General features: G+C 30.3%; 50 protein-coding genes and 1 tRNA gene (2 of these 51 running past the window's edge). 29 read left to right on the forward strand and 22 right to left on the reverse strand.

All coding sequences use genetic code 11. From position 1 onward, the window contains the following. The 5 genes in view from ACEQT4_RS06010 to ACEQT4_RS06030 are tightly spaced (at most 3 nt apart) and all read right to left on the reverse strand, a layout consistent with a single transcriptional unit that may run on beyond the window. Positions 1–637: the 5' portion of a purine-nucleoside phosphorylase gene (locus tag ACEQT4_RS06010; RefSeq protein ID WP_370226537.1), read on the reverse strand. It extends 176 nt beyond the left edge of the window; only the first 637 of its 813 coding nucleotides appear in the window; it begins with the start codon at positions 635–637; its stop codon lies off the left edge, out of view. Further along, on the reverse strand, positions 634–1,242 hold the full coding sequence (locus ACEQT4_RS06015) for a TIGR04282 family arsenosugar biosynthesis glycosyltransferase (protein WP_370226538.1): 609 nt from the start codon (positions 1,240–1,242) through the stop codon (positions 634–636). Before ACEQT4_RS06015 ends, ACEQT4_RS06010 begins: the two co-directional genes overlap by 4 nt. Beyond that, positions 1,243–1,734 carry a rhodanese-like domain-containing protein gene (locus ACEQT4_RS06020; protein WP_370226539.1) on the reverse strand — a complete coding sequence of 164 codons (492 nt, stop codon included), beginning with the start codon at positions 1,732–1,734 and terminating at the stop codon, positions 1,243–1,245. A 1-nt stretch (position 1,735) separates the two neighbouring features. Beyond that, positions 1,736–2,800: an arsenosugar biosynthesis radical SAM (seleno)protein ArsS gene (arsS, locus tag ACEQT4_RS06025; protein WP_370226541.1), complete on the reverse strand. Its 1,065-nt coding sequence runs from the start codon at positions 2,798–2,800 to the stop codon at positions 1,736–1,738. Positions 2,801–2,803: 3 nt separating this feature from the next. Further along, positions 2,804–3,139: an arsenosugar biosynthesis-associated peroxidase-like protein gene (locus ACEQT4_RS06030; protein WP_106679939.1), complete on the reverse strand. Its 336-nt coding sequence runs from the start codon at positions 3,137–3,139 to the stop codon at positions 2,804–2,806. 320 nt (positions 3,140–3,459) lie between these two features. Between ACEQT4_RS06030 and ACEQT4_RS06035 the strand changes: the two genes are divergently transcribed. The 6 genes from ACEQT4_RS06035 (at position 3,460) to ACEQT4_RS06060 (ending at position 7,785) form a co-directional block, all read left to right on the forward strand. Continuing rightward, positions 3,460–4,752, forward strand: a complete 1,293-nt coding sequence (locus ACEQT4_RS06035; protein WP_370226542.1) for a phage integrase SAM-like domain-containing protein — start codon at positions 3,460–3,462, stop codon at positions 4,750–4,752. Between the two features lie 4 nt (positions 4,753–4,756). Next, positions 4,757–5,524, forward strand: a complete 768-nt coding sequence (locus tag ACEQT4_RS06040) for a hypothetical protein (RefSeq protein WP_370226543.1) — start codon at positions 4,757–4,759, stop codon at positions 5,522–5,524. Positions 5,525–5,620: 96 nt separating this feature from the next. Continuing rightward, complete coding sequence (locus tag ACEQT4_RS06045) at positions 5,621–5,905, forward strand: helix-turn-helix domain-containing protein (RefSeq protein ID WP_370226544.1); 285 nt, start codon at positions 5,621–5,623, stop codon at positions 5,903–5,905. Position 5,906: 1 nt separating this feature from the next. After that, positions 5,907–6,569 carry a hypothetical protein gene (locus tag ACEQT4_RS06050; protein WP_370226546.1) on the forward strand — a complete coding sequence of 221 codons (663 nt, stop codon included), beginning with the start codon at positions 5,907–5,909 and terminating at the stop codon, positions 6,567–6,569. 1 nt (position 6,570) lies between these two features. Further along, entirely contained in the window at positions 6,571–7,299 is a 729-nt protein-coding gene (locus tag ACEQT4_RS06055) for a hypothetical protein (RefSeq protein WP_370226547.1), read from the forward strand. A 57-nt stretch (positions 7,300–7,356) separates the two neighbouring features. Further along, the gene (locus ACEQT4_RS06060; protein ID WP_370226548.1) at positions 7,357–7,785 is read left to right on the forward strand and encodes a hypothetical protein; all 429 of its coding nucleotides are present in this window, start codon (positions 7,357–7,359) and stop codon (positions 7,783–7,785) included. 1 nt (position 7,786) lies between these two features. On the opposite strand, the gene ACEQT4_RS06065 is transcribed toward ACEQT4_RS06060, so the two are convergent. The 7 genes from ACEQT4_RS06065 to ACEQT4_RS06095 form a co-directional block, all read right to left on the reverse strand. After that, complete coding sequence (locus ACEQT4_RS06065) at positions 7,787–8,611, reverse strand: hypothetical protein (protein ID WP_370226549.1); 825 nt, start codon at positions 8,609–8,611, stop codon at positions 7,787–7,789. Position 8,612: 1 nt separating this feature from the next. Continuing rightward, the gene (locus ACEQT4_RS06070; protein WP_372521211.1) at positions 8,613–9,269 is read right to left on the reverse strand and encodes a retron system putative HNH endonuclease; all 657 of its coding nucleotides are present in this window, start codon (positions 9,267–9,269) and stop codon (positions 8,613–8,615) included. After that, the gene (locus tag ACEQT4_RS06075) at positions 9,262–10,752 is read right to left on the reverse strand and encodes an ATP-dependent endonuclease (protein ID WP_370226551.1); all 1,491 of its coding nucleotides are present in this window, start codon (positions 10,750–10,752) and stop codon (positions 9,262–9,264) included. The genes ACEQT4_RS06070 and ACEQT4_RS06075 overlap by 8 nt, the downstream gene beginning before the upstream one ends. Beyond that, positions 10,752–12,110, reverse strand: a complete 1,359-nt coding sequence (locus ACEQT4_RS06080) for a restriction endonuclease subunit S (protein WP_370226552.1) — start codon at positions 12,108–12,110, stop codon at positions 10,752–10,754. The genes ACEQT4_RS06075 and ACEQT4_RS06080 overlap by 1 nt, the downstream gene beginning before the upstream one ends. 3 nt (positions 12,111–12,113) lie before the next feature. After that, on the reverse strand, positions 12,114–14,393 hold the full coding sequence (locus ACEQT4_RS06085) for an N-6 DNA methylase (protein ID WP_370226553.1): 2,280 nt from the start codon (positions 14,391–14,393) through the stop codon (positions 12,114–12,116). A 6-nt stretch (positions 14,394–14,399) separates the two neighbouring features. After that, positions 14,400–14,696 carry a helix-turn-helix domain-containing protein gene (locus ACEQT4_RS06090; protein WP_370226555.1) on the reverse strand — a complete coding sequence of 99 codons (297 nt, stop codon included), beginning with the start codon at positions 14,694–14,696 and terminating at the stop codon, positions 14,400–14,402. Positions 14,697–15,166: 470 nt separating this feature from the next. After that, a tRNA-Phe gene (locus tag ACEQT4_RS06095) sits at positions 15,167–15,242 on the reverse strand. A 185-nt stretch (positions 15,243–15,427) separates the two neighbouring features. Between ACEQT4_RS06095 and ACEQT4_RS06100 the strand changes: the two genes are divergently transcribed. The 7 genes from ACEQT4_RS06100 to ACEQT4_RS06130 all read left to right on the forward strand — a co-directional run bounded on the left by ACEQT4_RS06100 (position 15,428) and on the right by ACEQT4_RS06130 (position 23,169). Continuing rightward, on the forward strand, positions 15,428–16,159 hold the full coding sequence (locus ACEQT4_RS06100) for a type III pantothenate kinase (protein ID WP_370226556.1): 732 nt from the start codon (positions 15,428–15,430) through the stop codon (positions 16,157–16,159). After that, the gene (locus ACEQT4_RS06105; RefSeq protein WP_370226558.1) at positions 16,156–17,472 is read left to right on the forward strand and encodes a hypothetical protein; all 1,317 of its coding nucleotides are present in this window, start codon (positions 16,156–16,158) and stop codon (positions 17,470–17,472) included. Before ACEQT4_RS06100 ends, ACEQT4_RS06105 begins: the two co-directional genes overlap by 4 nt. 22 nt (positions 17,473–17,494) lie before the next feature. After that, positions 17,495–18,826 (forward strand): hypothetical protein, encoded by a 1,332-nt coding sequence (locus tag ACEQT4_RS06110; RefSeq protein ID WP_027880981.1) that lies wholly within the window; start codon positions 17,495–17,497, stop codon positions 18,824–18,826. Then, positions 18,826–19,380, forward strand: a complete 555-nt coding sequence (gene lptC / locus ACEQT4_RS06115; protein WP_370226559.1) for an LPS export ABC transporter periplasmic protein LptC — start codon at positions 18,826–18,828, stop codon at positions 19,378–19,380. Before ACEQT4_RS06110 ends, lptC begins: the two co-directional genes overlap by 1 nt. A 55-nt stretch (positions 19,381–19,435) precedes the next feature. Further along, complete coding sequence (locus tag ACEQT4_RS06120; protein WP_027880983.1) at positions 19,436–19,621, forward strand: hypothetical protein; 186 nt, start codon at positions 19,436–19,438, stop codon at positions 19,619–19,621. Further along, positions 19,621–20,910, forward strand: a complete 1,290-nt coding sequence (locus tag ACEQT4_RS06125; protein ID WP_370226560.1) for a hemolysin family protein — start codon at positions 19,621–19,623, stop codon at positions 20,908–20,910. The genes ACEQT4_RS06120 and ACEQT4_RS06125 overlap by 1 nt, the downstream gene beginning before the upstream one ends. Before the next feature lie 132 nt (positions 20,911–21,042). Next, positions 21,043–23,169 (forward strand): peptidylprolyl isomerase, encoded by a 2,127-nt coding sequence (locus ACEQT4_RS06130; protein ID WP_027880985.1) that lies wholly within the window; start codon positions 21,043–21,045, stop codon positions 23,167–23,169. Between the two features lie 83 nt (positions 23,170–23,252). On the opposite strand, the gene ACEQT4_RS06135 is transcribed toward ACEQT4_RS06130, so the two are convergent. Beyond that, the gene (locus tag ACEQT4_RS06135) at positions 23,253–24,161 is read right to left on the reverse strand and encodes a GYDIA family GHMP kinase (protein WP_370226561.1); all 909 of its coding nucleotides are present in this window, start codon (positions 24,159–24,161) and stop codon (positions 23,253–23,255) included. Then, complete coding sequence (locus ACEQT4_RS06140) at positions 24,162–25,460, reverse strand: hydroxymethylglutaryl-CoA reductase, degradative (RefSeq protein WP_370226562.1); 1,299 nt, start codon at positions 25,458–25,460, stop codon at positions 24,162–24,164. A gap of 179 nt (positions 25,461–25,639) precedes the next feature. Between ACEQT4_RS06140 and ACEQT4_RS06145 the strand changes: the two genes are divergently transcribed. From ACEQT4_RS06145 to ACEQT4_RS06155, 3 genes are all read left to right on the forward strand, one after another. Next, positions 25,640–27,826 (forward strand): S9 family peptidase, encoded by a 2,187-nt coding sequence (locus ACEQT4_RS06145; RefSeq protein WP_370226563.1) that lies wholly within the window; start codon positions 25,640–25,642, stop codon positions 27,824–27,826. Positions 27,827–27,851: 25 nt separating this feature from the next. Then, positions 27,852–29,447 (forward strand): peptide MFS transporter, encoded by a 1,596-nt coding sequence (locus tag ACEQT4_RS06150; protein ID WP_336129526.1) that lies wholly within the window; start codon positions 27,852–27,854, stop codon positions 29,445–29,447. 98 nt (positions 29,448–29,545) lie between these two features. After that, positions 29,546–30,088 carry a thioredoxin fold domain-containing protein gene (locus tag ACEQT4_RS06155; protein ID WP_304145185.1) on the forward strand — a complete coding sequence of 181 codons (543 nt, stop codon included), beginning with the start codon at positions 29,546–29,548 and terminating at the stop codon, positions 30,086–30,088. Positions 30,089–30,094: 6 nt separating this feature from the next. Here the strand turns inward: ACEQT4_RS06155 and ACEQT4_RS06160 are convergent, their stop codons facing one another. The 4 genes from ACEQT4_RS06160 to surE form a co-directional block, all read right to left on the reverse strand. Then, the gene (locus tag ACEQT4_RS06160) at positions 30,095–32,122 is read right to left on the reverse strand and encodes a ComEC/Rec2 family competence protein (protein ID WP_370226564.1); all 2,028 of its coding nucleotides are present in this window, start codon (positions 32,120–32,122) and stop codon (positions 30,095–30,097) included. Between the two features lie 69 nt (positions 32,123–32,191). After that, a complete protein-coding gene (locus ACEQT4_RS06165; protein WP_370226565.1) occupies positions 32,192–32,770 on the reverse strand; it encodes a C40 family peptidase in 579 nt (192 codons plus the stop codon). A gap of 7 nt (positions 32,771–32,777) precedes the next feature. After that, a complete protein-coding gene (gene lpxB / locus ACEQT4_RS06170) occupies positions 32,778–33,893 on the reverse strand; it encodes a lipid-A-disaccharide synthase (protein ID WP_370226567.1) in 1,116 nt (371 codons plus the stop codon). Positions 33,894–33,912: 19 nt separating this feature from the next. Continuing rightward, positions 33,913–34,689 carry a 5'/3'-nucleotidase SurE gene (gene surE / locus ACEQT4_RS06175; RefSeq protein WP_370226568.1) on the reverse strand — a complete coding sequence of 259 codons (777 nt, stop codon included), beginning with the start codon at positions 34,687–34,689 and terminating at the stop codon, positions 33,913–33,915. Between the two features lie 151 nt (positions 34,690–34,840). On the opposite strand from surE, the gene ACEQT4_RS06180 reads away from it, so the two are divergent. From ACEQT4_RS06180 to ACEQT4_RS06190, 3 genes are all read left to right on the forward strand, one after another. After that, positions 34,841–36,976 carry a carboxy terminal-processing peptidase gene (locus tag ACEQT4_RS06180; protein WP_370226569.1) on the forward strand — a complete coding sequence of 712 codons (2,136 nt, stop codon included), beginning with the start codon at positions 34,841–34,843 and terminating at the stop codon, positions 36,974–36,976. 6 nt (positions 36,977–36,982) lie between these two features. Continuing rightward, the gene (locus tag ACEQT4_RS06185; RefSeq protein ID WP_370226571.1) at positions 36,983–38,077 is read left to right on the forward strand and encodes an ABC transporter permease; all 1,095 of its coding nucleotides are present in this window, start codon (positions 36,983–36,985) and stop codon (positions 38,075–38,077) included. Between the two features lie 319 nt (positions 38,078–38,396). Continuing rightward, positions 38,397–40,775, forward strand: coding sequence for a GAF domain-containing protein (locus ACEQT4_RS06190; RefSeq protein WP_370226572.1), 2,379 nt, complete (start codon positions 38,397–38,399; stop codon positions 40,773–40,775). Here ACEQT4_RS06190 and ACEQT4_RS06195 read toward each other — a convergent pair. Next, the gene (locus ACEQT4_RS06195; protein ID WP_370226574.1) at positions 40,759–42,024 is read right to left on the reverse strand and encodes a Pycsar system effector family protein; all 1,266 of its coding nucleotides are present in this window, start codon (positions 42,022–42,024) and stop codon (positions 40,759–40,761) included. The genes ACEQT4_RS06190 and ACEQT4_RS06195 overlap by 17 nt on opposite strands. Before the next feature lie 56 nt (positions 42,025–42,080). Between ACEQT4_RS06195 and ACEQT4_RS06200 the strand changes: the two genes are divergently transcribed. Then, a complete protein-coding gene (locus ACEQT4_RS06200) occupies positions 42,081–45,791 on the forward strand; it encodes a metallophosphoesterase (protein WP_370226575.1) in 3,711 nt (1,236 codons plus the stop codon). Between the two features lie 9 nt (positions 45,792–45,800). Beyond that, positions 45,801–47,075 (forward strand): DUF2254 domain-containing protein, encoded by a 1,275-nt coding sequence (locus ACEQT4_RS06205; protein WP_370226576.1) that lies wholly within the window; start codon positions 45,801–45,803, stop codon positions 47,073–47,075. Here the strand turns inward: ACEQT4_RS06205 and ACEQT4_RS06210 are convergent. After that, positions 47,064–47,870, reverse strand: a complete 807-nt coding sequence (locus ACEQT4_RS06210; protein ID WP_370226577.1) for a hypothetical protein — start codon at positions 47,868–47,870, stop codon at positions 47,064–47,066. The genes ACEQT4_RS06205 and ACEQT4_RS06210 overlap by 12 nt on opposite strands. A gap of 86 nt (positions 47,871–47,956) precedes the next feature. Here ACEQT4_RS06210 and ACEQT4_RS06215 point away from each other — a divergent pair, with 86 nt between their 5' ends. The 3 genes from ACEQT4_RS06215 to ACEQT4_RS06225 are packed head-to-tail and all read left to right on the forward strand — an operon-like array spanning position 47,957 to position 50,384. Continuing rightward, positions 47,957–48,643 carry a glycerophosphodiester phosphodiesterase gene (locus tag ACEQT4_RS06215; RefSeq protein ID WP_370226579.1) on the forward strand — a complete coding sequence of 229 codons (687 nt, stop codon included), beginning with the start codon at positions 47,957–47,959 and terminating at the stop codon, positions 48,641–48,643. Then, positions 48,640–49,845, forward strand: a complete 1,206-nt coding sequence (locus ACEQT4_RS06220) for an NAD(P)/FAD-dependent oxidoreductase (protein ID WP_370226580.1) — start codon at positions 48,640–48,642, stop codon at positions 49,843–49,845. Before ACEQT4_RS06215 ends, ACEQT4_RS06220 begins: the two co-directional genes overlap by 4 nt. A gap of 2 nt (positions 49,846–49,847) precedes the next feature. Then, the gene (locus ACEQT4_RS06225) at positions 49,848–50,384 is read left to right on the forward strand and encodes a DUF1697 domain-containing protein (RefSeq protein WP_370226581.1); all 537 of its coding nucleotides are present in this window, start codon (positions 49,848–49,850) and stop codon (positions 50,382–50,384) included. Here the strand turns inward: ACEQT4_RS06225 and ACEQT4_RS06230 are convergent. Beyond that, on the reverse strand, positions 50,381–50,941 hold the full coding sequence (locus ACEQT4_RS06230) for a TetR/AcrR family transcriptional regulator (protein ID WP_223077475.1): 561 nt from the start codon (positions 50,939–50,941) through the stop codon (positions 50,381–50,383). The two genes, ACEQT4_RS06225 and ACEQT4_RS06230, sit on opposite strands and share 4 nt — an antisense overlap. 201 nt (positions 50,942–51,142) lie before the next feature. Between ACEQT4_RS06230 and mvaD the strand changes: the two genes are divergently transcribed. From mvaD to ACEQT4_RS06250, 4 genes are all read left to right on the forward strand, one after another. After that, a complete protein-coding gene (gene mvaD / locus ACEQT4_RS06235; RefSeq protein ID WP_370226583.1) occupies positions 51,143–52,222 on the forward strand; it encodes a diphosphomevalonate decarboxylase in 1,080 nt (359 codons plus the stop codon). A 28-nt stretch (positions 52,223–52,250) separates the two neighbouring features. Beyond that, positions 52,251–53,180 carry a mevalonate kinase gene (locus ACEQT4_RS06240; RefSeq protein WP_370226584.1) on the forward strand — a complete coding sequence of 310 codons (930 nt, stop codon included), beginning with the start codon at positions 52,251–52,253 and terminating at the stop codon, positions 53,178–53,180. A 175-nt stretch (positions 53,181–53,355) separates the two neighbouring features. After that, positions 53,356–54,261: a geranylgeranylglycerol-phosphate geranylgeranyltransferase gene (locus ACEQT4_RS06245; RefSeq protein WP_370226586.1), complete on the forward strand. Its 906-nt coding sequence runs from the start codon at positions 53,356–53,358 to the stop codon at positions 54,259–54,261. 33 nt (positions 54,262–54,294) lie between these two features. After that, complete coding sequence (locus ACEQT4_RS06250) at positions 54,295–55,137, forward strand: pseudouridine synthase (protein WP_027881008.1); 843 nt, start codon at positions 54,295–54,297, stop codon at positions 55,135–55,137. Between the two features lie 31 nt (positions 55,138–55,168). Here the strand turns inward: ACEQT4_RS06250 and ACEQT4_RS06255 are convergent, their stop codons facing one another. Then, positions 55,169–56,041, reverse strand: coding sequence for a sterol desaturase family protein (locus tag ACEQT4_RS06255; protein ID WP_370226587.1), 873 nt, complete (start codon positions 56,039–56,041; stop codon positions 55,169–55,171). Positions 56,042–56,437: 396 nt separating this feature from the next. Between ACEQT4_RS06255 and ACEQT4_RS06260 the strand changes: the two genes are divergently transcribed. Then, positions 56,438–57,671 carry the 5' portion of an arginine decarboxylase gene (locus ACEQT4_RS06260; protein ID WP_027881010.1) on the forward strand. 164 nt of this gene lie beyond the right edge of the window, so 1,234 of the gene's 1,398 nt are visible here — the first part of the coding sequence; the start codon lies at positions 56,438–56,440; the stop codon falls past the right edge of the window.

Below are 57,671 nucleotides of genomic sequence, written 5' to 3' on the forward strand. Positions count from 1 at the left end.
GTACGGTGCTCATTCCTACAGCATCTGCGCCAATAGTTTTTAGCATTCTGTATTCTGCTCTAGTTTCTAATTGTGGACCAACAACACTTGCATACACACCTTCATGTAAAGAAATATTATGTTTTTTCGCTATAGTTTTTATTGCGCTGTTAATGTCTAAATTGTAAGGAGCACTCATGTCTACAAAGCGTTCTCCTAAAGCTTCTACACCTTGAAAAGCTAATGGCGAACTACCTTGTAAGTTAATATGATCATCAATTAACATAAGTTCGCCTTTTTTGAAGTCTAAATTTATAGCTCCAGCAGCGTTAGAAACTAACAAAGTGTTTATGCCTAATTTTTCCATAACCCTAACAGGGTAAGTTACATCTTGTAAGGTGTATCCTTCATAAATATGAAAACGACCTTGCATGACAATTACTTTTTTGCCTGCTAGTTTGCCAAAAATTAATTTGCCTTTATGAAACTCGACTGTAGCAGTAGGGAAGTGCGGAATATGATTATAACTAACTTCTGCAATGGTTTCTAGATGACTTGGTAATTGTCCTAAACCAGTGCCTAAAATAATCCCTATTTCTGGTTGTTCAAATCCTTTATCTTTTAAATAATCTACAGTTTTATTAATGTATTTTATCATGGTTTAATTAATGCTTTTAAATCGTTATATTTTTCTATGTCGCTATAAACGTCAATATCGTTTAAGGTCTCTAACAAAAATACATTTTCTTGCTCTAAATTGTCTAAAGTTTCTTTTAAAACGCTACTTGTTCCCCAATTTTTATTTTGAAATAATTTAGCGTGTAATTCCTTCATTCCTAATAAATAATAACCGCCATCTTCGGCAGGTCCAAGCACGACATCATTGTCTTCTAAAGCTTCAAACGCTTGGTTAATGTGTTCTATTTTTAAGTCGTAAAGGTCACTGCCAACTATAACTATTTTTTCATAATCATTTTCAAAACCGTGTTTAAAAGCATTTGCCATTCTTTGACCTAAATCATTACCGTGTTGTTGATGTTTTTGATAAATAGAGTTGTCCCAAACGTCGTTTTCTCTAATTTTTACAGAATAATAGACAGCTTTATCGCAGTTTAATGGCCTCAACACACTTTCGGTATGCTCTAATAATTTTTTATATATCGCTAAAGCGGAAGGATTGCCAATAGTTTTAGCTAACCTTGTTTTTACTTTTCCTAATTCTGGATTACGTGTGAATGTTATGATGAGATTTTTCTGATTCATTTAAAAAACTTTTTCACCTTTAGTTAACCATTTAGACCAATTTTTGTCGTAAACATGTACTTTTTCAGTTGCTTTTTCATTTAAATCAAAAACTGAAAAATTGTTATTTTTCCATTCAAAAATACCACCATACAAATTGAAAACATTGGTGTAGCCTTCATCTTTTAATTGCTGAGCAATTTTTGCGGATCGTACACCAATAGAGCAATACACGACAATTATTTCGTTTTTATCAGAAATAAGTTGAGCTGTTTTTTCTATGTCGAAATTTTCAAAATCTACAAATACAGCATCTTTTAGATGACTTACTTTATATTCTTCAAAACTTCTAGCGTCCAAAATTTTAGCTTTGGTTTTTGGCATAGCTAACTCTTGTACACTAATGTAAGGTATATCAGAATGATTGTGTTTTTTCAATACATCATTTAAAGTTTTTTGCCCAAAACTTTGAACTCCTAGTAATGTAAATATGTATAAAAAAACGACTTTCATTTTAAGCTACAGTACCTTGACAACTACTTCCTGCGCCAGCAGTACAACCATAACAATGTTGAGAAATTATGATATCTCTGTTTTGTAAAACTTCTTCATTATAGTTGCTAATATGTTTAGTTTTACTAGCGACTTTTAAATCTAGCATTTGATTAAAATCGCAGTCGTATAAATAACCATCCCAACTTACAGATAGTGTATTCGTGCACATTACATTTGCTACTGCCGAAGGATTAAATGCATCTACTAAAGCGTACATGTAATCTTCATAATTTTCACTAGCAATTAGGAAATCTAAAAAGCGGCTAATAGGTAAATTAGTGATTGCAAATAAATTATGAAATTGAATACCAAAATCTTCAAGCAAAGCCTTTTTAAAATCTTTTTCCATTGCAGCTTGATTAGCCGGTAAGAAAGCGCCAGATGGATTATAAACTAAATCTAATTTTAGATTGCTGTCTGGCATACCATATCCAACAGCATTTAAATCTTTTAGAGCTTGTATGGATTGGTCAAAAACACCTTCGCCACGTTGTTTATCTGTTTTTCCTCTTGTCCAGTGTGGCATTGACGATACTACATGTACGTTATGTTTTTTAAAGAAGTCTGGTAAGTCATGATATTTTTTGTTAGCACGAATAATAGTAAGGTTAGAGCGAACAATAAAATCTTTAATTCCTACTTTAGCTGCCTCTTCTACAAACCATCTAAAATTAGGATTCATTTCTGGTGCGCCACCAGTAAGGTCTAAAGTATGTGCGCCTGTAGATTTTATAACATCTAAGCATTGTTGCATAGTTTCTTTCGTCATAATCTCTTTACGGTCTGGTCCAGCATCTACATGACAATGCTCGCAAACTTGATTGCACATATATCCTACATTAATTTGTAAGATTTCTAAAGGTTTTGGTTTAAGGGGAAATTGATTGCTTTCTGCAATTTTATCTTTAAAAGTGGGTAATTCGCCATTAGCAAAAATGCCATTTGACAAAATCTCTAGCTGTTTATTGGTTTTTGCTAATTCACTATCGCGTTTATGTAAAGATTGAGTTTTTAATTTAGACATAAATTAACCTTCTAATTTATTCACTTTATTCATCATTTGCACTCCATGTACTAAAGAGGCGCCGCCACGTATTGCACCAGCAACATGTAAGGCTTCCATCATTTCTTCTTTAGTGATTCCGCGTTGTAAACCGTCTCCAGTGTATGCATCAATACAATATGGACATTGAATTGTGTGAGCAACAGCTAAAGCGATTAAAGATTTTTCTCTTTCAGATAATGCGCCTTCTTGAAAAACGGTATTGTAATAATCGAAAAATTTTGAACCAAGCTCTTCGTTCCAGTCAGAGATTTTTCCAAATTTTCTTAAATCGGCAGGATCATAGTAAGTTTTTGACATAATTGGTGTTTGTATTTAGTTACGTAAAAAGTGAAATTACAGTTTTATGTCGAAAAAAATATTGGCTTATTACATTTTTTTTAAAAGAAGATTGTAAAAACCAAAAAACCCGAACAATTTGTTCGGGTTTTTAGTGGTGGTGCCTCCAGTACTACTTTGTAGTTTTATGTATGTTATCTTATTTTAATCAATAGTATTTGTATCTTCTGTTATTATTGATTTTAATGTGTTTGTAGAATAAAATATCTATATTTGAAATAACAATAGTTCAACTTTATGTTGTCCCTTTTGTTGTCCCTTTTTGATTTAAAAATAGTAATATGACTAAAACAATAAATCCAACTTCTGGAACTGTAAAATATAGGTTAAAAGCGCCTAGCGTAAACAAGGAAACCTCGATAATATTAGATTATAGTTTTGGAAGGGGGAATCGGATTAAATTCTCAACAGGTTATAAGGTTAATCCAAAATATTGGGATGAAAATAATCAAAGAATAAGAGCGGTATCAACAATAAAAAACAGAGAAAATGTTAATCGTGATTTGCAGCTTTTTGCATCTGAGTTTATTAAGTTAATTTCTGAATTAAATGAAGATCAGAAAAGTGACAAGTTAATACTAAAGTCATTGCTCAGAAAAATAGTTAGAGGAGAAGAGAGTAATGATGTTGAAATTACAAGTTTTTTTCAATTTGCTGATGATTTTATTTTTAGAAAAGAAAATCAATCAAAAAATATTAGTAGTGTAAAGTTGAGTCCAATCACTGTTAGATCCTATAAACAAACATTAAATCGAATAAAAGACTTTAATTCTGTGACTAATTATGGTGTTGACTTTAATACAATTGATCTTAAGTTTTACTATCTATTTATTCAGTATTTAGAGGAAAATAATTATTCAACTAATACTATAGGCAAGCATATTAAAAATTTAAAAACAATTTTAAATGCCGCAACTGAAGATGGTTATAATACAAGTTTGAAATATAAGCATCGTGATTTTAAGGCTGTTTCAAAAGAATCGGTTTCAATATATTTGACTGAAGCTGAAATAGAAGCTATGTTTAATCTAGATTTATCCAATTTAAAGGATTGGCAATTGGCAAGAGACATTTTTTTAGTGGGTTATTATACGGGGCAGCGTGTTTCAGATTATAATCCTATAGTACCTAGTCAGGTTAAACAATTTCAAGGGAAAGATGTAATTGAATTTAAACAAAGAAAAACAGGAAAGAAATTATTTGTACCAATACATCATAAGTTGAAGAAGATTTTTAAGGATAGATACAATGGTTATCCGCCTCCAGAATTAAATGCTCCAGACATTAATGAGTTTATAAAAGAGGTTGGAAGGAAGGCAAAAATCGATACAGAAATCTCCTTAGAAAAGGAGGTAAATGGTAAAATTGAAATACTTACAGTGCCAAAATACAGTCTCATTCAATCACATACAGCAAGACGGTCCTTTTGTACAAACGCTTATTTGTCAAAAATGCCTGTAATTGATATTATGGCAATTAGTGGTCATTCAACCGAACGAGAGTTTTATAAGTATATAAAAGTAACACCGCAAGAAAGAGCAATTAAAATTGCTGATAGTAATTTTTTTAAATAGAAATATGGATTTTAAAGATGTTTTTGCATTCAAAAGTGAAAAAGATCAAAGCGAGTTTTCGCTTAATGATTACAGTTTTTTAGTTGATAAATACAATGATCATAAGCTTAGGCTTGATGAAAATTTTAATCTTAAATATTTCCTTTCAAAATCAATAGTCGAAATTGATGTTCTTGACATTAATGATTTTTTAACTCATCACTATGACTATTGCGAAAACCCAGAAAAGTATTATAATGTTTTAGAATTAAAAGTTATACCTACTTTTGAAAGTGTAATTGAAAATTGTAAACCATATCAGATCGGTTTTGGCTTTTATGGAGAAAAACCTCTTGAATACGGTTTTGTTAGTACAGAAGGTGTTATAAAAAAACATGCGTTTGAGAACAGTTATTTTGAAAATTATATCGCTACCACAAATAAAAAACACGAGTTACAAAAAAAATTAGAAAAAATAAGGAGTTTTGTTAAAGACTATATAAACTATAAAGACTCTCCAAGAACTTCTTCATTAAAATGGTTGGCGGGTCCTTCTGAATTAGGTGTTTTAGTAGAAGAGTTGATTACGAAGGGTTACTTGGATGGGCCAAAGAATAGAGGTGAAATAAATAGTAGGCAATTAGCAAAAGAATTAATAGAAGTTTTTAATTGTGATGAAAATGTAGCTTTAACTTCTTTGCAAGCTTATGTTAATCCTGATAACAAAAAAAATAAACAGGCAAAGGAAAACTTTGAATTTACACTTTTCCAATATAAGAATAAGACGGAGTAAGTTAGGTGAGTATATAGACTCGTGTATACTCTAAAATCAGATATTTTTTTTGGAGATGCTTTAGATTTGTGACGTTCATTAATCAAATAGAGCATCATGAATTCAAAAGAAATAAGGATATATAATTTATCACCAGATGAATTTAAGGAGAGCATTAGATCTATTGTAAAAGAGTTAGTGCCTAAACAGAAAAATAAATTAGAAAAACTTCCATCTACAGAAGAGCTTCTGACAGTTGATGAAACCCTGAAACTATTAAAGTGTTCTAAGCAAGCTCTCTGGAATTGGCGTAAAAATGGCATTCTGCCTTCTTATCGCCTAGGTAATCGTGTTTACTACAAGAAAAGCGACATTTTTAATAAACTGGTAAAGCAAGTATAAGATGATTGGACATGTTATTCTACACCGTGATGTTATGGAATGGGAATGGTATCAAAATTCAAATGTTTTTAGGCTTTATTTTCACCTGATCTTAAAAGCTAATTTTAAAGATAAAAAGTGGCAAGGACAATTAATAAAGCGAGGACAGTTAATTACTTCAATAAGTCATTTAGCATCTGAATTAATGATTTCGGTTCAATCTATAAGAACTGCACTTTCAAAACTTGATGATAGTAATAATATAGTTTTGAAGTCAACAAACAGATTTACATTAATAACTATTGTAAACTATAATAAATACCAAACGGCAAAATCATACATTAACAAGCAACACAACAATCAAGTAACAAACAATCAACACTCTAATAACAAACAATCAACAACAACTAAAGAAAGAAATAATAATAATAAAGTTAATAAAGAAAAAATAGAGGCGAGGCTTGTAAAATTCAAAAAACAAGTTTTTGAATACTCTAAATATGATTTGAAAATTTTAAAAAGTTTTTATGATTACTGGAGCGAGTTAAATGTTAATAAAACAAAAATGCGGTTTGAAAAAGATGAATTTTTTGAAATTGAAAAAAGGCTTGAAAAATGGGTGGCAAACGAAAAGTTAAACTTTAAACAAGCTAATAACAAAGCAAAACTATTAACTAATAGATAAAATGAGAACAAACAAAACAAATACAGCTAGTGATCTATTGAGTCAGTTTCAAGTAGTGCATTACAATAAAAAAAGCGATAATAAAATGAAGAACGAAAAAAAATACGATAAAGATAGTTTATGGAGGACTTTTTTGAGCAAGTTTAATGAAATTCACGGAAAAAAATTAATGCTAAGTGAAGAATCAATAACAAACCTCAGTGTAATATTTTATTACTTTTTAAAGGAAAAAAAATTTTTTGAATCTGTAAACTTAAGAAAAGATATTTCTAAGCCATCATTTGATAAAGGACTATTAATAATTGGTGGTTATGGATTAGGAAAAACAGACTTTTTTAAGGTTTTTGAAGCAGTATTTAATGTTTATCCTGATCTAAGGTTTAAATTTTTTACAGCTAAAGGTCTTGTAAGAGATTTTGAAAAATGTCAAACGCCTTTTGATAAAGAGCATTTCTTTAAAAAAACAGAACGAAAACAATTATTTATTGACGATATAAACTCTGAACAGGAAGCAAGCAATTACGGAAAAAAAGATGTTATTGAGGAAATTTTATATAATCGATATGACTATAGATTAAGAACATTTGTAACCTGCAATTATACAAATTCGGATAATTGTGCAATTCGTACATTGGAAGATTTGGGTAAACGTTACGGTGGTCGAATTTATGACCGTTTGTTTGAAATGTTCAATATTATTGAGTTTAAAGGGAGAAGTATACGAAACTAAAAAAAGCGTTAAATAAAATGTTATTTAACGGAATTAAAGTTTGAAAATTAGAAAATTATGGAAAAAACAGCATTTTGTAAGCATTGTCAACAACAATTTGTTCCGCGTAGAAGTAATCACTTTTATTGTAGTGCTAGTTGTAGAACAAAAGCTAGTTACTTAAGAAATGACTACAAATATATTTCTGGGCACTATGAAAGAAGTGTGCCATCAAAAATAGAAAAGCAACCTTTATTTAAAAATAGTGGTGACTTGATATTAGCTGTTCAATCTTTAGAAAAGCGTATTGAGGAACTAAATAATCAAAAGCGTATTGAAATAAATTCAGTTAAGGATGTAGCTTTGGGTACGGTAGCAGCAGATGCAGGTGTCTATGCTGCAAAAAGATTGTTTGCTCCAAAATCTTTACCAGCTACTAAAGGTGATATTGAGCAATTAAAGCTGCAATTGATAACGCTAAATAACTTATTAAAGGGAATAGGGTAACTTAGTTTACAATTTCGTTTACCAAATCGATACGTTCTATAAGTTTATTAACTAATTCTTCTTTAGAGACAAAGTATTTTTTGTATTTACCTGTGGTTTTACCACTAGCCATTGAAATAGTAATTCTATAATCTCCATTTGATAAACTACTTGCTAATTTAGTTACGTCTTTTGAGGGTAAAAAGAGGATTTCCTCATCCATTTCCATTTTTGTTGGATTGAATGATAGTCCCACTATGTAATAAGAATGATGTTCTTTAAAAGTATTACCGTTAATATTTAATATCATACGATTGCGCTTGTGAACATTAAACCTTGTTTTTACTTGTATATAAATTGGGTTGTAGATTTTTTCTTTAAGCACAATTAAGTCGATACCACGCTCATCAATTACAGGTTTAAATACATTTAATAAGCCTTGACTGTAGAGTAAAATGATTTCCTTAACACGGTCTTCGCCTATATTGCCTTTGGATTGTGCTGATAAACCTGATGTATCTATAAAATCTTCTTGGTTGTTTTCTTCTGAATCCTCTATTACCTCAACTTCTTTGGTGCTAATGGTTATTAATTGCTGTGTGACTTCAACGGTTAAAATATCTCTTTCTTTTACACCTAATTCATTATAAAATGCGGTCATACCAAAAATACGGTTGTGGTCTGCATTGTATTTTTTAATTTGTGGATTGGTACTGTTTTTTAATAGAACCATTACCTCACCATTTTGTGAAGGTAATAACCCTCTTGCCTTTGCAGGCACATACAAGAACCCTAAACGGGTTTCTACCTCTATGAGTTTGCGTTGGTATGTTATTGTATTACTCATATTAATTAAACTTCTCTATTTTCTTTTCTAAATATTGTACTGCTACAGGATAAAAGGGTCTGTGCTTATTATTATTTCTGTCTTGCCAATATTGTAACTCTCTTTCTAATACATTCTTTGTTAATCTTCCTTTGCTTTGTAAAATTCTTATACTTTCAGAGACACCTTTCAATATACTTGCTCTTGTTTTTTTGATATTTTGGTCATTATTAAGTTGAAGAATTTCATTTATTTCTTTTTCAATATTATCCTGTTCTGAAAATACCGTTCCATCTTTAGCGTAATGTATATTTCCATTTAAAGAATTATCTATCAATGAAAATGAAATAATATCCTTATTTGCTTTAGCTGTATCACAGGTTTGTAGTTTTTCAGACTGTCCCTCGTTACCCTTACAAGCCAAATGTAAATTTGTATACTCTAAATCTAATACAGCATAATTTTCCTGACATTTGAAATGCTCAATTTTTGTATGATGCAAATCTGCTTTGTTTTCAGGAATACGCTTTAAGCAATAACAACAAACATAGCCCTGTTCATTAATTAAACTTTCTCTCAACTCATTTTTCGTAGCTGTTGGCATATTCCCGTAGTTACCTCCAGATTTTTTATGAGCAATCATTGAATTTGGCTGATTACCTTTCACTATTTTAATCATCTGCTCCACTTAAAAAATCTAATTCAACTTTTGCTTGTATTAAATCCTCATCATCACGCCCTAACAACTTTACTAATTCAGCATATATTTCTTTGGCTTCTTCAAAGTTTTCTAGTTCTATTTTTTTGTATAATTCTTCAATTTGCTTCTTAACCACTTCGGGTCTTTCTTTTACACCCATTAAGTTATAATTTACTGATGCAATAGACCTACCGTAAAAATTCAATGTATCCTTAACTATTTTTCCGTTATCGATACCGATTACATTAACATACTCACTATTCGCATTATTCAATAAATTAGGTGAATGTGTTGCTAACACAACTTGATTATAAGAGTTATTACCTAATAAATCGTGTAAATAAGGTATTAACTCTCTTTGTCTTTGAGGGTGTAAAAAGGCATCTGGTTCATCAAGTACTAATAAAGCATTGCCTTTAAGTAAATATTCTTTAATTGCACTAACCGTAATAATTTGTTGTTCTCCTTCACTTAATTGTTTTACATCAAAACTAACATCATCATCATTTAACCTGATATAAACATTTAATGATTCTAAAATACCAACCTCAAATAACAGATTGAAAATATGATACAATAAATACCCATCATTATTAAAATGGTAATCATCTGGCCATACTCCTATATTGTGAATTGCATCTAATAATGTGTTGTGAAATTCAATTGGAATAAATGGTTTTTTTGTTTTTATATCTACTTCGACTGTACCTGAATATGATAATCTTAAAATTTCATTGAGATAGGTTCTTAAAAAACCTGTGAGGTTATATAGATTTTCGTAATTATCACTTCTAAATGTTTGAGGTCTTTTTAGGGTTAGTGATAAATTTGTGACTGTGAAATCATCTTCTGAAAGTGGTAATTTTGATTTATTACCTTTTAAATAATTTAATAAAAATAATATAGGATAATGTTGCTCCTTAATATAAATGATTTGCTTTTTTAAAAGACCTTGTAATTTAACTACATTATCATCTTTAATGCCATATAACTCGTTAGCTTGCTTATCTTCAATATTTGCAACAATGTTCTTTAAACCATCTGAATAGCCAGCATAATAGAATACTACATTGTCAGGTAAATGATACAACATTGTTTCTTTATTTTTTACTATTTCACCATCTACAGACATACTGTATTGCAAACCAGACTCAAATGTAGAAGCTAATTCTATTAACTTAATTGAAGTATTAGAACCTTGTGTGGTCGAAGTTTCAGAAACCACATTATTGTCAATAAAACTATAAGTTATTTTAAAATGAAAATCGTCTCTTTCTATAAACTTTTTATTGCCTTCGCAATACAATTTAACTCTTGAAAAAATGAGAGCAATAGCTTCAAAAATACTGGATTTACCAGAACCATTAATACCAATTAACACATTGATTTCTTTCTCGAAATCAAGTGTTATGCTGGGTTGAAACTTTTTATAGTTTTCTATATATAAACTTTTTAGTTTCATTAGCTGTTAAATATTTCTTGTTCAAAATTAATTAGAGCCTCTTCTCTGTTTTGGTGTGCTATGGTTCTTAGGGAATTTATTTGACTATTTAAATCTTTTATATGGCTAGCAATGTTATTTTGTATCTCTATTGGCGGAACTGGAAATAAAATTCTTTTTAAATTAGTAACGCCTAATTCTGTTTGTTTTGTGGATTGAGCAGATTTAATATTTTCCACTTGTAGTTGTCCATATTTACTATTGAAAACATATGTAAAATAAAGTGGATTTACTTTACTTTTATTCAGCCTTAACAGTAATAAATGACTATCATAAATCAAATTTTCAAACTCCTTAATAATATATGTGGCTCTACCAATTGTACCATCTCCAGTTGAATTAATTAATACATCCCCGTGTTTTGTAAAAAATCTTTCATTAATTGAAGTAAACCATTTCTCGTCAACTGTTTTAGTAAATTCTAATTCGATATAGTTCCACCTATTACATTTTTGATTTAGAATAAATTTATTGGACTCTTTATCATACTTTGGACTCTTACCTCTAAAGGCTTCCTCAAATAGACTTGGGGAATTTTCTAATGCCAAAGTATTATAAAGATTTGATTGAAATTTGGTTGTGTCAATATTAAAGCCCCAATCAATTATATCTTTATAGTTTATTAATTTTAGTCCAACTTTTGATATTTTCTTATCAATATTCGTTAAGCCCAATTTTTGCATTAAGTACTCCTCTATATCTTGTTCAAGATTATTAGCTTCTTGTTCTTGTTGCTGTGCGAGTTGTATTTTTTGGTTGTATTGTGAAACAATACGATTTTGTTCCTGTAATGGTGGTAATGGGATTTTAATTTCTTCTAAAAGTTGATTAGGTTTAATATATCTCCTATTTGTAGTGCCTGTTACGTACCCATCCATATATTGGTTAACCTTTGGGCTAGTAAATAAAAGTTGTACATACTCTGTGCTTGCTTTTGATTTATCTATTTCTGCAAAGGTCATATTAGACGAAGCAACACCATTTGCAAGATTGTCATCTATTATACCGAAAGCACCATTTTTCGTGTCTACTTTACACCAAAATAAGTGGTCTTTAGGCGCAACTTGGTAAGTTCGCATTTTTAAGGTATCACCCTTTACAGTTCTGTTAATAAATGCTCCTTTACCGTAAGAACGAACACCTAAAATGCGGTACTCTTTATCATCATCTATTTTAGTTTTCTTTATAATAGGCTTGTTGAGAAATTCACCAAACAGTACTAATGGATAAGACTCATTAAAAGTATCTTGTTGTCTAAAATAATTTTTGACATCCCAAATAGATAAATCAGAAAATGTAATTTTTGTTAACTCTGCCATATCTTAACTATAAAATATTTCAGGTTCTTGAGCTTTATTATCTCCAGATAAAGGAATTCGATACATTGTGCTATCGTCTACAATCTGGTACTCTACTTTATTAATGATGTTTTCCCAAAGTTCGTTGCTTAATCTATACTCTGTAAACTCTTTGGCTAATGGCTCTAACTCATTATCTATTTTTGCACCTGTTGTGCTAATCCCTGCTTTTTCTACCTCGGCAATTGGTATTTCGTAATTAAATTGCTCTTTAATTTGTGCTTTAATTTCGGTTTCAACTGTTTGTTGTAATACTTTTAATTCTGCTCTTAATTCTTTTTTCTCATCAGCAGGTAATGCCTCTTTACCACGTAATGCCAATTTTGATTTGATAGGTGCTATTTGTGGTTGATACTTTGCTTCAATATCTTTTTTAGCTTGTAAGGCTAATTTTTTATAGGTTTTAGCTTCTTCCTCGGTAAATTTTTTAAAAAATAATAAACTTGGTTTTACGGTTGCACCAGATGCAATAAATACATCTTGTGGAATAGAGGTTATTAGTACAATTTTTGCTTTGCTTTCTACAAAATCTCTTATTTTTTGAAGGTTGGAATTGTTTAATACGCCTTCTGGCAATACAATACCAATTCTACCGCCTGGCTTTAAAAGGTTTAGACAACGTTCTATAAATAACACTTCGGTAAGTGTACTCATACTTCCTGTTTCGTATAAACTTAAAAGCGGTTTACCTATATTGTCATTTATTTGTTTTAATGCATTAGAATAAGCAGGATTACCTTTTACATCATATCTTTCTTTATATTTCTTAATACGGTCTGCATCCTTGTATTTATCGGCTTCTGTAATCTTTAAGCTCTTTTCAACTCTTGCTCCAAATGGTGGATTGGTTAATATGACATCAAAACGATTATCGAATATGCCGTTTACGTTTAATAAACCATCGTTATGATGTACACCACCGTGACCATCACCGTGCATAATCATATTCATTTTGGCAGTACGACTCATACGAGGATTTGCATCTGTACCGAAAATACATTCGTAACTCAATACCCTTAATCTACTTTTAGGGTTGTTTATGTCTAGTTCTTGATTGAGTTTAGCGAATAAATCGTTAACAACCTTATCTACTTCTTCTTTCTTTTTCTCTGATAGCTTTTCATATTCAGCCGTATAGTATTTTTCTTTGATTTTCTCTTTTTCCTGATGAATATCCTCTTCAATTTTGGCTCTTACATATTCAAACGCTTTAATAAGGAATCCACCTGAACCACAGCAAGGGTCACAAACGATTTCTCCTTCTTGTGGGTCTAATACATCTACCATAAAATCTACAATAGTACGAGGTGTAAAAAACTGACCTAATTCACCTCTAAAGGTTCTTCCTAAAAATTGCTCGAATGCAATACCTTTAACGTCATCTGATGTTGTAGAAAGGTTGTATGTTTCCAATTCTTTTACAATTGCTTCAAAACTATTTTCTCGTATTCTAATGGATTCGTTGGGATCGAATAAATCATCGTCTTTAAATTCTTCTTTGGTGTTTTCAAATAGTTGCTGATAAAATGGTCTGCTAGTAGAAGAGGAATAACGATTATAGGCTTCTTTATCTTTTATAAATTGTTCTTTAGAAAATACTTGTGCATTGGAATTTTCACGTTCATACCTGATCTTGATAAATAATATTTTACTTATTTCATCAAACGCAGCTTCTGGTGACAATTTATCATTGTTTCTAATAATGTTATGGCATTTAAACAATAGTTTAGAAAACTCATCACGCGTGAACGCTTTTGTTTGCTTTAATAAGGCATCTACCTTTTTAGCATTATTTATTATACTTGCTTTAGGAATATCAACAACTTCATCGAGTCGTTTTGGAATTTTACCTTTTATAACCCTAAAGATTCTTGTTTCCTTTAGATTGGTAGTTACAAAAAAGTCTGCACCTGCCCAAGAGGCATAATTATATCCTTGAAAATAATCTTCTTCACGAATGGTTAAATGTTCTGCTTTACATTCTACTACAATAGCAGCGTGATTACCTTCATTTTTATCTTCTTTAGATTTCCATATTACAATATCTGCCATTGCTCTACCTTGACCACGTTGTGAATTACTCACTTTAACTTCTTGTGCCATTTGGTCTGGTGAAAAGCCATAATTTTCAATTAAACGCTGAATGTATTGTTGTCTTACCTTTTCTTCTGGTTTAAGTACTAACCATTTATTTAGTAATGGGGCGAAAATTTTATTATCTTTTATTTGAAGTGTATTTTCCATTTTCTTCTAACTGTCTTTTTTCATTTGATTGATTTTTTTTTCAGCAGCATCCAATATTGCTTGTGGGTTATCTTCATCATCTAATAACTCAATAATCTGGTCTGCTATATAAAGTGTTTGTAACTCTGAAACTGAAGCTTTTAATAATTTAGCTAATTGCGGAATATGTTCTCTTTTCGCTTTACGTTCGCTTCGTTCTATCTTACTCATCATAGCTGTATCAATATCTAGCTCGCTTGCTAAATGCCTTAATAGTAGATTATTTTGCTCTCTTAATTGCCGAATGTGTTCGCCGAATCTCATAGTTCTTGAATTGACTTGTCAATAATTGTCTAATGTAAGAAAAAGAAACCAAAAGAAAAGATAAGACGTTAACATTTTTTAATAGTTGACTTTTAATAACATTTAATGTGATTAAGTTTGTAAAATGAGAATTAGAAAATTAACCTTTTAAAGGTTTTTTATCCTAGTTGTTGTTTTTTTAGTTTTTATAAATGTAATACTCTTTAACTGATTATCTATTATGTTAAAATAAATAAACTTTCTATGTTTATTAGCTACATTTTTTTTCTAATTAAGCTTAAATATATTACCCTTAAAAGTTATAAAAAAAGGAGTTTTACTGAAGTGGAATACTGGAAAGTGCGTATAAATATTAGAAAACTTAAAAGCTTTAATTTTAGGAAAAAGTTATAGAGCAAGCAATGTGTTGTCCCTAATGTTGTCTCTGTTAAATTTAAAAACCCTGTAAATTAAGTATTTACAGGGTTTAGTGGTGGTGCCTCCAGGAATCGAACCAGGGACACAAGGATTTTCAGTCCTTTGCTCTACCAACTGAGCTAAGGCACCAGTTGCATTATTGCGGATGCAAATATATATTCATTTTTAAAACTGACAAAACAAAAAATGGAAAAAATAAAATTTGTTTTAAAACTTTCATTGTTTGAATGTGTATTTATCTCTAATTCAATATTATAAATAAATTAAGAAAATTTATGATTCGGTTTTGTAAATTTGGCACTTTTGGTAATTGTATGAACTTAATTATTGACGTAGGAAATACTAGTATAAAGCTTGCTGTTTTTGAAGAAAAAAAACTTTTGATTAAAAAGGTTGTTTTAGAAGAAGGTTTGATTGAAGCAGTAAATAATCTAAATAAAGATTATAAAGATATTAAACATGTAATAGTATCTTCTGTAGGAAATTTGGGAGAAGACATAAAAGCGTATTTAACTAAAAATCATCAGGTTTTATATCTTTCACATCAAACCAAAATTCCTTTTAAAAATTTATATGCAACACCAAATACATTAGGTATTGATAGAATAGCTTTAATAGCAGGTGCTGTAAATCAATTTCCTAATAAAAACGTATTAGTTATAGATGCTGGTACATGTATAACGTACGATTTTATTAATTCTAAAAATGAATATTTAGGTGGTGCAATTTCACCAGGATTAAGAATGCGTTACAAGGCTTTACATAATCAAACAGCTAAATTACCGTTATTAGAAACTGAGGAGATTGAAAGTATTATAGGTAATACAACCAAAACATCAATTAATAGCGGTGTTGTTAATGGATTAACTGTAGAAATTGATGGAATAATAGCCCAATACAAAGAAAAATTTAGTGATTTAACAATAATTTTAACAGGCGGAGATGCTAATTTTTTGTCTAAACAATTAAAAAGTAGCATATTTGCCAACTCAAATTTCTTGCTGGAAGGCTTGAATTTTATTTTACTCAACAACATAAACGAATGATAAAAAAACTTTTAATAGTTTTTATTGCATTAATAGCAATTCAAAGTAAAGCACAACAAGGAGGCGGATCTCCTTATTCTTTTTATGGAATAGGAAGTTTGAAGTTTAAAGGATCTGTAGAGAATAGAAGTATGGGAGGAATGGCTGTTTATAAAGACAGTATACATATTAACTTTACAAATCCAGCAACTTTTGGAGATAATAACATTGCTAGTTTTAAAAATGAAAGTAGACCTGTAAAGTATACAGTTGGAGGAAGTCACTCTGCATCAACATTAAAATCAAATTCTAGTAGTGATAAATCTAATACAACTTCTTTTGATTATTTAGCACTTTCTGTACCTATAAATAAGTTTGGTTTTGGGTTTGGACTTTTACCTTACAGTTCTGTAGGTTATAAATTAAACAACTTTTTAGATAATGGTAATCCAGAAGCTAGATATGAAGGAAGCGGAGGAGTTAACAAAGTGTTTTTATCTACAGGATATCAATTAACAAAATCCTTAAGTATTGGTGCAAATGCAGATTATAACTTTGGTAATATAGAAAACTCAACGCTTGTTTACGGATATAACACAGAAGGAGATTTATTATCATATCACTCTAAAGAAACAAACTCTTCTAGCTTAAGCGGTTTAAGTTTTAATTTTGGATTGCATTTTAGAGAGATGATTTCAGATAAACTAGAAATACAATCTTCTTTTACTTATGCGCCAGAGTCTAATTTAACATCAAAAAACGAAAGACTATTTTCTACAGTAACAATAAATTTTGATGATGGTACCGAAACTTTTATAAATCAATTTGATGCAGACTTAGAAGCAAATAATTTAGATGAAACAACCTTAATATTACCATCTAAGTATAGTATTGGCGTTGGTTTAGGACAACCACGTAAATGGTTTGCAGGTATAGAATATACAGCACAACAAACTAGTAAGTTTAATAATCCACTTTACGCAAATACAGGTACAACTTTTGAAGACGCATCAAAACTATCTATTGGAGGATTTTATATACCAGAGTATAACGCGTTTTCAAGTTACTGGAAGAAAACAGTTTACAGAGCAGGATTGCGATTTGAAAATACTGGTTTAAATATCAATAATCAAACTATAAATGAGTTTGGCATGTCTTTTGGAGTAGGATTACCAGTTGGAACACCAAGAACACCATTTTCTAACGCAAATGTAGGATTAGAGTTTGGAAAACGAGGGACAACAGATGCTAACTTAATAAAAGAAAACTTTGTTAATATCAATATAAGCTTATCGTTAAACGATTGGTGGTTCCAAAAAAGAAAATACAACTAAAACAAGATAAAAATTAATAATTATGAAAACTAAGATTACATTACTAATCGCGCTATTTTTTAGTTTAAGCTTTGGTTTTTCTCAAAACGAACAAGAGTGTGGTACAAAATTATCTTTAATGGCAGAAGCTGCTAAAGCTAAAAACTATGAAGCTGCATATGCGCCATTTAAATGGTTAAGAGAAAACTGCCCAAAGTATAATCTTGCTATTTATCAATACGGAGAGAAAATTTTAGAAAACTTTGTTGAAACTAAAGAAGATAAAAAAACTTACATCTTAGAATTAACAGAGATGTGGAATGATAGAGTTCAATACTTCCCAAGTAAAACTGAAGCGGGTAAAGTAATGGTAGACGCATGTCTTCTTAAGTACGACAATAAAGAAGCTTTAGGTTTATCTACTCAGCAATTATATGATTGTTTTGATAACGCTTACAAAACAGATAAAGAAAACTTTACTAGTACAAAAGGTCTTTATTTATACTTTAAGTTAGCTGTAGATTTATATGATGCAGGAAGTATGACCGCACAACAGTTATTTGATAAGTATGATGATGTTGCAGAAAAAATTGAATACGAAGTAGAAGATAACACTAACAAGTTAAACAAGTTATTAGCTAAAAAAGATGCTGGTACTGCTTTATCTAAGAGAGAAGTTAAGTATGAAAAATATCATGGTCAAATGATTGATGCTTTTGGTAAAGTAGCAGATGGTATAGATTCTCAATTAGGTAAAAGAGCAAACTGTGATAACTTAATACCGCTTTATACTAAAAACTTTGATGCTAATAAAGATAATGCAGAATGGTTACAAAGAGCATTAAATAAAATGTATCAAAAAGAGTGTACAGATGACCCATTATTCATTAAAATAGTAAATAGAAAATATGAGTTATCTCCAGATGCAGATACAGCATACTACTTATACTTAAAAACAGGAGAAGAAAGATATTTAACAGAGTCTTTAAACTTACAGACAGATCCGTTTAAAAAGTCTAAGTTAGTTAAGAAGATTGCATTAGGTCTTAAGAAAAGAGGTAGCTTTGGTAAAGCAAGACAATACTTCCAAGAAGCATTAAGTCTAAATCCATCAGATAAAACACCTCATATCTATATAGCTTCTATGTATGCTAGTAGTGCAAATAGCTGTGGTGATACAACTTTTAATAAGCAAGCTGTATTCTGGTTAGCTGCTCAAGAGGCTTCAAAAGCAGGTAGTGCTGGGGCTAAATATGCAGAGAGTTATAATGCAAAAGCACCTTCTAAATCTCAGATTTTTAACGAAGGTAACCAAGGTCAGACTATAAAAATTGGATGTTGGATTGGTAGAAGTGTAACAGTACCAAGCTTATAATGCAAAATCAGAATTTACATATCATAAAAAACTCAGTCATAGCATTTGCTATGACTTTGTTTTTTGCATGTAAAGGCAATTTAAAGGACATTAAAAAAATGGATATGTCTGCTAACGAGCCTGTAGGTGTTTCAGATAGTATTAATGTAAAATATACAGATTCTGGTCGTTTAGCAGCTAATTTAATAAGTCCAAAAATGTACGATTATAGTAATCGTGACTTTTCCTATAGCGAATTTCCTGATGGAATTTTACTTTACTTATACGATAAGCAAAATCAAAGAACTACAATTATTTCAGATTATGCTATTGTTTATAACGAAACAGATTTAATAGATTTAAGAGGTAATGTTGTTGCTGCAACTCCAGAAAAAGATACACTTTATGCAGAGCAATTATATTACGACCAAACCAAACAATGGTTATTTACAAACTTACCTGTTACCTTTAAATCTAAAGATTACGTAACTAATGGCGAAGGTTTTGACTCTGATAGAGATTTTAATAAAGCCGAAGTTTTAGGAGTTACCGGTCAATTTGCAGTTACAGAATAATTGTAGCACCTTTTACTTTTTTAGTATCTTTACAGCCTAAATTATAATTCATTACATGAAATTATTTAAATTATTTCAATACGCATATATCGTATTTGCAGTATTGTTTGTTTATGATGCATTTGCAGAATACAATAGTACAGGACAAGTAAAATACCTTTCATTATTCTTAGCGGCTTTAGCTGTATTTATGTTCTTTTTTAGAAAGAAATTCAACAATAAATTTGATAACAATAAATAATGGCAACTTCAATAATAATTATTGTTTGTTCATTATTGCTATCGGCTTTTTTTTCGGGTATGGAGATTGCTTATGTGTCTTCAAACAAAATTCACATAGAAATTGAAAAAAAGCAAGAAGGGTTTTTAGCGCAAATACTAACAAAAATTACTGCTAAACCTTCCAAATTTATTGCAACTATGCTTATTGGTAATAATATAGCATTAGTTATTTATGGGTTGTTTATGGGCGATTTGTTGGTGCAATGGTTTCAAAGCTTTTTACCTTCAGAAAGCGGATTTGTAACCTATTTGTTAACCGATTTAAACTTGTTGACCCAAACCATAATTTCAACATTAATTATATTATTTACTGCAGAGTTTCTTCCAAAGGTATTCTTTCAGATTTATGCCAATTCACTATTAAAAATACTAGCATTTCCAGCGTATTTGTTCTATGTGCTTTTTACTTTTATTTCAGATTTTGTGATTTGGATTAGTGATGTGGTACTTAAAAAATTCTTCAAAACAGAAGGCGATCAAGTTCAACTAGCTTTTACAAAAGTAGAATTAGGTAACTATATTAGTGAGCAAATGGAAAGCGTAGAAGAACATGAAGAAATTGATACCGAAATTCAAATTTTTCAAAATGCGTTAGAGTTTTCCGAAGTAAAAGCACGCGAAGTTATGGTACCTCGTACCGAAATTACAGCGCTAGAACTTCATGATTCTGTAGACGATTTAAACAAATTATTTACAGAAACAGGCTATTCTAAAATTTTAATTTATAAAGAAACTATAGACGAAATTTTAGGTTACGTACATTCTTTCGATTTATTTAAAAAGCCAAAAAATATAGGCTCTATGATTATGCCTATAGAGCTGGTTCCAGAAACCATGCTTATAAAAGATATCTTAAACGTACTTATCAAAAAAAGAAAAAGTATAGCAGTTGTGGTGGATGAGTACGGTGGTACATCTGGTATTATGACTGTAGAAGATATTGTAGAAGAATTATTTGGAGAGATAGAAGACGAGCATGATAGCGTAGATTTAATTGAAGAACAAAAAGATGAAGATAATTTTGTGTTTTCTGCAAGATTAGAAGTAGACTACATTAACGAAACCTATAAAATAGACTTGCCAGAAGGTGAAAATTATGAAACTTTAGGCGGTTTAATTGTAGACTTTACAGAAGAAATTCCGCAACAAGACGAAATCGTAACTATTGACAATTTCGAATTCAAAATATTAGAAGTATCCAATACAAAAATAGATTTAGTAGCCTTAAAAATTAAAGAAGAAGATTAGCTTCAACTACATGAAAATCTTTATAATAGCTGCTTAATTTATTATTTGATTATTTATTATAAAAAGTACTTTTATTATTGAATAGAAAATGGTATTTTCGCCCACTATATTTCATAAAATTTATCATAGAAAATGGCAATTTTAAATAAAATAAGACAGAAAACAGTTGTATTAATTTTGGTTATCGCGTTAGCCTTATTCGCATTTATTTTATCAAGTTTATTTGATAACAAAGATGCATTATTTGGTAAATCTCAAGACGTAGTTGCAACCATTAACGGTAAAGACATAAGCAGAGTAGAGTTTATGAGTCTTGTAGAACAGCAACAACAACAAATGGGTGCAAACGCAACTTCAACTCAGGTAATGAACCGTGTATTTGATGCTAAAGTTAGAGAAGCTGTTATGGAAGGTCAGTTTGAAAAGTTAGGACTATCTATCGAAACTGATCAAATGAGAGATATTTTAAAAAATGCACTATCTACAAGCCCAGAATTTTTAAATGAAGCAGGTATATTTGATGAGTCTAAATTAAAAGTTTACATAGATAACTTAAAATCTACATCAGCTCAAGCATACCAAAACTGGGTAAATTATGAGCAGCAATTAGCAGTAGGAGCATTACAAACAGATTACTTTAACATGGTTAAAGCTGGTGCAACTGCAACTTTAGCAGAAGGAGAGTTAGATCATAAATTAGCTAATGATAAAGTAGATATTAAATATGTACAAGTACCTTACAGTTCTATAGCAGATAGTACTGTTAAAGTATCAAAATCTGAAATTAAAGATTACATTTCTAAGCATAAAAAATCTTACGAGACAGAAGCTAGTAGAAGTTTTCAATATGTATTCTTTAAAGAAGAAGCATCTGCTGAAGACGAAAAGAATATCCAAAATAGTTTAAAAGAATTATTAAACGATAGAGAAGTTTACGATGAAAATGCAGAAGACAAAAAACGTACAGAAATAGGTTTTATAAATACAAAAGATGTAGAAGATTTTGTTAATGCAAATTCTGACGATATAAAATATAACGACAGATTTTTAAAGAAGTCTGCTTTACCAGAAACTATTGCAGATACAATTTTTAATCAAGAGATTGGCTTTATCTATGGACCATACAAAGAAGGTAACTACTATAAATTATCAAAACTAGTAGATAGAACTACTTTACCAGACTCAGCAAAAACAAGACACATTTTAATACCATTTATAGGAGCTTCAAGAGCACCAGCAGATGCTAAACCAAAAGCAGAAGCAGAAGCTTTAGCAGATAGTTTATTAACAGTTTTAAAATCAGATAAATCTAAATTCTCTGAGTTTGTTACAGAATATTCTACAGACCAAGGAAGTGTAAACAACGAAGGTCGTTACGATTGGTTTGCTTACGACAGAATGGTGCCAGAATTTAGAGACTTTGCTTTTGAAGGTAAAACAGGAGATTTAGGTGTAGTAGAAACTGCATTTGGATTACATATCATTGAAGTTGAAGGTCAAAAAGGATCTTCAGATATGGTGAAAGTAGCAACTATAGCTAGAAAAATTGAACCATCAGAAGATACTAACGACAAAATATTTAGAGATGCATCTACTTTTGAAGTAAACTTAGAAAATGCAGAATTTGCAACATTAGCTAAAGAGTCTAGTTATGATGTAAGACCAATGACAGCTAAAGAATTAGACGAAAGTATACCTGGTATAGGTAACCAAAGACAAATTGTACGTTGGGCTTTTGAAGAAGGTACAGATGTAGGAGACTACAAACGTTTTACAGTTTCTGGAGGTATAGTTATTGCGCAATTAACTTCAAAATCTGAAGCAGGGTTAATGAGCGTAGAAGATGCGTCTGTAACAGCTTTACCAGAGATTAGAAAAGAAAAGAAAGCTAAGTTAATCATGGATAGAGTAAGCGCAACTACTTTAGAAGAGTTTGCAAAAGCAGAAAATCAAAATGTAAGAAGCTCTGTAGCTATCAACATGAAAAACCCAACAATTTCTGGTGCCGGAAACGAGCCAATGGTTGTTGGTACAGCATTTGGATTAAATGAAGGAGAAACTTCTGGTTTAGTAAAAGGAAATACAGGTGTATTTATGGTACAAACAACTAAAAAGACACCAGCAACAGAGTTAGAAAACTATCAGCCTTTTGCAAATCAAGTAAGTACACAAAAATTAAATTCTGTACAAAACAGATTGTACAATGCTTTAAAAGAAGCTGCTGAAATTGAAGATAACCGTGCTAATACAGTACAGTAATTTTTAAATAAAATACTATAAAAAAGCCTCTTGATTTTCAAGAGGCTTTTTTTATTGTGTTTGTTTTCAGCTTTAAATGAAAACTATAAAACCATATCAGTATAACTTAAAATGGTATCAAACCCTTTGCTTTTAAAATACTCAGTTGGATTACTTTTTGAAGCCACTAAAACAAAATCTCCGCCCCAAGCACCAAGACTTTTTATGCTTCCTTCAAAATTTTCATAAAGTAATTGCTTTATTGGTGTTTGATTGGTTACAGAAGCAATAATCTGTTCATGTTGGTCTATTAAAGATTGAAACTTCTCTAAAGTCTCACAAATCATAATTTGTTCTGTAATTGCATTTATTGCAGCAATGGTTAATTCTAAATTGTTTCTATTGGCTTTATAATGTGCAATACCATCTCTACTATTTTGTTTTTTATTTAAGTGAACAAAATATAGATTATTTTTAAAATTAGGATTAAAATTTAAAGTTTCAATAACTCTTTTTTTATCATTTAATTGATAAGTCAAAGCAGAGTCTTTTTGCGCGCAAGCAATGTCGTAACCACTACCACCAAAAGTTAATTCTAATAATTTATAAGCATCAATATTTGCCCAGTTAGCAATATTATTTATTAAGGTTGAAGACGTGCCTAATCCCCAATTTTTAGGAAATTCTAATACAGTTGAAATTTTAAAACCTTTATCTTTTAAAAATTTAGGATTTAATTGTTTTACAGCTGATATGATTTGTAATAAACGATTGGAGATTTCAGGATTGGTTGTGTTTTCAATTGAAACAGATTCATCTTTAAATGAAAATTTTGCACTAAACCAAACGTTTTGATTATGGTCTAAGCTGTTCCAGGTCAGTTTGTTTATTGTTTCTTTTTCAACATGAAGTGATTGTCCAAATACAGTAGGAATAGCTAATGCTTTTGCTCCATCAAGCACCACATATTCTGCGGTTAGTAATAATTTTCCGTGACTGTAATAGGTTTTCATTTATCCTCTTAATTTTTCAATCTGTTCTACAACAGCGCTATGAGAAACAGTATTGTTTTTAAAATGATCGACAATAGTTTCTTTTTCTTGTGGAGTAGCTTCAAATTGATTTAAAATATTCATTAAATGCATTTTCATGTGTCCTTCTTGAATACCTGTAGTTGTCAAGCTTCTTAAAGCAGCAAAGTTTTGTGCTAAACCAGCAACTGCTACAATTTGCATTAATTGCTTTGCTGTAGGATGATCTAGTAGATTTAAAGCTAATTTTACTAATGGATGTAAACTTGTTAATCCGCCAACAGTACCTAAAGCTAACGGAATTTCCATCCAAAATGTAAACACACCATTTTCAACTTTAGCATGTGTTAAACTAGAGTATTGTCCATTTTTTGATGCGTAAGCATGTACACCAGCTTCTACAGCTCTAAAATCGTTACCGGTAGCCAAAACAACAGCATCAATACCATTCATTATACCTTTATTGTGTGTTACAGCTCGATAAGGTTCGATTTCGGCAATCTTTACAGCTTGTACAAACTTTTCGGCAAATGTGTTTGGGTCAATATCTTTTTCGGCTAAATCTTCTACGTTGCAACTTACTTCAGCTCTAACTAAACATTCAGGTACGTAATTAGATAAAATACTCATCACAATCTCTACAGGCTCTGCAAGTTGTGTTTCAGCTTCAGCTTTAAATGTTTTTGCAAATTGCTCTAAACACGAATTAATAAAGTTTGCACCCATTGCATCTAGCGTTTCAAAAGTTGCATGCAATTGGTAGTAATTATCTAAATCTGTAGTTTTATCTATAAGTTGAATGTCTAAAATACCGCCACCACGTTTTTCCATGTTTTTGGTAATTGGCTTGGTATCTGTAATTAATTTCGACTTTATTTCATCAAAAAAAGAGGTTAAAGCTTCCTTTTTACCTTGATACATAAAATGAACTTGGCCAATTTTTGTTGTGCTAATCACCTTCGTTTTAAATCCGCCACGCGTTTGCCAAAATTTTGCAGCTTTACTTGCAGCTGCGACTACAGAGCTTTCCTCGATAGCCATAGGAATAGTGTAAATTTTGTCGTTAATCACAAAATTAGGAGCAACGCCAAAAGGTAAGTAAAAGTTAGTTATGGTGTTTTCTATAAACTCGTCGTGTAACTGTTGAAGTTTTTCGTCAGAGTTCCAATATTGCTTTAAAGCTTGTTTAATAGAGTCGTTTTTAGAAAAATGATGAGTTACTAACCAATCAATTTTTTCGGTTTTTGATAGTTTAGAAAATCCAGAAACTAATGCTGCCATGTAATTAAATTTAGAAATGCAAAGATACTACACTGAAGTTAACATTTTAAGTTTGGTGTAAAATTTGATTTAAATGATATTTGTAATGATGTTTTAAGTTGAATTTACTGTTAATATTTACGGTTTTTTGGCTAATTTTTAGTAAACTTGACATCCTTTTATTAAATATTTAATTTTAGATGAAAATATTCAAAATTCTTTCCCTTTTTTTAGTTTTAGCAACATCTGCTTTAACCGCTCAAAACAAGCAAATTACATTAGAAGAGATTTGGAACGGTACCTTTAGAACAGAAGGTTTACAAGCGTTACACTCTATGAAAAACGGTCAACAATATTCCGTTTTAAATTTTGATAGAGCCAATCGTGCAACAACTATAGATATTTACGATTATAAAACGTTAGAGAAGACTAAAACTTTAGTAAGTTCTGCAGATATAGATGCTATACCTTACTTTACAGATTATACGTTTAGTGAAGATGAAAGCAAAGTGCTTTTAGCTACAGAAGAAGAGTCTATTTTTAGACGATCTACTTTAGGTAAATATTTTGTTTTTGATACAGAAACAGGAAAAACAACTTTAGTAACCGAAGACAAAATACAAGAACCAACTTTTTCGCCAGATGGGACAAAAATAGCTTTTGGTTTAAACAACAACTTGTATGTAAAAGATTTAATCTCGGGTAAAATTACTCAGTTTACTACAGATGGCGAAAAAAATAAAATCATCAACGGAATTACCGATTGGGTTTATGAAGAAGAATTTAGTTTTGTTCGCGCTTTCGATTGGAATGCAGATAGCAACAAAATAGCATTTATTAGATTTGATGAAACTGATGTTCCAGAATTTTCGATGGATGTTTATGGTCAAGATTTATACCCAACACAATCGGTGTTTAAATACCCTAAAGCAGGAGAGAAAAACGCAGAAGTGTCGCTTCATATTTATGATTTAAAAATAAATAAAGCAGAAGAAGTTAAAGTAGATAAAGCTTATAACGATTTTTATATTCCACGTATTAAATGGACCAACAATCCAGATGTTTTAAGTGCGCAATACATGAATCGTCACCAAAACGAATTAGATCTTTGGTTTATCAATGCAAAGAAAAATCAAGCTGAAATTGTTTTAGCTGAAACGGATAAAGCATACATAGATGTGACATTCGATTTGACATTTTTAGAAGATGATAGCTTTATTTGGACAAGCGAAAAAGATGGATATAACCACATTTATCACTATGATAAAAACGGAAAGTTAATCAACCAAGTTACCAAAGGAAATTGGGAAGTAACCAGTTACTACGGTTATGATAATAAAACTGGTAGAATTTTTTACCAATCTGTAGAAAACGGAAGTGTTAACAGAGATGTTTATGCTATAAAATTAAACGGAACTAAAAAGCAAAGATTAACAGATAAAACGGGAACAAACAATGCAGATTTTAGTGCAGATTTCACTTATTTTATCAATACCTTTTCAAATGCATCAACGCCATATTTATATACTTTAAATGATGCAAAATCTGGTAAGGTTTTAAAAGCTATAAAAGATAATAGCGATTTAAAAAATCAATTAGCAGATTATCAATTATCAGAAAAAGAATTTTCTACAATAAATGTAAATGGAAACGACCTTAACATGTGGATGATTAAACCTGCAAATTTTGATGCTTCAAAACAATATCCATTGTTCATGTTTCAATATTCAGGACCAGGATCTCAACAAGTAGCTAACCGTTGGAACAGTGCTAACGATTATTGGTATCAACTATTAGCTCAGCAAGGTTATATTGTTGCATGTGTTGACGGAAGAGGAACAGGATTAAAAGGAGCAGATTTTAAAAAAGTAACTCAAAAGGAATTAGGAAAATACGAAGTTGAAGACCAAATAGACGCTGCAAAATTATTAGGTCAAAGAAATTATATTGATGCGTCAAGAATAGGAATTTGGGGCTGGTCTTATGGTGGTTTTATGTCAAGTAACGCCTTATTTAAAGGTAATGATGTCTTTAAAATGGCAATAGCAGTAGCACCAGTAACTAGCTGGCGTTATTACGACTCTATTTATACAGAACGTTACATGACAACACCACAAGAAAACCCAAGTGGTTATGACGAAAACTCACCAATTAACCATGTAGAAAAATTAAAAGGCGACTTTTTATTAATTCACGGATCAGGAGACGATAACGTACATATACAAAATACAATGCGTATGGTAGAAGCGTTAGTACAAGCAAACAAACAGTTTGAGTTAATGATTTACCCTGATAAAAATCATGGTATTTATGGCGGTAATACAAGATTACAGTTATATACTAAAATGACAAACTTTATAAATCGTACATTAGGCGATAAACTTTAAATAAAAACTAACTAAATTATACATTATGGAATTTAAATTTGGAGGTTCAGAAACCAATCAAAAGACTGTTTTAGGTCATCCTTCAGGGCTATTTGTCTTGTTTTTTACTGAAATGTGGGAACGTTTTTCTTACTACGGAATGCGTGCGCTTTTAGTACTTTTCCTAATTTCAGCAATCTCTGGTGGAGGTTGGGGCTGGGAAAGAGCTGATGCCACATTACTTTATGGATGGTATACTGGTTTAGTTTATATCACTCCAATAATAGGAGGTTATATTGCAGATAAGTTTACAGGTTACAGAAATGCAATCGTTATTGGAGCCTTATTAATGACGTTAGGTCATGCTTCTATGGCGCTAGAAGGTTTTACTAGTACATTTTTCTACTTAGGTTTATTTTTATTAATAATAGGAAACGGTATGTTTAAACCTAATATTTCTTCTATTGTTGGACAATTATATAAGTCTCAAGGAAAAGAGAAAGATGCTGGTTATACTATATTCTACATGGGTATAAATGCTGGTGCTTTCTTAGGGATATTGCTTTGCGGTTACATAGGAGAATCTCCAGATTGGGGATGGCATTATGGTTTTGGATTAGCTGGGATATTTATGTTTTTTGGAATGCTTCAGTTTTATTATGCACAAAAAATATTCGGACGTATTGGTTTATCACCAAAAGGAACTCAAGAGTTTGACGATGCAGTAGAAGACTCTATTGAAGAAATTGGTGAAGATATTGAAGATGTAGTTGATGAAGCAAAAAAATCAAAAGTTACTAAAGATAGGTTAGTAGTAATTGGTGTTTTTGCATTTTTTACAATTTTCTTCTGGTGGGCTTTTGAGCAAGCAGGTAGTTCTATGACCATTTTTGCAAGTGACTATACAGATAGAACTCTTGAAGGTACTGGCGCAATGACTTTTAAAATTGTAAACACTATTTTAACTGTTGTTCCAATGTTAATTATTACCTATGTTCTAACGATGCTATTTAAGCAAACTTTTGGAAAGTATTCATTATCTAATATTTTATTAGCGACAAGTTTCGTGATTATTTGGGTTATTGTTATTTATATGCTTAATAAGCAGTTTAATGATCCAGCACCAGAAGTTCCAGCCTCTTGGTACGGAATTTTAAATTCATTCTTTATTATTGCGTTTGCTCCATTATTTTCTAAAATTTGGGAGAGTAAATACAACCCATCTGGTCCAGTAAAATTTGCAATTGGATTAATTTTATTAGGATTAGGTTTCGGTATTTTGGCATATGGTTCTATGGGTATTCCTTTAGGAGCCAAAACAGCATCAGTAAGTATGATATTCTTAATTTTGGCATACTTATTACATACTTTAGGAGAATTATGTGTATCTCCTGTAGGTTTGTCTTATGTAAGTAAATTAGCTCCGTTAAAGTTAGTAGGTATGATGTTCGGAATTTGGTTTGTAGCTAATTTTATAGCTAACTTAACTGCTGGTTGGACAGCAAGTTACCTTGATCCAATAGTTGAAGAATATGGGATGTCTAATTTCTTTTTAATCTTTACAGCAATCCCTATTACAGCAGGTGTTGTAATGTTTATATTAAATAAAACATTAATAAAGAAAATGCACGGTGTAAAATAACCGTCAACATATAACATAAAAACGCCTCGATGTAGAGGCGTTTTTTATTTTTTGTAAATTTGGAATATATTTTGCGACTACAATTAAAAACAATATATATGAAAACATTTTTTATAGCCTTTACAATGCTTTTTGCATTAAATATTACCGCACAAGAAATTAATTGGATGTCTTTAGAAGAGGCTTTAGAGGCACAAAAAACTTCTCCTAAAAAAATATTTATAGACGCCTATACAGTTTGGTGTGGACCATGCAAAATGCTTGATCGTAACACATTTAAAAATGAAGACGTTGTAAAGTATATTAACAAAAATTATTACGCAGTCAAATTTAATGCTCAAGGAGATGAAGAGGTAACTTATAAAGGGAAAACATATTCTAATCCTGGTTATGACCCTGCAAAAGCAAAAACAAGAAACGCTAATCATCAGTTATCTCGTGTTTTTGGCATAAGAGCATTTCCTACATTAGTGTTTTTAGATGAACAATCTAATGTGTTAGCTCCAATTGTAGGATATAAAGATGCTCAAGGCTTAGAATTATACTTGAAAATGTTTGCACAGAACGATCATAAGGAAATGAAAACTCAAGAAGATTTCAACGCATATTATGAGAATTTTAAATTCCAGTTCAAAAAATAAAAGTATTTAATCAATTATAAAAGCTCCCGTTTTTCCTGTTTGGTAAAACGGGATTTTTAGTTTTAAGCAAGTAGTTTTCCAACGTAAAATATAAGATTTGTAGTTGCTTCCATCTGCAATAATAGCTTTAGGTTGTAGACTGTCTATTAAACGCTCTAAATTCACTTTTGGAGATTGCGTAAGTAATACATAATCAATTTTTAAATTTATTACTGGATATACACCTAAACTATCAATAACTAAAAGTGTTTGGTTTTTTATATTGAAAATGGGCTGTATAGGTTTTGGTCTTTCAATGTTTAAATTATTTTTAACAGCAAAAGTTCTTGGGATTGTATTTGTTTCAACACTTTCAAGATTAGAATACAATTGAAGCTTTTTATCAACTTTTTCACCAATGATTGTGTATTTACTTTTGTGAAAAATATATAATTTTTCACCTTTATTTTGACTTGTATTAAAGATGAAATTTGCTTGAAAACCAATAATTAATGCTAAAGAGTAGAATATCCATTTCGCTTTTCGGTTTAAATAAAATTGATAGACTGCGAAAATTAGTAAGTAACTTATAATCACCTGAAAAACATTGAAAGAAATGTCTTGAAATAAAAAGCTTTCTTGTCGTGCAATCCATTCAAAAAAAGTGTTCATCATTCTTATAACAAAAGAAAAAATATCGGCTATAAACTCAGGTAACAAATGAATCAAAGCTAGGGTAATAACTAATAGACCTAAACCTAAAATAATCCCTAAAACTGGAATAACCACCAAGTTAGATAACCAAAACAAGCTTGGAAATTGATGAAAATAATACAGGCTTATTGGTATGATTCCAAATTGAGCAGATACAGTAACTGTAAGTGTTTTCCAAAGTAAGTTAAGTAATTTGTTTTTTGGTTTTAGTAATGGTTCTATAATAGGTTGAATGCTTACTATTGCAAATACAGCCGCATAACTTAACTGAAAACCTACATCAAAAATGAAGCTAGGCTTAATTAATAAAAGGACAAAAATTGAAGTCGCTAGTGTGTTGTAAATATTTGATGTTCGTTTTAAATTTAAACCAATAGCAACAATGCTAAACATAGTTGTGGCTCGTACAATTGAAGCAGAATTACCTGCGATTATTGCATAGCTCCAAAGCAATAATAAAATAACAATTGTTTTTATAAAATAACCGTGTTTGATACGTTCTAAAGGTTTTAAAACAAAACTTAAAATGAGTAAAATAATACCAACATGTAAACCGGAAACTGCAAGAATATGTATTGCGCCTGCATTGGTGTAACTATCGTAAAGATCTTTGTCAATACCTTGACGTTGCCCTAAAATCAAAGCATTAATTATAGATAGTTCGTCTTTAGTAAAATTGTAGTTTTTTAGCTTCTTATTGATAAGCTGTCTAAAGTTGGCGGCATGACCACGTAGAGTATTTGTGTTATTGTTTAAAAGAAAAAGCTCTGAATCTTTACTGTATAATTGATAAAAAACTTGTTGGTTTTTTAGATAGTTTTTATAGCTAAACTGATCTGGATTTAATGGAGGTTTTATATCATTTATTTCGGTTTTAGTTACATAAATATCATCAACTTTCAATGTATTTGTAGTAGAATCTTTTTCAATATTTAATAATGCTTTACCGTTGGTATTTTGATGGTCTACTTTTAAAATTTCAATATAGTAACGGTCGCTAAAAGCATTTGGTTTTAAAAATTCCTTAACTTGAAAACTTATTAATTGTGGTTTTTGATTTTCTTCTTTAAAATGAAAAAAATGAGATTTTTCTAAAAGACTTTTATTGATTTTAGAGACAAAAATGCCTAAAATAATACAAGTTAAAATTGCTGAAAAACCAAACCAAACTGTATTGTTGTATTTATCTTTAAAAATGAAATAAACTCCAGTTGTAATTATAAAACTAGCGATGAGAATTACTAATGCATAATTAATTTCTATCAGAAAAAATTCTGATAAAAGGATGCCAAAAATCAACCCGATGGTTAGTCTTACTATGCTGAATTTGAGAAGCTTCACTTCTCTAATATAGCAAATAATTGATTATTCGTTCTGTGTTTTAGGGAATATTTTAAGTTTTAGAAAGAATTATAATACACGACGCGCTTGTACAAAAGCAAAATACCAGTATTTTTCAGATAGTAAAGATCTAATAACACCACGACTTGTACTAGCATGAATAAATTCTACACGACCTAAACGCGCAGAAGTAACCAAACCAACGTGATTAACTTGCCTGCTATTTCTTCTAGTAGCAAAAAATAGTAAATCGCCTTCTTTTACTTCTTTTAAATCTACCCAATCTCCGTAAGTAGATAGCTGACTTGTGGTACGAGGTAAGCTAATATCTTCCTCAGAAAAAACAGTGTACATTAAGCCAGAACAATCCATTCCTTTTTTTGTAGTACCGCCGTATTTATATTTAACACCTTCGTAAGTGCTTGCGTTTTTAATGATTTTTTCAATTAAAGCATTGTCAATTTCTTCTACAATAACGTCTGTTGTAGTTGTTTCTTCTTCAAAATTTTCTGTAGAAGAAGGGCTTTGTACTTCTGGTGTTTTAATAGTTTTTTTTTCCTCTTTTTTTGTGACAATAACGTGTCTGTTTTTAGAGCCACCACAAGAAAAAATAGTAAGTAGTAATAAAATTAAAGCAGATCTTTTCATTAAAAGGCTAATCATTTAGAGACTCAAATATAAGAGTTGCTGTTTTTAAACTGGCACCTTTTCCTCCTAATTTTTTTTCTAAATCGTAATAATCAATAAAAAACTTAGTACGCTCGTATTCATCTAAAATTAGATCTAATTCTTTTTTTAGACGTTTTTTATTAAAATCATTTTGAATAAGTTCAGTAACAGCTTCTTTTTCTAAAATAAGATTGACTAAGCTTATAAAATCAAGGTTTACAACACGTTTCCCTATTTGGTAAGAAATCCAACTACCTTTATAACAAACCACTTGAGGTACTTTAAAAAGTGCTGTTTCTAAAGTTGCAGTACCCGAAGTTACTAACGCAGCTGTAGATAAGCTTAGTAAATCATACGTTTTGTTATTTATAAAGTTAACGTTGTCTTGCTTTATAAACTGCTTGTAGAAGTCGTAATCTTGTCCTGGTGCGCCAGCAATTACAAACTGATAATCTTCATAATCATTAACAAGACTTAGCATAACCGAAAGCATTTTTGTAATTTCTTGTTTACGGCTACCAGGTAATAATGCAATGATAGGTTTATCACTTAAATTATGAGTTTTTCTAAATTCTGAATCATCAATTTGTGTTCGGTTAGAAATAGCATCAATTAATGGATGACCTACAAAATGAACAGGAAAATTATGTTTCTTTTCATAAAAATCTTTTTCAAAAGGAAGGATCACATACATTTGATCTACATCTCGTTTTATGTCTTTAATTCTGCCTTCTTTCCAAGCCCAAATTTGAGGTGAGATGTAATAGTGTGTTTTAAAACCTTTTGCTTTTGCCCATTTGGCAATACGTAGGTTAAACCCAGGATAATCAATAAATATGATGGCGTCTGGATTGTAATTTTCTATATCTTTTTTACAAAACGACAAGTTTTTGGCAATGGTGCGTAAGTTCATCACTACTTCTACAAATCCCATAAAAGCTAATTCTTTGTAGTGCTTAACTAAAGTGCCTCCAACTGTTTCCATCAAATCTCCACCCCAAAATCTAAAGTCTGCATTTGCATCTACTTTTTGTAAAGATTTCATAAGGTTAGAGCCATGTAAATCTCCAGAAGCTTCACCCGAAATAATATAGTATTTCATTTATTAAATGTATTAAAACTTAATCGTTTAATTGCCAAGTGTTAAGTTGCTGCATGTAATGGTGCGCAGTCAAATCAAATTGTACAGGGACAACAGATACATAACCTTCTTTTAAAGCCCATTCATCTGTATCGCTTCCATTATCGTAATTTACAAATTTCCCTGTAAGCCAATAATAATCTTTTCCTTGCGGTGTTTTTCGTTTATCAAACTTCTCTTTCCAATTGGCTCTAGCTTGTCTACATACTTTAATGCCTTTTATGTCTTTTCCTTCTAAATCAGGAATGTTAACATTCAAAATAACACCTTCAGCAATACCATGCTTTAAAGCGTTTTTTGTGATGCGTTTTACGTATTTTTTTGAGGCTTCAAAATTGGCTTCCCAGTTATAATTTAAATTAGAAAATCCTATTGCTGGTATACCTTCTATACCTGCTTCAATCGCTGCACTCATCGTGCCAGAATAAATAACATTAATAGAACTGTTTGAACCATGATTAATACCAGAAACACATAAGTCTGGCTTGCGGTCTAATACCTCGTTTACAGCTATTTTTACACAATCTGCAGGTGTGCCAGAACAACTGTATTTTAGTGTTTTTTCACCTTTTTTAGAGACCTTATCTAAGTGTAATGTGTTGTTAATAGTAATAGCATGTCCCATACCACTTTGTGGACTATCTGGTGCGACAACAACCACATCGCCTAAAGTTTCCATAACTTCTATTAAAGCCAGAATACCTGGAGCTGTAATTCCATCATCATTAGTCACTAAAATTAAAGGTTTTTTACTCATAATTAGATTTGTTTTTCCCTATTGCTAAAATACATAAAAACTTCTGTAACCGCCTAATTTATTCAGTTTAACAAAAAATTAGTGCAAATAGATTTTATTGGCATAGTTTTTTCTTTACTTTAGTAGAAATTTCCCAATAAATAAGAAGAAAATGAGAAGGAATTATAATATTTTGCTACTAGTTTTAGTGCTTGCATTTGGATCTTGTAGCTTTACCACTAAGGTAGACGATAACCCAGATAAAGATAAATTATTAATTCAGATAATAACTTTGGCATTAGATCAGCTTCACTTTGAGCCAAAGACTGTAGATGATGCATTTTCAAAAGAAATATTTGAAGATTATTTAGAGCAAGTAGATCCTTTAAAACGTTATTTTTTGAAGTCAGATATTGATGATTTTAAAAAATACGAAACTGAAATTGATGACCAATTAAAAGCTTATGATATTTCATTCTTCAACGCAGTACACGAAAGGTTAATTAAGCGTCAAGAAGAAGCAAAAGCTTATTATAAAGAGATTTTAGAAAAACCTTTTGATTTTTCTAAGGATGAAGAATATAATGCAGATTATGAGAATTTAGAATATTCAAAAAATAAAAAACAGCTTAAAGAAAGATGGAGACAACAATTAAAGTTTAATACACTATCAAATTATGAAACTTTAATTGAGCAACAAGAAAATGACGAAGCTAAAGAAGATAATACAGAAGCACCAAAGTCTTTAACCGAACTTGAAGAAGAGGCTAGAAACGAAACCTTAAAAGCGCTTGAAAATTACTTTACAGACTATATAGAAGATATGGAGCGAAAAGATTGGTTTGCAATGTATGTAAACACAATAGTAGAAGAGTATGATCCACATACATCTTACATGGCGCCAGTAGATAAAGATCGTTTTGATCAACAGATGTCAGGTAAACTTGAAGGAATTGGAGCAAGGCTACAAAAGAAAATGGATTACATTAAGATTGTCGAGTTAATCTCTGGCGGACCAGCTTGGAGAGACGGACAGATTGAAGTAGGCGATGTGATTTTAAAAGTACGTCAAGGTGACGAAAAAGAAGCAGTAAGCATTGTAGGAATGCGTATTGATGATGCTATTAAACTAATAAAAGGACCAAAAGGAACAGATGTTGTTTTAACCATGAAAAAGGTTGATGGTACCATCGAAGATATAAAAGTGACAAGAGATTTGGTAGAGTTAGAAGAAACCTACGCAAAGTCTTCAATTGTAAAAAAAGATGATAGAATTTACGGTGTAATCAACTTACCAAAGTTTTATGTAGATTTTAATGATTACAAAGAGCGTAATGCTGCTTCAGATATAAAACTTGAAATTGAGCGTTTAAAAGAGCAAGGTATCGAAGGTTTAGTTTTAGACTTAAGAAACAATGGTGGTGGATCTCTAAAAACTGTAGTTGATATGGCTGGTTTATTTATAGAAGATGGGCCAATTGTTCAAGTAAGAGAAACAGGATCTCAAAAAGAAGTTTTAAAAGATACCGATAGAAGTATAACTTGGGACGGACCATTAGTAATTATGGTAAATGAGTTATCTGCATCAGCTTCAGAAATTTTAGCAGCTGCAATGCAAGATTATAAAAGAGCTATTATAATTGGTAGTAAACAAACCTACGGAAAAGGTACTGTACAAAACGTATTAGACCTTAACAGAATGGTGCGTAACAGTTCACACGGAGATTTAGGTGCTTTAAAATTAACAAGACAAAAGTTTTACCGTATTAACGGTGGATCAACACAATTAGAAGGCGTAAAAAGCGATATAGCAGTTCCAGACAGATATAGTTTTATTGATATTGGCGAACGTGACCAAGAAAACCCTTTACCATGGGATAAAATTACACCAGTAGATTATGATGTTTGGGATAGTTATTTTGATTATGATGCAACTATTTCAAAAAGTAAACAACGTATGGCAAATAACCAACAGCTTAAACTTATAGAACAAAGTGCAAAATGGGCTAAAAAGCAAATGGATGATAATACATATTCATTAAACTACAAAAAATATAAAGAAGAGTTAAAGCTTAACGAAGAGCAAGCTAAGCAGTTTGATGCTATTTCAGATTACAAAACTAATCTAACGTTTAACTCTTTACCATACGAACAAAAAATGTTTGAACAAGACACTGTGTTAAAGCAAAAACGCGAAAGATGGCATGAAAATTTAAGTAAAGATGTTTATGTAGAAGAAGCTTTAAACGTGTTAGACGACTTAAATAGTACTTACCGTATTAACAAAGTAGCTACAATAAAAGATTAATAATCAATGAGTAAAAACTCTAGCTCATTATCTCAACTAGCGCTTCAAAAGTTTAAAAAAAACTTTTGGGGCGTTTTTAGTTTGATATACATTGGCTTAGTTGGTATAATCTCGGTTTTTGCATATGTCTTTGCACCAGACAGTTCGCAAAACGCTAATCAAATGCATGTCTCTATTCACTCTAAATCACCTGGTTTTTCGGTAGATATGCTAACTATTCCTTCAGAAGTAGATAATGATCAAAATTGGTTTGATATTATTTTTTTTGGAAAGAAAAACACAAGCACAGTAATACCTATTTCAAATTATAAATTAAAAGGTAATCAGCTAACTTATACCGAGTATGTTTCAGATGGATTGAAAGGTCAAACAAAAACCATAAATGCTAATTTTATTTCAAATAATTCCGCAAAACAATTCATAAAAAAAAGAACATTTTATTTAGGAACAGATAAATACGGAAGGGATTTATTAAGTAGACTTTTGGTTGGTGCACGTATTTCGTTTTTTATAGGTTTTGTAGCTGTATTTATTTCGTTAGTAATAGGTGTTTTTATGGGAAGTATTGCTGGCTACTATGGTGGTAAAATAGACGCAGCAATTATGTGGATTATTAATGTGACATGGTCAATACCTACATTATTATTGGTAATAGCTATAACCTTAGCTTTAGGTAAAGGGTTTTGGCAAGTATTTATAGCAGTAGGCTTAACCATGTGGGTAGAAGTAGCAAGAGTGGTAAGAGGTCAAATTATTAGTGCTAAAGAAATGCAATATGTTACCGCAGCAAAAGCGTTAGGGTTTAATGACTTTAGGATTATAACCAAGCATATTTTACCCAATATTTTAGCGCCAGTAATAGTAATTTGTGCAGCTAATTTTGCAGCAGCAATTTTAATAGAATCAGGTCTTAGTTTTTTAGGTATTGGTGCACAACCGCCAATGTCAAGTTGGGGAGCAATGATAAAAGACCATTACAATTACATTATTTTAGGTAAGCCTTACTTGGCAATTTTACCAGGACTTTGTATTATGTTTTTGGTTATGGCTTTTATGCTTGTTGGTAATGCTTTACGAGATGCTTTAGATGTTAAAGTTTAATTATTTCTTCATTAATTGTCTATAATACTAATTAAACATCTATTGTTTTTATAATAACTAAAGTGTAATAGTTGTAAGTTATTTTATTTTTTAACGACAATCAATTATTAATTAATTTAATATAAGTTAATTAAGTAGTCTTTTGCAAGATTGTACTATTTAGGTAACTCATAGGTGTTATTATATATTGTCAACTAAATTAGTTATATTAAGAAGTATAGCTAATACAATAACTATTGTACATACCTTTGTAGTTTAAAAATATAAGAAGTTATAATAAAGACCTCAATATTTTTTAATTTTGCACAAATAAAATAATATGCTAAAAACTATAGACACAAGTATTACTTTTCCTTTTTCTGTAAAAATTGGTTTTAATAAATTATTAAGCCAGTATGATACTTTGTCTAAAAGTGAAAATGAAATTATAGCTAAAAAAGCTAAATCTATATTAGAAATTGCAGAACAAAACCCGATTCTAAAAGAAGGTTTTACAGATTATTCTATACTTTCTGAATATCAAAAAGAAGTTAAAATTATACTTCAAGATGTTTTTAGTGAAGTCTTAACTTTAAACGAAATAAAGTTTGCAACAATACCATTACAAAACATAGTTTTATCCTCTTCGCAACGTTTTAAAAATATAGTTAAAGAAGCTGGAGAAGAATTTGATTTGGTAATAAAAAACATGCCAGATGATGATTTGTATATTTTTGGATGTACAATAATTATAAGCATGTACTATGGCTATAAATTAAATTTTAAACGTCCTATTTATTATGACATACCTGATGGTAATGGAATTTTAAGAACTTATAAAGTCCTTTATAATGCAGATTTTATAGAGATTTTACCTACAAAAGATGCTCCAGAATTTACTAAATCAGATTATGAAGAGTTATTAGATAATTTTGATAATATAGATCTATGGAAAGAAAAATTTCCGCCAAATAGTTATCAATTTAAAGGATTTGTAGTGTCAAGTATGTTTGATGTAACAGACGATCAGTCTATATCAAATATAAAATCTACTTTGATTCAAATAAATAAAAGAGAAAAACAGACTTTTATTGAAAATTTTGAAAATGTTTTTCAACGATTGTTTAATTCTAATAATATAAAAGTAGGTTTTTCAGTATTTACACAAGAAGATAATTCGCTTACGCAAGCCTATCAAAGTAATATAAAAAGTTTTTTATTAAACCACCAAGAAACAATACACTGTAAAGATGCACTTTGTATGTTTTCTTATGATAAGTTAATAAAAGATAAAAATTATTACACAATCTCTGATGTAGAAAAATTGTATCAATTAACACAAGGTAAAGAGCCACAACTTAAAGCTTTGCACGAGCAAGGTATAGAAAGTGCTATTTTTGCTCCAATAGCAGAAGATGGACAGCTGTTAGCTATTTTAGAATTAGTGTCTAATCAAAAAGGAGAATTAAATAGTATTAACGCAAATAAGTTAATAGACGTAATGCCTTTTATACTTACAGCTGTTAAACGCGCAAAAGAAGAAGAAGAAAACGAAATAGAAGCCATCATACAAAGAGAATGTACATCTATACATCCAAGTGTAAGATGGAAATTTGAAGAAGCAGCAAGATTATTTAAAAAAGAACAAGAAGAAGGTAAACGTAACCCAAACTTTAAACGTATTAGTTTTGATAAAGTTTATCCATTATTTGGGCAAATTGATGTAAAAGGATCATCAAAAGAAAGAAATGAAGCAACACTTAAAGACCTTCAATTACAACTTAAACTCGTAAAAAATATAATTGAAAAAGCTTCAACACTAGAAGATTTAATAATTTACCAGCAAATTAAGTTTAAGATTGATCAATTTGAAGATCATTTAAAACAACAGTTTAAAGTAGATACAGAGCAAAAATTAACGCAGTTTTTTAATAAAGAAATAGAGCCTATATTTAGATTTCAACTAAATAAACAACAACAATTAAAGGAAGATATAGAAGACTACTTTAATAAGATAGACGATACTTTAAAAGTTATTTATTTTTATCGCAAAAACTTTGATGATACCATTAGCTTGATTAATAAAAACATGGCGTCTATCATTGATAGAAAGCAAATTGAAGCTCAAAGCATGTATCCTCACTTTTTTGAACGTTTTAAAACTGATGGTGTAGAACATAACATGTACATTGGCGAGTCAATTACAAAGGAAAATTCTTTTAACGAAATTTATCTTTATAACCTAAGGTTATGGCAAATGCAGGTCATGTGCGAGATGGAAAATACATACTACAACCATCAACATCAATATCCAAAAGCTTTAGACGTAGCATCAATGATATTGGTGTTTAACCAACCGTTATCTATTCGTTTTAGAACAGATGAAAAGCATTTTGATGTAGACGGAACATATAATGCACGATATGAGGTAGTAAAAAAACGAGTGGATAAAGCTTATATAAAAGGTACTGACGAGAGAATTACCCAAAAAGGGAAGTTAACAATTGTGTATTCTCAAAAAGAAGATGAAAAAGAATATTTACAATACGTTAAGTTTTTACAAGCAAAAAAACGTTTAGCAAATAATTTAGAAATATTAGAGTTAGATGATTTGCAAGGTGTTACTGGTTTAAAAGCAATACGAGTAGATATTCTTTATAACGATAAAGCAGAAGATGTTTACTTTACTTATAAAGACATGCTTAAAGATAAAAAGTAGATTTTTTATCTTTAAGCATATCTGTTTTAATAATAGAAGTTGTGTCTAAAACGTCTTCTATGTTAGTTCCAGGATTGTTCTTTACAGCAATTCCAAAAGCAATTAAAGACGTAATAATACCTATCATAAATACAGTATAAGTTATACGTAGTAATCTATATTTTCTTTCTAACACTTTACCTAAAAAATATAAGTCTTTAGTAAGGGATTTATAAACGTAGTTTTTATCTTTTAAAAGCTCTTCTATAGCCCATTCGTATTCTTTTAAATCCATTTTATGGAAGTTACCAAAAAAGGTTAAGTTTACTTCTTTATTAGCGACATCTTCTTTGGTAAATTCTCCGCTAGTAACGTTAGGACGAGTAGCTATTATCGACATTACCATAGAAATCACGCTAAATACAGTAAAAATTACTGTAGGCCAAGTCAGGTAAGGATTAGTATCTAATTTAGAAATTAAATTAGCTAATACTACCGATATGATAATGGCATTTACAGACAGTAAAATATTAGCTTTTGTATCTGCAATATCGCTTAATTTAATATGGTTTCTTAAAGCAACTCTATAAAATGTTTGGATGCCTCGTTCTGGGCTTTCGTTTTTATATTGTGCTTTATATTTTGCCTTAATTTTTTCCTTTTTAATTTTTCTTTTGTGCTTCTTTTTAGTTTTAATAAGCTTAGCAAGATTTTTCTCTTTTCTTGGTTGCCAATTCTTTAAAGCATAATCTGTATAAAATCGATGCTTTTTTGATAGCATTTTTATGTTTTCATCTAGCCATTCGCTAGGAGTAAATGTAGCGATACCATTAATTTCAAGCTCTTTTCTTAAAAATTCACTTGCTTCGTTAAAGTATTTTTTTCCAAAATGAGACGCATCAGCATCACGTAAAATTTTATCAAGCTCAGTTTTAGGTTCGTTAGCTACTTTTGTAGCCATTATGCAGTCTTTTACGCTATCAATTATCTTTTGATCAGCACCTTCTTTTTTTAGGAAATCTTCTGCAATTTTGGCGCTTTCATCCTCATGATCATCCCTAGTTTTGGTGTAACCAGTGTCATGTAATAATGCTGCTAGCATCAAAATTTCAGCATCATTAACATTAATTTCAGAATTTTCAATTATTTCTTTTGTACTTTTAAAAACACGCTTTGTATGTGTATGATTGTGATAAACTATCGTATCCGGTAGTTCATTTTTAAAAAGTTCAAATACAAAGGATTCTGTTTTTTCAACAAGCTTAGTCATTTATAATTTTTTTAAACTAACCTAAAATAACCAAAAATTAACCGTAAATACTATTTATGTCAAAAAATAACATAATTCTAACGTTTTTTATTACATTTTTAATAGCTAGTTGTGCTTCTTACAAAGCACAATATAAAGAAGAAGATAATAAAATTCAACAACTTCCAGACAAACCAATAGATAAGACTTTTTATCTTATAGGAGATGCAGGTAAGTCGCCAATTAATGGCTATTCTAAAGGATTAAAAGCTTTTAAAAGTTTTATTAAAAATAAAAATACTAAAAATACTTATGCAATATTTTTAGGAGATAATATATATCCTGCAGGTTTACCTGATGAGGAGGATGAAGACTATTCTGAAGCTAAAAACAACCTACAAGCACAAGTTAATAGTTTAGATGGTTTTGAAGGAGATGTGGTTTTTATTCCTGGTAATCATGATTGGTATGCAGATGGAGTAAAAGGAGTAAAAAGACAAGAAAAATTTATAGAAGACGCTTTAGGTAAAAACACCTTTCAGCCAGAAAATGGTTGTCCGTTAGAAGATTATGATGTTGGTGAAAACACAAAGCTTATCATTATAGATACACAATGGTATTTGGAGAATTGGAATGATAATCCTACGATAAATGACAAGTGTGAAATAAAAACAAGAAAACGTTTCTTTTTAGAATTAGAAGGCGAATTTAAAAAAGCTCAAAATAAACGTGTCATTGTTGCAATGCACCATCCAATGTATACCAACGGTACTCATGGTGGATTTTACGAAAAATCAAAGCACTTATACCCAACGCAAAGTAAAATACCTGTTCCTATCCTAGCGTCGTTTTTAGTACAAGTAAGAACGCAAGGTGGTGTATCTATACAAGATCGTTATAACGAAAGATATAATGAGTTAATGAGTCGTGTAGAAACCTTAGCTTTAGAGTATGATAATATTGTTTTTGCATCAGGACATGAACATACCTTGCAATACATAGAAAACGATGGTATTAAACAAATTGTTTCTGGTTCTGGAGCAAAAGAATCTGGTGCAGCATTAAGTAGAAATGGTTTATTTGCTTACGGTAAGCAAGGTTTTGCAACATTAACGGTTTATAAAGACGGAGAAGCTTGGGTTAGCTATTACGGCGAAGAAAATGAAAATCCTAAATTATTATTTACGCATCAAGTTTTTGAACAACGCGAACAAGAATTTGATATTTCGACTTTACCAGATAATTTTCCTCAAACTATAAAAGCATCAGTTTATACTAAAGAAGAAACTGATAAATCTGGTGTTTATGAAGCCTTTTTTGGAGAGCGTTATCGTGATTTATATAGTACAAAAATAGATGTGCCAGTTGCAACATTAGATACACTTTATGGAGGTTTAGAAATAGTTAGAGAAGGTGGCGGACATCAAACAAGATCTATAAGATTAAAAACCAAAGATGGAAGAGAATTAAATATGCGTGCATTGCGTAAAAGCGCAACGCAATACTTGCAAACAGTTTTATTTAAAGATAATTATCTAGAAGATGACTTTGATAAAACAACTGTAGAAAATTTAATTTTAGATTTCTACACAGCAGCTCATCCGTATGCATTTTTAGCAGTGCCAGACTTGGCAGATGCAGCAGATGTATATCATACAAATCCAAAATTATATTATATACCAAAACATAAATATCTCGGAGATTATAATAAAAATTATGGAGGCGAATTATATATGATTGAAGAACGTCCAGAAGAAAATTACACAAACGAACGTAATTTTGGATATGCAGATGATATAGAAAGTACACATGATATTATAGAGAAAATAAGAGATGACGAAAAATATAAAATTGACGAAAACTCTTATGTAAGAGCAAGGTTGTTTGATATGTTAATTGGTGATTGGGATAGACATCAAGATCAATGGAGATGGGCGCAATTTGATCAACCTAATGGAGACAAGCTATTTAAACCAATACCAAGAGATAGAGATCAAGTGTTTTCTAATTTTGACGGAGCAATACTTGATGTAACGCGTTTTCTGTCTGGCGCATCTAAGCAACTACAAGTTTACGACGATAAGTTAAAAGATGTAAAATGGATGAACAGCGCTGGCGTTAAATTAGATAAGGTTTTAATACAAAAATCAGATAAAGAGGTTTGGTTAAAACAAGCTAAATTTATTCAAGAAAATGTAACAGATCAAGTTATAGAAAAAGCCTTTTCAAAATTACCAGAAGCATCAAAAAACGAATCTTTAGCTGAAATTAAAAAATTTTTAAAAGGTAGAAGAGATAACCTTAAAGATATAGCAGAACGTTACTATAAATATTTAAATGAATTGGTCATCTTAACAGGAACCGATAAAGACGATTTTATAGAAATTAACCGTATTGCAGATAATAAAACAAAAGTCACCATTTGGAGAAATAAAGACGGAGAAAAAGCAGACGTTATTGTAGATAGAGTTTTTGATAAATCGATAACAAAAGAGCTATGGATTTATGCACTTGATGATGATGATATCATTGAAGTAAAAGGAAAAGCCAATAATCTAATTTTTACACGTATTATTGGTGGACAAAATAACGATAAGTACATTATAAAAAATGGTAGACGCGTTCATGTCTACGATCACAAAACTAAGCCAAATGAAATTGTTGAAAATAAAGGCGCAAAAATAAGCTTAACAGATATCTACAATAATAACCTTTTCGACTTTCAACGTAATATTGTAAAGTCAAATATATTAGCGCCAAGTATAGGTTATAATCCGGATGATGGTATTTTATTAGGTCTTCAAGATACGTACACAGTTAAGGGTTTTAGCAGAAATCCTTATACGCAAAGACATAAATTTAAAGCAGGATATTACTTTGCAACAAGTGGTTTTAGTTTAGATTATAGAGGAGATTTTGCAAACTTTACTAACGAATGGAATTTGCACATTACAGGTAAAGTAACTAGTGAGAATTTTACTAACAACTTTTTTGGATATGGAAATGAAACAGTAAACCTTGATGATGATTTAGGTTTAGATTACAACCGTGTAAAAACAAGTACTTATGCGGCAAGTTTTGGTTTATCAAAACGAGGTAATTTTGGTAGTGACTATGGGGTAAGTATACTTGCAGAAGCTATAGAAGTAGAAGAAACACCAGATAGATACATTGAAGTTTTACAACCACAAAACGCTTCAGATGAATTTTATGGAAGAAGATATTTTGCTGGTGCACAAGGTGATTTTAAATATGAAAGTTTTGATAGTAAAATTACCCCAACAAGAGGTATGACGTTTAATATCTCTGCAGGAGCAAAAACCGAAATTGATAATAGTAAATATACCTACGGTTTTATAGATAGTAATTTAGGTTTCTATAATGCCTTAACAACAAATAGAAAACTAGTACTAAAAACAGATGTAAGAACACAAATACGTTTTGGAGATGATTTAGTGTTTTATCAAGCAGCTAATCTTGGTGGGCAAACAGGATTAAGAGGATTTAGATTACAACGTTTTACGGGACAGCATAGTCTAGCTGGAAGCGCAGATGTACATTATAGATTAGGTTCTTTTAAAACAAAAACGTTACCATTGCAAATTGGACTTTTTGCTGGAGGAGACGTTGGTCGTGTATGGCTTAAAAATGACGAATCCGATAAGTGGCATAATGACTTTGGAGGCGGATTTACAATTGCTGCTGCCGAGACAATAGCAGGTACTTTTAACTTCTTTAATAGTGTGGAAGGTTGGAGATTTTCCTTTGGGTTTGGTTTAAGTTTTTAATCAATTTAAATGAAAAACTACTTAGCTAGCTTAATAAAATATATCTATAAACTAGAAGGTAAAATAGCCTTTTATCCAACATTTTATAGTGTTATTGGTCTCGCTATTTCATTTTTAACTTATGGTGCAGAAAATTTAGGGGTATCAGAGTATTTATACAAAAATATTCCGCAACTAATTATTAATAGTACAGACACTGCGCTAAATATTTTAACAACATTTATTGCTGGGTTAATATCTATAATGGTATTTAGCTTTTCCATGGTAATGGTGTTACTTAATCAGGCTTCAAGTAATTTTTCTCCAAGAGTATTACCAGGTTTAATTTCTAATAAGCGACATCAAAAAATATTAGGTATTTATAATGCTACTTTGCTGTACTGTATTTTTACTTTGGTACAAATAGAACCTAACCAAGACAAATTTCAGCTTCCAGGATTTTCGGTGTTATTAGCAATTGGATTTATGACTGTTTGTTTAGGTGCTTTTATATATTTTATTCATTCAATTTCTGAAGAAATTCAAGTGAATAATATTATTTTAAACATATATAAAAAAGCTAAAAGTAGACTAGAAAAACTTATCGATTCTGAGAAAACGAATAATCTTAATTTCCCAGATTCAAAACAATGGAATTGTTACAATACTAAAACTTCAGGCTATTTGCAAGATATTGTCTTGGGTGTTTTGTTAGATTTTGCAAAAGCGCATAATTGTAAATTTGAAGTATTACCTATTAAAGGTAATTTTGTTTTAGAAGATGAGATTCTTTTTAAATGCAATAAAAAGCTAAATGAAGAAGAATTAAAAAAAATATATTCTTTGTTTAACTTTTCTAGTAGCCAGCGTATTGAAGAAAATTACGTTTTAGCTTTTAAACAAATGACAGAAATAGCTGTAAAATCTATGTCGCCAGGAATTAACGATCCAGGAACAGCGCTAATATGTATAGATTACTTAACACAATTATTTAATATTAGACTTTGTAAAAAGGATAAAATTATTTTATCACAAGAAGATGTGAGTTGTATAAAGATTAATTCGGTAAGTTTTAAGTCGCTTTTATACTCTGTTATAACACCTATTAGAACTTACTCTAAACACGATATAGTTATTGTTTTAAAATTATTTTCTATGTTAGAATACGTATATCTTAATTCAAAAAACGAGGTGTATTCTAAAGCTATAAAAGAAGAAGCTAATTCTTTGTATAAAGATGCGAAGCAAGTTATTAAAAACGAAACTGATTTATCAAAATTAGAAACGGCTTTCTTAAAGTTTTAATACATAAATATTATTATCCTCTTTACCAGAATCTTCATCTGTTATAATTACTGTATTGTTATCTTTAAAACAAATACCTTCTTTTTGAGAGTCGTGCTTAAAATCTACAGCTTCAACCTTTCCTTCAAAAAAGTTGTCGTCTTCAAAGTCTGTTAATTTCCATAATTTATCATGATTAAGTAATACAACAGTTTTTCCGTCATCACTAATATCTGCAGACGTTATTTTATTGTGTTTTCCTTCTAAATTATATTCTGTTACAAGTTTTGCTACATGTGTGCCTAGCGTATTCGGAACTTTTAAAACTTTAAAATTTTTGGTTTCTTTAGTAAAAATGTAAAAGTTGTTATTTAACAAAAAGAAAGACTCAAAATCTTCAGATTTTACATTTTTTGGTAAGGTAAAATGAATAGTATCTGCTGTTGCTTTATCTTTTACCGAATTTATATCTTCAATTTTATAAATAAAAAAATGATCTCTTTTTTTGTTGTTGTTTCCAAAATCACCGATATATAGATTTCCGTCGTCATCACTAGTAAGATCTTCCCAGTCTTCATTTTTAACGTTGCTTACATCTATATCTCTAACAATATTTCCTTTGTAGTCCATACCATACACATTGTTTTTGTTACCAGCATCTTCAAGAGTCCAAACAATATTTGTGTGGTTAACTATTTCTGCAGCAGACGCTTCTTTTAAATCGCTATCAATGGAACCAACAACAGTAAGTTTTCCGCTTTGACAAGACATAAAAAGTAATATTAAAAAGACAGCAGGTTTTAACTTAAAAATCATAAATTGTAAATTGTTAAATGAGAACAAAAATATAAGTATTGTAATATTTAAATTAAAAAATAGACTCATAAAAAAATTATAAATTAATGAAAAGCACCTTAAAAGTGGGACACAGAGGCGCAAAAGGATACATATCAGAAAACACACTACCTTCAATTAAAAAAGCATTAGAATTGGGCGTAGATGGAATAGAAATAGATGTGCATCTATGTGCGTCTGGAGAGTTAGTGGTGTTTCATGATTTTACTTTAGACAGAATGACTAATGGTACAGGAGAGTTAGGTAAACAAACGCTTAATCAATTACAATTATTAAAAATTGATGGTCAATATAAAATACCAACATTAATAGAGGTTTTAGATCTGATAAACGGAAGTTGCTTACTTAATATAGAATTAAAAGGAGAGAAAACAGCACAAGCAACTGTTAACCTGTTGCATAAATATTTTGCAAAAGATAATTGGTCTTACAATAATATTTTGATAAGTAGTTTTCAAAGAAAAGAACTAGAAGCTGTTTACACTATAGATAAAAAAATGCCTTTAGGAGTATTAACCAAAGCAAGTGTAAATGCCTCTATACGTTTTGCAAAAACAATAGAAGCAGTTGCAATTCATCCTAATTTTGCACTTTTAAGTAAAAATAACGTAAAAGAGGCTCAAGACGAAGGTTTTAAAGTAAATGCATGGACTGTTAATGATTACGAGTCTATTGAGCGTATAAAGTCTTACGGTGTTGATGCTATAATAAGTGATTACCCAGATAGAATATGAAGTATTTTGATGTAATAATAGTTGGTGGTGGCGCAGCTGGTTTTTTTGCGGCTATTAACATAGCAGAACAATATCCAGACGTAAGTGTAGCTATTTTAGAAAAAAGTAAAGAAGTACTGTCTAAAGTAAAAGTCTCTGGTGGTGGACGTTGTAATGTAACCCATGCAGAGTTTATTCCTCAAGAATTAGTAAAAAACTACCCAAGAGGAGAAAAAGAATTACTAGGACCATTTCATTCTTTTATGACAGGAGACACTATGGAATGGTTCGAAAAAAAAGGCGTGCCACTTAAAATAGAAGAAGATGGGCGCATTTTTCCAGAATCTAACAGTTCTCAAACTATCATAGATTGCTTTCTTTACGAAGCAAAAAAACTTGGTGTTGAGGTTATTAAACAACAAGTTGTAACAAATTTTAATAAAGATGAATATTGGCAAGTCAATACCAAAACAGACTTATATTCTTGCGAAAAATTAATAATAGCAACAGGTAGTAGTGCTAAGATTTGGACAGAATTAAATAAGCTTGGACATAATATCGTACAACCAGTTCCTTCATTATTTACGTTTAATATTAACGATTCTAGAATAAAAGAAATACCAGGTGTTGTGGCTCAAAATGTAACTGTAAAAGTGTTAGGAACTAATCTTGAGACTAATGGACCGTTGTTGATTACACATTGGGGAATGAGTGCTCCTGCTATACTAAAATTATCAGCTTTTGGCGCTGTAGAATTAGCTAAAAAGCAATATAATTTTCAAATTGAAATTAATTTTATTAATCAAGATTACGACGATGCTTTATCAACATTAAAGCAAATAAAAATAGATCTTGCCAAAAAGGTTGTTGTTAATCACGCAATGTTTGATTTGCCAAAACGTTTATGGAATCAACTAGTTTTAGCTTCACAAATAAGCGCTGAAGCAAGATGGGCAGATATAAATAAGTATCAATTAGAGCAACTGTCAAATCAGTTAACAAAAGCAATATTTAATGTAAAAGGTAAAAGTACTTTTAAAGAAGAGTTTGTGACAGCTGGCGGAATAGACCTAAAAGAAGTAAACTTTAAAAACTACCAAAGTAAGCTTTTTGAAAACTTATATTTTGCGGGAGAAGTCATTAATGTAGACGCAGTTACTGGCGGATTTAATTTTCAAAACGCATGGACAGGCGCCTATATATTATCTAAAAATCTTTTTTAAATATGAAAACATATTTAGCCTTTTTAAAAGGTATTAATGTTGGTGGACATCATAAAATATTAATGAAAGATCTTAGGGATTTGTTAAATAACCTAGGATTTAAGCATGTTAAAACGTATATCCAAAGTGGTAATGTGATTTTTAAGACAGAAATAAAAGATAAAACAGTTGTAGAAAAACAAATAACTACTGCAATTAAAAATAAATACAACTATAACATACAAGTAATTGTAAAACAGCCCAAAGAAGTACAGGCTATTTTAGATAACTCGCCATTTATACAAGAGAAAACTCAAGAGAGTTATTTTTTTATATTAAAAAACTCTCCGTCAGGAAAAAGTATTGATCAAATACAATCAATAAGTTATCCAAATGAAGAGTTTTTTGTAACAAGTAAAGTTGTTTATCTTTATTGTAATGTTGGATACGGAAGAGCAAAATGTAATAATACTTTTTTTGAAAAAAAGCTAAATGTAATTGCTACTGCACGTAACTACAAAACCTTAAATAAAGTTTTAGAAATTAGTAAGGATAATTAGTGTTTTTTAATACAATCCCAAGCCATTCCTGTAACTTGCTTAATTTCTTTTTCAGAAAGCTCTATTGCTTCTTTTTCTTTTAGCTTAACAGCAGATGTAATACAGCCAGAAGCTGTTTGCATTAACAATCTTAATTCTACATCATCTCTTAAATAACCATCATCAATTCCTTTTTGAAAAAACTCTCTTAATCCAGCTGTGTATTCTCTAACAGCTTCAACTAATTCTTTTGGCATTAACGGTGGTACAGCAACAAACTCCATAAACTTAAAAGCTAATGGGTTGCCAATGTAATAGTTAAAAAGATTTAAGCAAATTGCTTCAAATTGAGTTTTAAAATCAGTATCAGGTAAATTAGCCATCAAAACAACACCATAGTCTTGGTTAATCATTTTGTAAATTTCCTCTAAGATTTCTTGTTTGTTGTCAAAATAGTGGTAAATAGTACCAACTGCAACATTAGCCTCTTTTGCTACTTGTGACATAGGTGTAGCATAAACACCTTGTTTTACCACCAATTCTAGCATGGTAAAAATTATTCGTTGTCTTTTATCCATTTGGATACAAAAAATTTGATAAGGTGAAAGAAGTTTTTGGTTAATTTTGGGAGTACTTCCACCTTAAGTTAGTTAATTAAACATTTAAATTTACACAAAGTGAATAAATAAATCAATTAATTAAATTGAATACCTATTCATTGTAAAACTACTAAAATTATAGAATAATAAAAACTATCTTTGTCAAAAAATAAATAATAAATGTTGATAGATCAGTTTTGTTTTTCATTAGATGTTAGTAAACTTAAGGAAGGAAGCGTGATTTGGGAATCTCCTAGTAATATTGCTTTAGTGAAATATTGGGGCAAAAAAGAGCATCAAATTCCAGAAAATACATCAATAAGTTTCACTTTAAACCAGTGTAAAACAATTACAGAATTAACATTTGTTAAGAAAAATTTAACAGAAGAATTTTCATTTGATGTTCTTTTGGACGATCAAGCTAAGCCAGAATTCAAATCTAAAATAGCTACATTTTTCAAGCGTGTAGAAGGTTATTTACCATTTTTAAAACATTATCATTTTGTTATAAATACAAAAAATACGTTTCCTCATAGTTCGGGTATCGCTTCCTCAGCTTCAGGGATGAGTGCTTTAGCTTTATGTTTAATGGATGTCGAAAAATTACATAATCCACAAATGACACAAGATTACTTTAATAAAAAAGCGTCATTTTTAGCAAGATTAGGTTCTGGTAGCGCCAGCAGAAGTATTGAAGGACCAATTGTAGTTTGGGGTAATCATCCAGAAATTGAAGAAAGCAGCGATCTTTTTGGTGTTAAATATCCGTATAAAGTACATGATAATATTAGCAATTTTAACGACACAATTTTACTTGTAGATAAAGGCGAGAAACAAGTAAGCAGTACTGTTGGTCATAATTTAATGCATGGACATTCATTTGCAAAAAATAGATTTATTCAAGCAGAAGAAAATATCTCTAAACTAAAATCTATTTTAGCATCAGGAGATTTAAACGCATTTATAGAGTTAGTAGAAAGTGAAGCACTTACATTACACGCAATGATGATGACAAGTTTGCCTTACTTTATATTGATGAAACCCAATACACTTCAAATCATTAATAAAATTTGGCAATTTAGAAAAGAAACAGGTTTGCCAATTTGTTTTACATTAGATGCAGGAGCAAACGTTCATGTTTTGTATCCATCAAAAGAAGAAGAAAAAATATTAAAATTCATTAACACAGAGTTAGTTGCGTATTGCCAAAACGGTCATTATATTTGCGATAAAATTGGTTTTGGCGCTAAAAAGCAGTAAATTTATATAACCATTGCATTAATAGCTTATGAAAGGTCCCTTATTTTATTCTAAAATTTTACTTTTTGGTGAGTACGGTATTATCAAAGATTCTAAAGGATTATCGATACCATACAACTTCTACAACGGAGCGTTAAAAAAAGATAATAACTTATCTAAAGAAGCTAAAGCATCTAACGAAAGTTTGAGTCGTTTCGCTGACTATTTATCCAATATTAATAAAGATTTAGTGACTTTTGATATTGATGCACTAAATCAAGATATAGCGCAAGGTATGTTTTTTGACTCTTCAATACCTCAAGGTTATGGAGTAGGAAGTAGTGGCGCTTTAGTGGCTGCGATCTATGATAAATATGCAGATGAAAAAATTACTGTTTTAGAAAATTTAACGAGAGATAAGCTATTAAAATTGAAAGCTATTTTTTCTGAGATGGAATCTTTCTTTCACGGAAAATCTTCAGGATTAGATCCATTAAATAGCTACTTAAGCTTGCCAATTCTTATAAACTCTAAAGAAAATATTGAAGCAACAGGCATACCAACTCAAAGTACAGATGGTAAAGGTGCTGTGTTTTTATTAGATTCTGGTGTTGTTGGTGAAACTGCACCAATGGTTTCTATTTTTATGGAAAACATGAAACAAGAAGGCTTTAGAAACATGCTTAAAGACCAATTTATAAAACATACTGATGCTTGTGTAGAAGACTTTTTAAAAGGCGATATTAAATCTTTATTTAAAAACACTAAGCAATTATCTAAAGTAGTTTTTAATCATTTTAAACCAATGATTCCTGCACAATTCCATGAACTTTGGAAAAAAGGTTTAGAAACCAATGATTACTATTTAAAACTATGCGGTTCTGGAGGTGGCGGTTATATTTTAGGATTTGCTCCAGATTTTAAAAAAGCAGAAGAAGCTTTAAAAGATTATAAATTAGAAGTGGTTTATAATTTTTAAATAAAGAAAGATATAATGCAAATAGAAATTAACGACTTTTCAATAGGATTATTCATATGGCAGTTGGCATTAATTGTATTTGCTTTACTTTTCGTTTTTATAATTTATAAGGTTTTAAGAAAATACGTTTTCAATAAGTAATCTTCTGTGTAAGCAGGATTTCATTTTTATTCATATGCTGTCCAGAAAACAAAAACATGTGTTGCTTAAATTTTTCAGCATGTTTTCTGTGGTAAGAGGTTATAATATTTTAGTAATAATTATAGCGCAATACTTAGCGTCCATTTTTATTTTTGCACATGATAAATCAGCAAAATCTGTTCTCTTAGATTTAAATTTATTAATGTTAGTTTTAGCATCTGCTGCTGTTATTGCTGGTGGATATATTATCAATAATTTTTACGATTCTGAAAAAGACTTAATCAATAGACCAAATAAATCTATGTTAGATAGGTTGGTTAGTCAAAATACAAAACTGTCCTTATATTTTGTGCTAAATTTTTCAGCAATAGTTATGGCTAGTTATGTGTCTTTTAAACCAGTCTTATTCTTTTCTGTTTATATATTTGGGATCTGGTTTTATTCTCATAAACTAAAAAAAATGCCAATAGTAGGCAATTTAGTGTCAGCTATTTTAACAATAACGCCCTTTTTTGTCATTTTTGTGTATTACAAAAATTTTGATAATGTAATATTAATGCATGCATCATTTTTGTTCTTAATACTTTCAATAAGAGAACTTACCAAAGACTTAGAAAATATTAAAGGAGATTTAACGCTTAACTACAGAACAATTCCGATAGTTTATGGAGAGGCTACTTCAAAAAAAATGATTAGTGTTTTGGTTGCGCTTACATTAATACCTTCTTATTTTTTAATTACACAGTATAATATTGGTAAGATGAATTTTTATTTCTACATCTGTGAAATCTTATTGATAGTCTATTTATTTCTGCTCTGGAAATCTAAAACAAAGACCCATTACTTGTGGTTGCACAATATCTTGAAATTCATTTTATTGGCAGGTGTTTTAAGTATTGTTTTAATAGACTATAATGTAGTTATAGAGCGTATTTTGTGAAAAATTCGTTGTAGCTTTGCAAAAAAATAAATTATGAGTAGACATCAAGGTGCAAATGATAAGAGAAAAAACTCTGGAAGAGGCAGAGGAAACTCTAAAAGCAAAACTTATGCAAGAGGTAACGCGCCAGTAAAACCTAAAAAGGTTTCTAAACAGGCGTCTTCAGATTCTGACTTAATCAGATTAAATAAATACATAGCTAACGCAGGTATATGTTCTCGTCGTGAGGCCGATCAACATATAGCAATGGGTTTGGTGACCGTAAATGGTAATATCGTTACCGAAATGGGTTACAAAGTAAAGTTAGATGACGAAGTACGTTATGATGGAGCAAGAGTAAGTCCAGAAAAAAAGGCATATGTTTTATTAAATAAACCAAAGGGTTTTGCAACAACAACTAGTACAGATAAAGGTCGTACTGTTATGGATTTGGTTGCAAATGCAACAAGCTCTAGAATTAAGCCAATTGGTCGTTTAGGACGAAACTCAACAGGATTATTATTATTTACAAACGATGAAAAGATTGTAAAAAAGTTTACAAATTCTAAAAATGGCGTATCAAGATTATTTCATGTAGAATTAGATAAAAACCTTAAACTTGAAGATTTAAAGAAAATTCAAGAAGGATTTAAAGTAGATGATAAATTAATTACAGTAGAAGAGGTTAGTTATATTGATGGTTCTCCTAAAAAAGAAATAGGTATTAAAATTAAAAATACCGGTAATACAATTTTAAGAACCATTTTTGATCATTTAAAATACGATATTGTAAAAATTGACTGTGTAGCAATTGCACATCTAACCAAAAAAGATATTCCTCGTGGTAATTGGAAGATCTTAACAGAGCAAGAAGTAAATACATTAAAAATGTTATAACAAAAAAGCCAACTTTTACAGTTGGCTTTTTTTATTTTTCTTTCTTAAATCCGTAGGTGTTTTGACCAATAAAATCTTTAGGAAATTGGTCGTCACCTTCAAAACCAATTTCAATGGTACCACTATCTTCTGGTACAAAATTAGTTTTAAATATATAATCCCATAAGCTTAAGCTAATTCCGTAGTTAATACCATGTCTACCTTCTGGTATAGTGTAAGCATGATGATAAAGGTGCATTACAGGATTATTAAAAATATATTTTAAAGGACCATAGGTTAGCTTTATGTTAGAATGGTTTAGGTGACCAATAGTAATTGCAATAAAATGAACGATATAAGCTTGTTCAGGTTCAAAACCACCAAGAATCATAACGCCAAAAACCTTTAAGGGTTTATATAAGACGTTTTCCATCCAATGGTAGCGTAAATGTGCCGCAAAACCCATTTCTTTAACGCTATGATGTACTTTATGGAAATTCCAAAGAAATTCATAACGATGAAGTAGCACGTGTGTAAACCATTGTACAAAATCTAAGATCAAAAAGAAAACAAGCAGTTGTAACCAAGGAGACCAATTAGAAATATTTATTAATGCTAAGCTTTGAGTAGTTATATTAAATTCTGCAAAAAACAAACTAATAATTTTATAAAAGCCACTTATAACTATAGAAAAAACAAAAAAGTTAAAAAACATATAGAAGGCATCTAGCCAAAAGTCTTTTCTAATAATAGCTTGGTTTTTTCTCCACGGGAAAACAATCTCTAATCCCCAAACAAATAAAGATATAAAGATTAGTCCCCAAAAATAATTTGTATACCAAGGGACTTCAAAAATTATAGATTTATAAGTCCAATTAACCGTTCCTAAAAAAGAGTTAATAAAAGCGTCTAAATATTTTTCCATCTTTCAATTATGAAACCTAAATTTTAGTCGTGCAAAATACTAAATCTTACAGGTGTTTTTTGTAATTTTTGTTACAATTGAAAAAAAACAAAAAAAAGTTTTGCGTGTCAAAAAAAAAATTACATTTGTCACGCATTTAGCTGAACATTTTGAAAACTGTTTCTATGTTCGGGCTTTTGAAAATTAGGAAGTCATATTCAAAAGCAGCTTACAGATTAAGTGACCGAATTTTAAAGCTAACTTCCGCATTTACTTCGATTTATGCTAGTCAGCATCAGCTTGGCTTTGTGCCAACTTATGACTTAAAAATCCAAATTTGATATAATTCTTATTATTTTTTTAACAGTAAATTTATACTGTTTTGGTAACTTTTTAGAAAATTTATAAAAAATAATAATGAAAACTAAATACATAGATTTAATAAGTCAAACTTTTGATTTTCCTCAAGAAGAGTTTGACTTAAAAAATAAAACATTACAATTTCATGACGTAGATTTAATGAAGTTGATTGAGGAATATGGTGCGCCATTAAAATTTACTTATCTACCTCAAATTTCTAATAATATTCAACGCGCAAAGCAGTGGTTTGCTAATGCTATAGATAAGCATAATTATAAAGGTAAATACAACTATTGTTATTGTACAAAAAGCTCTCACTTTAAACATGTTTTAAATGAAGCTTTAAAAAACGATATTCATATAGAAACATCTTCTGCATTTGATATAGATATTGTCGAAAATCTTAAAAAAGAAGGAAAAATTACTAATGATACCTTTGTTATTAGCAATGGTTTTAAACGTGAGCAGTATGTAACTAACATTGCTAGATTAATTAATAATGGTCATCATAATTGTATCCCTATAATTGATAATTACGAAGAGATTAATCTACTATCAGAAGAAATTAATGATAACTTTAAAGTAGGTATTAGAATTGCATCAGAAGAAGAGCCAAAATTTGAGTTTTATACCTCTCGTTTAGGTATAGGTTACAAAAATATTGTACCATTTTATAAAAACCAGATTAAAGATAATCCAAAAGTAGAGCTTAAAATGCTTCACTTTTTTATAAATACAGGTATAAGGGATAATGCATATTACTGGAACGAGTTAATCAAATGTTTACGTGTTTATGTTAGCTTAAAAAAGATATGTCCAACATTAGATAGTTTAAATATTGGCGGTGGATTTCCTATAAAAAACTCGTTAGCTTTTGAGTTTGATTACGAGTATATGATAGATGAAATTTTAAATCAAATACAAACCATTTGTGATTTAGAAGGTGTAGATGTGCCAAATATTTTTACAGAATTTGGAAGTTTTACCGTAGGTGAAAGCGGAGGAGCAATCTATCAAGTGTTATATCAAAAACAACAAAATGATCGCGAAAAATGGAATATGATAAATTCGTCTTTCATAACAACATTACCAGACACATGGGCAATTAATAAAAGATTTATTATGCTGCCTATTAACCGTTGGCAAGATAGTTACGAGCGTGTATTGTTAGGCGGATTGACATGTGATAGTGACGATTATTACAATAGCGAGCAGCATATGAATGCAATATATCTACCAAAATATAACGTAGATAAACCATTATATATAGGCTTTTTTAATACAGGCGCTT

This window comes from Mesoflavibacter sp. (assembly GCF_964226795.1).
Taxonomy (GTDB): domain Bacteria; phylum Bacteroidota; class Bacteroidia; order Flavobacteriales; family Flavobacteriaceae; genus Mesoflavibacter; species Mesoflavibacter zeaxanthinifaciens.

What these genes read in the sequence shown, in the direction of transcription:
- ACEQT4_RS06015 (WP_370226538.1), bottom strand. Translation starts at nt 1,242, where the DNA reads ATGAATCAGAAAAATCTCATCATAACATTCACACGTAATCCAGAATTA.
- ACEQT4_RS06020 (WP_370226539.1), bottom strand. Translation starts at nt 1,734, where the DNA reads ATGAAAGTCGTTTTTTTATACATATTTACATTACTAGGAGTTCAAAGT.
- arsS (WP_370226541.1), bottom strand. Translation starts at nt 2,800, where the DNA reads ATGTCTAAATTAAAAACTCAATCTTTACATAAACGCGATAGTGAATTA.
- ACEQT4_RS06030 (WP_106679939.1), bottom strand. Translation starts at nt 3,139, where the DNA reads ATGTCAAAAACTTACTATGATCCTGCCGATTTAAGAAAATTTGGAAAA.
- ACEQT4_RS06035 (WP_370226542.1), top strand. Translation starts at nt 3,460, where the DNA reads ATGACTAAAACAATAAATCCAACTTCTGGAACTGTAAAATATAGGTTA.
- ACEQT4_RS06040 (WP_370226543.1), top strand. Translation starts at nt 4,757, where the DNA reads ATGGATTTTAAAGATGTTTTTGCATTCAAAAGTGAAAAAGATCAAAGC.
- ACEQT4_RS06045 (WP_370226544.1), top strand. Translation starts at nt 5,621, where the DNA reads ATGAATTCAAAAGAAATAAGGATATATAATTTATCACCAGATGAATTT.
- ACEQT4_RS06050 (WP_370226546.1), top strand. Translation starts at nt 5,907, where the DNA reads ATGATTGGACATGTTATTCTACACCGTGATGTTATGGAATGGGAATGG.
- ACEQT4_RS06055 (WP_370226547.1), top strand. Translation starts at nt 6,571, where the DNA reads ATGAGAACAAACAAAACAAATACAGCTAGTGATCTATTGAGTCAGTTT.
- ACEQT4_RS06060 (WP_370226548.1), top strand. Translation starts at nt 7,357, where the DNA reads ATGGAAAAAACAGCATTTTGTAAGCATTGTCAACAACAATTTGTTCCG.
- ACEQT4_RS06065 (WP_370226549.1), bottom strand. Translation starts at nt 8,611, where the DNA reads ATGAGTAATACAATAACATACCAACGCAAACTCATAGAGGTAGAAACC.
- ACEQT4_RS06070 (WP_372521211.1), bottom strand. Translation starts at nt 9,269, where the DNA reads ATGATTAAAATAGTGAAAGGTAATCAGCCAAATTCAATGATTGCTCAT.
- ACEQT4_RS06075 (WP_370226551.1), bottom strand. Translation starts at nt 10,752, where the DNA reads ATGAAACTAAAAAGTTTATATATAGAAAACTATAAAAAGTTTCAACCC.
- ACEQT4_RS06080 (WP_370226552.1), bottom strand. Translation starts at nt 12,110, where the DNA reads ATGGCAGAGTTAACAAAAATTACATTTTCTGATTTATCTATTTGGGAT.
- ACEQT4_RS06085 (WP_370226553.1), bottom strand. Translation starts at nt 14,393, where the DNA reads ATGGAAAATACACTTCAAATAAAAGATAATAAAATTTTCGCCCCATTA.
- ACEQT4_RS06090 (WP_370226555.1), bottom strand. Translation starts at nt 14,696, where the DNA reads ATGAGATTCGGCGAACACATTCGGCAATTAAGAGAGCAAAATAATCTA.
- ACEQT4_RS06100 (WP_370226556.1), top strand. Translation starts at nt 15,428, where the DNA reads ATGAACTTAATTATTGACGTAGGAAATACTAGTATAAAGCTTGCTGTT.
- ACEQT4_RS06105 (WP_370226558.1), top strand. Translation starts at nt 16,156, where the DNA reads ATGATAAAAAAACTTTTAATAGTTTTTATTGCATTAATAGCAATTCAA.
- ACEQT4_RS06110 (WP_027880981.1), top strand. Translation starts at nt 17,495, where the DNA reads ATGAAAACTAAGATTACATTACTAATCGCGCTATTTTTTAGTTTAAGC.
- lptC (WP_370226559.1), top strand. Translation starts at nt 18,826, where the DNA reads ATGCAAAATCAGAATTTACATATCATAAAAAACTCAGTCATAGCATTT.
- ACEQT4_RS06120 (WP_027880983.1), top strand. Translation starts at nt 19,436, where the DNA reads ATGAAATTATTTAAATTATTTCAATACGCATATATCGTATTTGCAGTA.
- ACEQT4_RS06125 (WP_370226560.1), top strand. Translation starts at nt 19,621, where the DNA reads ATGGCAACTTCAATAATAATTATTGTTTGTTCATTATTGCTATCGGCT.
- ACEQT4_RS06130 (WP_027880985.1), top strand. Translation starts at nt 21,043, where the DNA reads ATGGCAATTTTAAATAAAATAAGACAGAAAACAGTTGTATTAATTTTG.
- ACEQT4_RS06135 (WP_370226561.1), bottom strand. Translation starts at nt 24,161, where the DNA reads ATGAAAACCTATTACAGTCACGGAAAATTATTACTAACCGCAGAATAT.
- ACEQT4_RS06140 (WP_370226562.1), bottom strand. Translation starts at nt 25,460, where the DNA reads ATGGCAGCATTAGTTTCTGGATTTTCTAAACTATCAAAAACCGAAAAA.
- ACEQT4_RS06145 (WP_370226563.1), top strand. Translation starts at nt 25,640, where the DNA reads ATGAAAATATTCAAAATTCTTTCCCTTTTTTTAGTTTTAGCAACATCT.
- ACEQT4_RS06150 (WP_336129526.1), top strand. Translation starts at nt 27,852, where the DNA reads ATGGAATTTAAATTTGGAGGTTCAGAAACCAATCAAAAGACTGTTTTA.
- ACEQT4_RS06155 (WP_304145185.1), top strand. Translation starts at nt 29,546, where the DNA reads ATGAAAACATTTTTTATAGCCTTTACAATGCTTTTTGCATTAAATATT.
- ACEQT4_RS06165 (WP_370226565.1), bottom strand. Translation starts at nt 32,770, where the DNA reads ATGAAAAGATCTGCTTTAATTTTATTACTACTTACTATTTTTTCTTGT.
- lpxB (WP_370226567.1), bottom strand. Translation starts at nt 33,893, where the DNA reads ATGAAATACTATATTATTTCGGGTGAAGCTTCTGGAGATTTACATGGC.
- surE (WP_370226568.1), bottom strand. Translation starts at nt 34,689, where the DNA reads ATGAGTAAAAAACCTTTAATTTTAGTGACTAATGATGATGGAATTACA.
- ACEQT4_RS06180 (WP_370226569.1), top strand. Translation starts at nt 34,841, where the DNA reads ATGAGAAGGAATTATAATATTTTGCTACTAGTTTTAGTGCTTGCATTT.
- ACEQT4_RS06185 (WP_370226571.1), top strand. Translation starts at nt 36,983, where the DNA reads ATGAGTAAAAACTCTAGCTCATTATCTCAACTAGCGCTTCAAAAGTTT.
- ACEQT4_RS06190 (WP_370226572.1), top strand. Translation starts at nt 38,397, where the DNA reads ATGCTAAAAACTATAGACACAAGTATTACTTTTCCTTTTTCTGTAAAA.
- ACEQT4_RS06195 (WP_370226574.1), bottom strand. Translation starts at nt 42,024, where the DNA reads ATGACTAAGCTTGTTGAAAAAACAGAATCCTTTGTATTTGAACTTTTT.
- ACEQT4_RS06200 (WP_370226575.1), top strand. Translation starts at nt 42,081, where the DNA reads ATGTCAAAAAATAACATAATTCTAACGTTTTTTATTACATTTTTAATA.
- ACEQT4_RS06205 (WP_370226576.1), top strand. Translation starts at nt 45,801, where the DNA reads ATGAAAAACTACTTAGCTAGCTTAATAAAATATATCTATAAACTAGAA.
- ACEQT4_RS06210 (WP_370226577.1), bottom strand. Translation starts at nt 47,870, where the DNA reads ATGATTTTTAAGTTAAAACCTGCTGTCTTTTTAATATTACTTTTTATG.
- ACEQT4_RS06215 (WP_370226579.1), top strand. Translation starts at nt 47,957, where the DNA reads ATGAAAAGCACCTTAAAAGTGGGACACAGAGGCGCAAAAGGATACATA.
- ACEQT4_RS06220 (WP_370226580.1), top strand. Translation starts at nt 48,640, where the DNA reads ATGAAGTATTTTGATGTAATAATAGTTGGTGGTGGCGCAGCTGGTTTT.
- ACEQT4_RS06225 (WP_370226581.1), top strand. Translation starts at nt 49,848, where the DNA reads ATGAAAACATATTTAGCCTTTTTAAAAGGTATTAATGTTGGTGGACAT.
- ACEQT4_RS06230 (WP_223077475.1), bottom strand. Translation starts at nt 50,941, where the DNA reads ATGGATAAAAGACAACGAATAATTTTTACCATGCTAGAATTGGTGGTA.
- mvaD (WP_370226583.1), top strand. Translation starts at nt 51,143, where the DNA reads ATGTTGATAGATCAGTTTTGTTTTTCATTAGATGTTAGTAAACTTAAG.
- ACEQT4_RS06240 (WP_370226584.1), top strand. Translation starts at nt 52,251, where the DNA reads ATGAAAGGTCCCTTATTTTATTCTAAAATTTTACTTTTTGGTGAGTAC.
- ACEQT4_RS06245 (WP_370226586.1), top strand. Translation starts at nt 53,356, where the DNA reads ATGCTGTCCAGAAAACAAAAACATGTGTTGCTTAAATTTTTCAGCATG.
- ACEQT4_RS06250 (WP_027881008.1), top strand. Translation starts at nt 54,295, where the DNA reads ATGAGTAGACATCAAGGTGCAAATGATAAGAGAAAAAACTCTGGAAGA.
- ACEQT4_RS06255 (WP_370226587.1), bottom strand. Translation starts at nt 56,041, where the DNA reads ATGGAAAAATATTTAGACGCTTTTATTAACTCTTTTTTAGGAACGGTT.